Origin of the sequence: Nostoc sp. JL33 (genome assembly GCF_017114985.1) — a bacterium.
In the GTDB taxonomy this organism is placed as follows: Bacteria; Cyanobacteriota; Cyanobacteriia; order Cyanobacteriales; family Nostocaceae; genus Nostoc.
In genome coordinates, this window is record NZ_JABXKP010000052.1 from 1 (window position 1) to 57,671 (window position 57,671).

General features: G+C 42.1%; 47 protein-coding genes and 1 tRNA gene (1 of these 48 running past the window's edge). 28 read left to right on the forward strand and 20 right to left on the reverse strand.

Translation table 11 applies throughout. The features are described from left to right. Positions 1-419 precede the first annotated feature (419 nt). The 3 genes from HWQ23_RS13730 to HWQ23_RS13740 all read left to right on the forward strand — a co-directional run bounded on the left by HWQ23_RS13730 (position 420) and on the right by HWQ23_RS13740 (position 4,320). Positions 420-1,628: a hypothetical protein gene (locus tag HWQ23_RS13730; protein ID WP_292829109.1), complete on the forward strand. Its 1,209-nt coding sequence runs from the start codon at positions 420-422 to the stop codon at positions 1,626-1,628. 66 nt (positions 1,629-1,694) lie between these two features. After that, positions 1,695-2,885 (forward strand): hypothetical protein, encoded by a 1,191-nt coding sequence (locus tag HWQ23_RS13735; protein ID WP_292829110.1) that lies wholly within the window; start codon positions 1,695-1,697, stop codon positions 2,883-2,885. Between the two features lie 379 nt (positions 2,886-3,264). After that, complete coding sequence (locus HWQ23_RS13740; RefSeq protein WP_292829111.1) at positions 3,265-4,320, forward strand: M28 family peptidase; 1,056 nt, start codon at positions 3,265-3,267, stop codon at positions 4,318-4,320. A 66-nt stretch (positions 4,321-4,386) separates the two neighbouring features. On the opposite strand, the gene HWQ23_RS13745 is transcribed toward HWQ23_RS13740, so the two are convergent. After that, entirely contained in the window at positions 4,387-4,842 is a 456-nt protein-coding gene (locus HWQ23_RS13745) for a hypothetical protein (protein WP_292829113.1), read from the reverse strand. A 530-nt stretch (positions 4,843-5,372) separates the two neighbouring features. On the opposite strand from HWQ23_RS13745, the gene HWQ23_RS13750 reads away from it, so the two are divergent. Together HWQ23_RS13750 and HWQ23_RS13755 are read left to right on the forward strand one after the other, a co-directional pair. Further along, positions 5,373-7,043 (forward strand): alpha/beta hydrolase, encoded by a 1,671-nt coding sequence (locus HWQ23_RS13750; protein ID WP_292829115.1) that lies wholly within the window; start codon positions 5,373-5,375, stop codon positions 7,041-7,043. 689 nt (positions 7,044-7,732) lie between these two features. Then, a complete protein-coding gene (locus tag HWQ23_RS13755) occupies positions 7,733-8,404 on the forward strand; it encodes a DUF6875 domain-containing protein (RefSeq protein ID WP_292829117.1) in 672 nt (223 codons plus the stop codon). A gap of 604 nt (positions 8,405-9,008) precedes the next feature. Here the strand turns inward: HWQ23_RS13755 and HWQ23_RS33665 are convergent. Continuing rightward, entirely contained in the window at positions 9,009-9,158 is a 150-nt protein-coding gene (locus HWQ23_RS33665) for a hypothetical protein (protein ID WP_375466539.1), read from the reverse strand. A 536-nt stretch (positions 9,159-9,694) separates the two neighbouring features. Between HWQ23_RS33665 and HWQ23_RS13770 the strand changes: the two genes are divergently transcribed. From HWQ23_RS13770 to HWQ23_RS13835, 14 genes are all read left to right on the forward strand, one after another. Continuing rightward, on the forward strand, positions 9,695-10,258 hold the full coding sequence (locus tag HWQ23_RS13770) for a DUF2808 domain-containing protein (protein WP_292829119.1): 564 nt from the start codon (positions 9,695-9,697) through the stop codon (positions 10,256-10,258). A 410-nt stretch (positions 10,259-10,668) separates the two neighbouring features. Further along, on the forward strand, positions 10,669-10,836 hold the full coding sequence (locus HWQ23_RS13775) for a hypothetical protein (protein WP_292829121.1): 168 nt from the start codon (positions 10,669-10,671) through the stop codon (positions 10,834-10,836). A 43-nt stretch (positions 10,837-10,879) separates the two neighbouring features. Further along, complete coding sequence (locus HWQ23_RS13780) at positions 10,880-11,446, forward strand: MetQ/NlpA family ABC transporter substrate-binding protein (RefSeq protein WP_365741374.1); 567 nt, start codon at positions 10,880-10,882, stop codon at positions 11,444-11,446. A gap of 296 nt (positions 11,447-11,742) precedes the next feature. Further along, positions 11,743-11,934, forward strand: a complete 192-nt coding sequence (locus tag HWQ23_RS13785) for a hypothetical protein (RefSeq protein ID WP_292829123.1) — start codon at positions 11,743-11,745, stop codon at positions 11,932-11,934. A 504-nt stretch (positions 11,935-12,438) separates the two neighbouring features. After that, entirely contained in the window at positions 12,439-13,506 is a 1,068-nt protein-coding gene (namA, locus tag HWQ23_RS13790) for an NADPH dehydrogenase NamA (RefSeq protein WP_292829125.1), read from the forward strand. A 356-nt stretch (positions 13,507-13,862) separates the two neighbouring features. Further along, entirely contained in the window at positions 13,863-15,182 is a 1,320-nt protein-coding gene (locus HWQ23_RS13795) for an MFS transporter (protein ID WP_292829127.1), read from the forward strand. 826 nt (positions 15,183-16,008) lie between these two features. Further along, positions 16,009-17,856: a vanadium-dependent haloperoxidase gene (locus HWQ23_RS13800; RefSeq protein ID WP_292829129.1), complete on the forward strand. Its 1,848-nt coding sequence runs from the start codon at positions 16,009-16,011 to the stop codon at positions 17,854-17,856. A 12-nt stretch (positions 17,857-17,868) separates the two neighbouring features. Beyond that, positions 17,869-18,912 (forward strand): hypothetical protein, encoded by a 1,044-nt coding sequence (locus tag HWQ23_RS13805; RefSeq protein WP_292829131.1) that lies wholly within the window; start codon positions 17,869-17,871, stop codon positions 18,910-18,912. Between the two features lie 24 nt (positions 18,913-18,936). Then, the gene (locus HWQ23_RS13810; protein ID WP_292829133.1) at positions 18,937-19,071 is read left to right on the forward strand and encodes a hypothetical protein; all 135 of its coding nucleotides are present in this window, start codon (positions 18,937-18,939) and stop codon (positions 19,069-19,071) included. Positions 19,072-19,130: 59 nt separating this feature from the next. Continuing rightward, entirely contained in the window at positions 19,131-20,525 is a 1,395-nt protein-coding gene (locus HWQ23_RS13815; protein ID WP_292829135.1) for a tetratricopeptide repeat protein, read from the forward strand. Then, positions 20,522-21,532: an aldo/keto reductase gene (locus tag HWQ23_RS13820; protein ID WP_292829137.1), complete on the forward strand. Its 1,011-nt coding sequence runs from the start codon at positions 20,522-20,524 to the stop codon at positions 21,530-21,532. Before HWQ23_RS13815 ends, HWQ23_RS13820 begins: the two co-directional genes overlap by 4 nt. Before the next feature lie 100 nt (positions 21,533-21,632). Beyond that, positions 21,633-22,613 carry an aldo/keto reductase gene (locus HWQ23_RS13825; protein WP_292829139.1) on the forward strand — a complete coding sequence of 327 codons (981 nt, stop codon included), beginning with the start codon at positions 21,633-21,635 and terminating at the stop codon, positions 22,611-22,613. Between the two features lie 135 nt (positions 22,614-22,748). Next, positions 22,749-23,390 (forward strand): HAD family hydrolase, encoded by a 642-nt coding sequence (locus tag HWQ23_RS13830; protein WP_292829141.1) that lies wholly within the window; start codon positions 22,749-22,751, stop codon positions 23,388-23,390. Positions 23,391-23,498: 108 nt separating this feature from the next. Beyond that, positions 23,499-24,089, forward strand: coding sequence for an HD domain-containing protein (locus HWQ23_RS13835; RefSeq protein ID WP_292829143.1), 591 nt, complete (start codon positions 23,499-23,501; stop codon positions 24,087-24,089). Positions 24,090-24,307: 218 nt separating this feature from the next. Here the strand turns inward: HWQ23_RS13835 and HWQ23_RS13840 are convergent, their stop codons facing one another. The 5 genes from HWQ23_RS13840 to HWQ23_RS13860 all read right to left on the reverse strand — a co-directional run bounded on the left by HWQ23_RS13840 (position 24,308) and on the right by HWQ23_RS13860 (position 30,094). After that, positions 24,308-24,769, reverse strand: a complete 462-nt coding sequence (locus HWQ23_RS13840) for a GNAT family N-acetyltransferase (protein ID WP_292829145.1) — start codon at positions 24,767-24,769, stop codon at positions 24,308-24,310. Between the two features lie 48 nt (positions 24,770-24,817). Beyond that, positions 24,818-26,263, reverse strand: coding sequence for a PQQ-dependent sugar dehydrogenase (locus HWQ23_RS13845; RefSeq protein WP_292829147.1), 1,446 nt, complete (start codon positions 26,261-26,263; stop codon positions 24,818-24,820). Between the two features lie 218 nt (positions 26,264-26,481). Further along, the gene (locus HWQ23_RS13850) at positions 26,482-27,825 is read right to left on the reverse strand and encodes a DVUA0089 family protein (RefSeq protein ID WP_292829149.1); all 1,344 of its coding nucleotides are present in this window, start codon (positions 27,823-27,825) and stop codon (positions 26,482-26,484) included. 810 nt (positions 27,826-28,635) lie between these two features. Then, positions 28,636-29,442 (reverse strand): pentapeptide repeat-containing protein, encoded by an 807-nt coding sequence (locus HWQ23_RS13855; RefSeq protein WP_292829151.1) that lies wholly within the window; start codon positions 29,440-29,442, stop codon positions 28,636-28,638. Positions 29,443-29,452: 10 nt separating this feature from the next. Further along, positions 29,453-30,094 (reverse strand): hypothetical protein, encoded by a 642-nt coding sequence (locus tag HWQ23_RS13860; protein ID WP_292829153.1) that lies wholly within the window; start codon positions 30,092-30,094, stop codon positions 29,453-29,455. Positions 30,095-30,836: 742 nt separating this feature from the next. Here HWQ23_RS13860 and HWQ23_RS13865 point away from each other — a divergent pair. Continuing rightward, positions 30,837-32,636: a WD40 repeat domain-containing protein gene (locus HWQ23_RS13865; RefSeq protein WP_292829155.1), complete on the forward strand. Its 1,800-nt coding sequence runs from the start codon at positions 30,837-30,839 to the stop codon at positions 32,634-32,636. Positions 32,637-32,668: 32 nt separating this feature from the next. On the opposite strand, the gene HWQ23_RS13870 is transcribed toward HWQ23_RS13865, so the two are convergent. Together HWQ23_RS13870 and argC are read right to left on the reverse strand one after the other, a co-directional pair. Next, complete coding sequence (locus HWQ23_RS13870; protein ID WP_292829157.1) at positions 32,669-32,998, reverse strand: hypothetical protein; 330 nt, start codon at positions 32,996-32,998, stop codon at positions 32,669-32,671. A gap of 129 nt (positions 32,999-33,127) precedes the next feature. Next, positions 33,128-34,102 (reverse strand): N-acetyl-gamma-glutamyl-phosphate reductase, encoded by a 975-nt coding sequence (gene argC / locus HWQ23_RS13875; protein WP_292829159.1) that lies wholly within the window; start codon positions 34,100-34,102, stop codon positions 33,128-33,130. Between the two features lie 804 nt (positions 34,103-34,906). Between argC and HWQ23_RS13880 the strand changes: the two genes are divergently transcribed. Next, positions 34,907-36,031 carry a choice-of-anchor tandem repeat GloVer-containing protein gene (locus tag HWQ23_RS13880; RefSeq protein WP_292829161.1) on the forward strand — a complete coding sequence of 375 codons (1,125 nt, stop codon included), beginning with the start codon at positions 34,907-34,909 and terminating at the stop codon, positions 36,029-36,031. A 13-nt stretch (positions 36,032-36,044) separates the two neighbouring features. On the opposite strand, the gene HWQ23_RS13885 is transcribed toward HWQ23_RS13880, so the two are convergent. The 5 genes from HWQ23_RS13885 to HWQ23_RS13905 form a co-directional block, all read right to left on the reverse strand. Continuing rightward, a complete protein-coding gene (locus HWQ23_RS13885) occupies positions 36,045-36,560 on the reverse strand; it encodes a hypothetical protein (RefSeq protein WP_292829163.1) in 516 nt (171 codons plus the stop codon). 110 nt (positions 36,561-36,670) lie between these two features. After that, complete coding sequence (glpK, locus tag HWQ23_RS13890; protein WP_292829165.1) at positions 36,671-38,185, reverse strand: glycerol kinase GlpK; 1,515 nt, start codon at positions 38,183-38,185, stop codon at positions 36,671-36,673. Positions 38,186-38,621: 436 nt separating this feature from the next. Further along, positions 38,622-38,694, reverse strand: a tRNA-Arg gene (locus HWQ23_RS13895). 65 nt (positions 38,695-38,759) lie between these two features. Next, positions 38,760-39,965, reverse strand: a complete 1,206-nt coding sequence (locus tag HWQ23_RS13900) for a murein hydrolase activator EnvC family protein (protein ID WP_292829167.1) — start codon at positions 39,963-39,965, stop codon at positions 38,760-38,762. Positions 39,966-40,876: 911 nt separating this feature from the next. Further along, positions 40,877-41,263, reverse strand: coding sequence for a hypothetical protein (locus HWQ23_RS13905; RefSeq protein WP_292829169.1), 387 nt, complete (start codon positions 41,261-41,263; stop codon positions 40,877-40,879). Between the two features lie 473 nt (positions 41,264-41,736). On the opposite strand from HWQ23_RS13905, the gene HWQ23_RS13910 reads away from it, so the two are divergent. Beyond that, a complete protein-coding gene (locus tag HWQ23_RS13910) occupies positions 41,737-43,641 on the forward strand; it encodes a chloride channel protein (RefSeq protein WP_292829171.1) in 1,905 nt (634 codons plus the stop codon). Between the two features lie 491 nt (positions 43,642-44,132). Here HWQ23_RS13910 and HWQ23_RS13915 read toward each other — a convergent pair whose 3' ends face one another. After that, positions 44,133-44,546: an AbrB family transcriptional regulator gene (locus HWQ23_RS13915; protein ID WP_292829173.1), complete on the reverse strand. Its 414-nt coding sequence runs from the start codon at positions 44,544-44,546 to the stop codon at positions 44,133-44,135. Between the two features lie 396 nt (positions 44,547-44,942). Between HWQ23_RS13915 and HWQ23_RS13920 the strand changes: the two genes are divergently transcribed. From HWQ23_RS13920 to HWQ23_RS13935, 4 genes are all read left to right on the forward strand, one after another. Further along, complete coding sequence (locus HWQ23_RS13920) at positions 44,943-45,383, forward strand: Rrf2 family transcriptional regulator (protein WP_292829175.1); 441 nt, start codon at positions 44,943-44,945, stop codon at positions 45,381-45,383. A gap of 251 nt (positions 45,384-45,634) precedes the next feature. Continuing rightward, positions 45,635-46,609 carry an adenosylcobinamide-phosphate synthase CbiB gene (gene cbiB, locus HWQ23_RS13925; RefSeq protein ID WP_292829177.1) on the forward strand — a complete coding sequence of 325 codons (975 nt, stop codon included), beginning with the start codon at positions 45,635-45,637 and terminating at the stop codon, positions 46,607-46,609. Between the two features lie 118 nt (positions 46,610-46,727). Continuing rightward, positions 46,728-47,264, forward strand: a complete 537-nt coding sequence (pyrR, locus tag HWQ23_RS13930; RefSeq protein WP_229494559.1) for a bifunctional pyr operon transcriptional regulator/uracil phosphoribosyltransferase PyrR — start codon at positions 46,728-46,730, stop codon at positions 47,262-47,264. 276 nt (positions 47,265-47,540) lie between these two features. Continuing rightward, entirely contained in the window at positions 47,541-48,455 is a 915-nt protein-coding gene (locus HWQ23_RS13935; protein ID WP_292829180.1) for a tetratricopeptide repeat protein, read from the forward strand. A 128-nt stretch (positions 48,456-48,583) separates the two neighbouring features. Here the strand turns inward: HWQ23_RS13935 and HWQ23_RS13940 are convergent, their stop codons facing one another. Further along, entirely contained in the window at positions 48,584-48,967 is a 384-nt protein-coding gene (locus tag HWQ23_RS13940; RefSeq protein WP_292829182.1) for a nuclear transport factor 2 family protein, read from the reverse strand. Positions 48,968-49,524: 557 nt separating this feature from the next. On the opposite strand from HWQ23_RS13940, the gene HWQ23_RS13945 reads away from it, so the two are divergent. Continuing rightward, the gene (locus tag HWQ23_RS13945) at positions 49,525-50,778 is read left to right on the forward strand and encodes a DUF4912 domain-containing protein (RefSeq protein WP_292829184.1); all 1,254 of its coding nucleotides are present in this window, start codon (positions 49,525-49,527) and stop codon (positions 50,776-50,778) included. Between the two features lie 126 nt (positions 50,779-50,904). On the opposite strand, the gene HWQ23_RS13950 is transcribed toward HWQ23_RS13945, so the two are convergent. The 4 genes from HWQ23_RS13950 to HWQ23_RS13965 form a co-directional block, all read right to left on the reverse strand. Beyond that, entirely contained in the window at positions 50,905-51,240 is a 336-nt protein-coding gene (locus HWQ23_RS13950; protein ID WP_292829186.1) for a hypothetical protein, read from the reverse strand. A 617-nt stretch (positions 51,241-51,857) separates the two neighbouring features. Beyond that, complete coding sequence (sodB, locus tag HWQ23_RS13955; RefSeq protein WP_292829188.1) at positions 51,858-52,460, reverse strand: superoxide dismutase [Fe]; 603 nt, start codon at positions 52,458-52,460, stop codon at positions 51,858-51,860. A 481-nt stretch (positions 52,461-52,941) separates the two neighbouring features. After that, positions 52,942-54,555, reverse strand: a complete 1,614-nt coding sequence (locus HWQ23_RS13960) for a bifunctional pantoate--beta-alanine ligase/(d)CMP kinase (protein ID WP_292829190.1) — start codon at positions 54,553-54,555, stop codon at positions 52,942-52,944. 149 nt (positions 54,556-54,704) lie between these two features. Continuing rightward, positions 54,705-55,829, reverse strand: coding sequence for a septal ring lytic transglycosylase RlpA family protein (locus HWQ23_RS13965; RefSeq protein WP_292829192.1), 1,125 nt, complete (start codon positions 55,827-55,829; stop codon positions 54,705-54,707). An 897-nt stretch (positions 55,830-56,726) separates the two neighbouring features. Here HWQ23_RS13965 and glsA point away from each other — a divergent pair. Next, positions 56,727-57,671 carry the 5' portion of a glutaminase A gene (gene glsA / locus HWQ23_RS13970; RefSeq protein ID WP_292829194.1) on the forward strand. The gene runs 27 nt beyond the window's last position, so only the first 945 of its 972 coding nucleotides appear in the window; its start codon is at positions 56,727-56,729; its stop codon lies beyond the right edge, outside the window.

Genomic DNA, 57,671 nt, shown 5'->3' on the forward strand with positions numbered 1-57,671 from the left:
TTAGTTTATCGAGCTTGTTTTCTATATTATATGCAGCTTCATATCAAATTGGTATAAGAAGGTTATCAACAATTTATTAAATAAGTTTAATGTGTTCATAATGCTTGGGTATATATCTACTTTATATTATTTGAATAATTGACCTTTTTCGAAGTGCATTTACTTCATAAGCAGTTTATCAATTCTCAATCAAATATTATGTATTAATTCAGTAAATCATTGTTTAAACAATATAGTAAGTGTTCGATTGTAGCATAATAAAAAATAGAATATATTTATCTTAATACTTTCTGATTAGCTGTAGCAAAGTAGAAGTTGAGAGGGCAGCCTATATGTCATATTTTGAATTAAACAATGACAATACCGTTCAAGTAGATGGAATTCAATTTGAAACGGTGATAATTTAGAGGGTAAGCAACATGACATCTTTTGAATCAAATGAAAGCAATTTTTTTGAAAGAGATGGTATCCATTTAAGAATCTGGGAACCTAATATTATAGTGTTACCTATCCCGGAAAATCGCTCTGATTCCAGTATCTCTGTAGAAATTGTGGAAATTAAGGTTTACCTAATCAATAACACGCCAAATCCTTGTCATCTCAACCCCAATCAAACCTTAATTCCAGAGCTTTTGACATCAGATGGTCAAGTATTACAAGGGCAAATAATTTTAGATGAACCTGTTGACGAACTTCAAAAGAACATACCTCCCCAGTCAGGTTTTAGAATTTGGTTGAGACAGTTCATATCACACTTAGCCCAATTGCTAAAGCGAAGTGAGACTAGAGTATTTGATCCTCGTTTAATCGATTCGGGACTACACATACCCTTTACTCTGGCTCTAAGACTCATTTGGCAAAATAATCGGCTGCAATTTCAAGTTATTAACAGCCCTAGATATTCACCAATCATTTTTAGTCTTCTTGACAAATCCTGGTTTTTTGATGGTCTCCAACTAGGAAAGTATCAGCTTCGGTTTATATGGGGTAATGTCGGTAACAGTGAATCTAGCTCAGATCCACAAACGAGAGAAATAGTAAGTGCGGTACAATTAGCGACTCAATTCGTAAATCTCCGCCTTGTTGAACCCGTGGATCATAACAGTGCAATAGAAGTAGATGGTATCCGCTTTGAAACCTTGATGCCAGAACGAGTGTTGACACTGCCAGAAAAAAAGCACGGTATTAAGACTCGTATGGAGTTAGGGATTCGCATTACTAATAATACGCCCACGGCAGTCCGCTTTAGCTTTTTTGCTACTATAATTCCCCAACTTTTGGGAGCAGATGGTCAACTACATTTGCAAGGGTATTATCGACGTGGTACTAAAAGACCATTAGAATCAGATTTTCCATTAGTTATGCCAGGAGAAAATGTCAACTTCTTTCCATACTCCTTTTTATATTGGCGAAAGCGCGACCAATTTATTCTTAACATCGAAGCCGGAGATGGGGGTTATTGGAGTTTTGATGCTCTTAAAGCGGGTGTCTATCAAATTCGGCTTACCTATAATAACAAAGACAAAATAACAGAGATATATGACCGAGAAACTATGAATATGAACTTAATAGAAGGTATTTTTATGGGGATAGTCTCTACACCTAAAGTAGAGTTTCGTTTAGTCTAGCCTATAACTTCAACGACATCATAAGTGCTATTTGCAGAGATATAAAGACTAGAGAAGATAGCCAATATGATATCAAGTGAACCGAATAATATAAATACTTCTAAAACAGACGGCATACGCATAGAAATTACTCGTCCTCACCCATTACTCTTTCCTACAAGTGTCTATCCCATTCCACAAAAAGAAAGTGGAGTTAATGTTCCTATTCAATTATATGTAAGTGTGATTAACGATAGTTCAACACCTTTTTATATCAACTTATTCCAAAGCTTTGTTCCAGAGCTTGTGACATTAGATGAACGAATAATACAACAAAATCTAGTGACTGAAGAGATTATTACTAATACTCAACTAAATAAATCGCTTGAATATAGTCACAGGGAAGAAGTCGGATGGTGGCAAATCAAACCTGAATCTTCTTTTGGTTTTCGTCTGGCTGCAAAGCTTTTTTGGCAAAATAACTCCCTACAATTAAAAATTTCAAGTCCTGCTAACTACGTATTTGGTTCTACCGGCCTCAATTACTTCTGGTGTTTCGATGACCTTCAAGCAAACACTTATCAGCTTCGATTTATCTTGACTACTGAATTTCAAGCCAGATATGCCTCAAAATCAGACATCATAACCGAAAAAATTGCAAGAGAAACTAGTTCAAAAATATTGGCAACATCCTGGGTAAATCTACGTCTAGTTCATCCCTTATCTACTGATAATAACGCTATCGAAGTTGATGGCATTGTGTTTAAAGTAGAAATGCAAAAATCTGTCTTGAATATCCCTGCTAGACAAACTGGCACTAGAACAGATGTAAAGTTATGCATTCATATTATGAACAATCTATCAACTGCTCTTTGTTTTTATCAAGTAGGCTCTTTGAAATTAACCTTAATCGGTGAGGACGGTAAAGAAATTAGTTTTGGTAGCGACCCTATTAAGCAAGTACGTGATGTAGCGGAAAGACAAAATTATTATTTAGTTCAACCAAAAGAAAGTGAAGTTTTTGATTTAGATGGCATGCTTTTTTGGGAATATGATCAGCTGAAACTTGCAATTTCCAATAAATATCGTCACTACTTTACTGGAAAAAATACCTTTGATTATTTTATCGGTCTTAATGCAGGTGGATCATATCAACTCCAAGTTGTATATCACTTTATGGAACGGGGAGTAAGACAGTTAGAGGAACAGGTATTAGAAAAAGTTTGGACTGGTTGGGTAGCTATGCCTTTTGTAGAATTTCGTATTGTTGAACCATGAATTTAAATTGAAGGCGAATTATAGCCCAATACAGTTGAGTTAAGTATTTTTGGTATTGATTTTAGGTATGTAGAGACGTTGCAATTGCTAGTCTCTTGCATTGGATTTGGGGCTTAACCCAAGCGTATTGCTTTGACAAATAACAGTGAACCATCTCTACACCAGCCGTAAACTGATGCAGAGTAACATCCTGGCTAGTACTATTTTTCATGCATCGGCAACCAATCGGCTTGTATTCCCATCGCGGTCATGCGTCATTTGTCCTAGCAGCAGTAGCAGTTATGAGTATGATTTGAGTTGGTAATAGTTAGATGTCTATCTAATTCATCCTGACTGGGGATTCGCGCTACCCTAAATCAGGAAGCCAAGGATAAATTACATGATAAAATGGATTTGGCTGATGCTGTTGGCGCTGATGGCAGTTGCCGTGGTGGGTAGCAGAGGTAGCACGTTTTTTGAACAGCGTCCCTCACCAGCAATTGTTGAAAGCATTCCAGTGGAAACACCCCAACCACAGGCAAAGCTAAAAGAAGTTAACAGTGCGCCGCAAGTATCTACTGACAAGCTGTTAACCCATATCCAAAAGTTGAATTTTCAGCGTTACACAACAACAGAGCGATCGCTTACTCGCACTTATATCACAACTCAACTGAGAAAGTTAGGCTGGAAGCCCAAATTGGAAAAGTTCTCTGAGGGTGTGAATATTTTTGCCGAACGCCCAGGAACTAACAAAGCCGCTAAAGCAATTCTCCTAGCAGCGCATTACGATACTGTTGCCTTATCCCCTGGTGCTGATGATAACGCCAGTGGTGTAGCTGTGGTGCTGGAAGTTGCGCGGTTGCTTGGTTCCCGTCCCACACCACGGACGTTACAGCTAGCTTTTTTTGACAAAGAGGAAGCAGGACTTTTGGGTAGTCGGGCTTTCGTTAGCAAGACAGCACGCTTGCAAAACTTGGGCGGAGCGATCGTTATGGATATGGTAGCTTATGCATGTTACACTGCTGGGTGTCAAAAATACCCTGTCGGATTGCCTGTTACCCCACCTAGCGAGAAGGGCGACTTTTTGGCAGTAGTCGGTGATACAGAACATTTGCCTTTGCTGAATGCCTTTCAAAACTCACAGAACATCCCCTCAACCGCCCTGAATAAAAAAGAATCAAATCTGCCACCAGTCCTAACAGTACCAATTCCTTTTAAAGGTTTACTGACACCAGACACCCTACGCAGCGACCATTCACCATTTTGGTATCAGGGTGTGGGCGCTGTGCTGGTGACAGATACCGCAAATTTACGTACTCCGCACTATCATAAACCTAGCGATGTTCCAGCGACTATCGAGCGATCGTTTTTCACAGGAGCCGCACAGATTGTAGTCAATACTACTACTGCCTTGTTAGAGAAAAACGAGGTTTTGGAAACTCAACCACCAAGCTGACCGAATAGTTCGTAATGGGCTACGCCCCGCTACGAAGACAGTAATTCGTAATTAAAGAAGAAATGACTAATTTTGCGTAGCGGTACTAGTTTTTGATTCGGGGAAAGTCAACGTCCAATTGTTTTTATCATTGATTTGAAAGTACAAACCTTGGAGAATCAGCCGCAGAGTTGTTCGAGTTCTAATGGGCTTCCTTACCAGATAAGTTCCTGGTTCAGCAAAGATACCATTAAAGTTATTTTTATAACCAAATTGTTTTGAACAGTAACTGCCAGCACCTTGGACTGTTAACACAAAAAATGGAGCTTGTTTATATTCATCAGGAATCATAAAGATTCCATATACATGGTGACGACCACGCCACGGCTGAACAATAACCTTAGTAGCATGTACTTGAAATTTTGTAGTTTTTGATGCTAAAAAAGCCTCAGAATTGCAATCAGAATCATTCACAGGCCACCACAATGTAATAATACTCAGGGAGAGCAGCAAAATCAAAATATAGCGGAGTTTGCGATGCATAAAGCCAAGATAAATTGTTGATGCGGCTGGGAGAATTTGATGGGTAATGATAGTGCAGCTACAGTAAGGCTATCCACCGACAATACCTTTGCAAGACGTTCTAAAGGGCAAAGGCAAAATATTAAACGGTCGGTTAAACTTTGCTGCCAAAAAAAATTCCACTCAAGACATCAGCCCACAAAAAGTTCAGATTGTAGATGCGTAGTTTACCGCCGCAGGCATCGCTTACCCTTTTCTAGAGCTTCGTTACAGTATTAAACCTAGCTGAGAAACAATCGGGCTTTTGTGACTGTTAACACTGATTTCTGCTCAAATTTTTAGCTGTGATCAATTCTACAATTCGTTACTTTTGATGATCTTTGTTCGCATCAGTAGATGCTTTGAGGAGATCAGAGCGTCACAGCCCCTTAAAGTAGACATCGCCATTAAGTTCAGGAAAAAATCTGCTTTTATTTCTAGGCAATCAATGGGGTAGTCAAATACACAAATATTGGTTATATTCCCGTAAGTAACAATTGGTATAAAAGTTTATGCGAAGAAGTTGGAGAAGTCTTAAGACAGTTGCGGGTTTCTTTGGCGCGTTGGGCAAAGCCCTTGCCGTAGGCATTGCAGTTACACAGTTGGGAGCAAGTACTTCGGCGATCGCGGCTGACACGGTTGTTTTGCGCTTGGGTGTATTTACAGAATCCGTCACCCTTGCTGAGTTGCAAAAGGCTGCAAAAACAGGGGAATTACCTGAGAGTTTGCAGCCTTACACTAAAGGATTATCTGAACAACAACGCCGCTTCTTCTTGGGGGCGCTGGGCGTGAATTTACCGATGAATGTTGTCACCGTTAATAAGTTAGTTAATACTCAAATTGGTACCAGCATTCTCAATGACTTCGCTACGGCTTTAGCCCGAAAGGACAAAGCTGGAGTACAAGCGCTGAGAGCAGGATTGGTATTAGGCTCTACTGCACCGCAGGGTCTTTCTATACTAAGTTTTATCGCCGCTTATCCGAGCAAACGCTTAGAAATTGATTTGCCACAGGCTTTTATAGTTGCAGGGAGTTTGAATACAGCTTTTTGGCGTACCCAGCAATTTATGCTAGCCATCACTCCCCAACTCGACCCCAAAACACCGCAGATTACTTTCCCTTTTGATCCCAGCCAACCAGGAAGCGCTCAAGTAAAAATACTCAACTTAAGCCTGAATGACCAAAAGCGCGACCGTAAAATTCCAGTTGATATTTATTGGTCAACTGCTGCAACTCCCAACAAACCCGTAATTGTGCTTTCTCACGGCTTCTCGTCAGTCCGCACGGACTTGCATTACCTGGCAGAACATTTAGCATCCCACGGTTATGTAGTAGCAGCTTTAGAACATCCTGGTAGTAACCAGGCAAATACTAACTCAGCATTACAAGGCAAAACCAGTGTTATGAAGCCTCAGGAGTTTTTGGATCGCCCTCAAGATATTAGTTTTGTCCTCGACGAATTAGAAAAGCTCAACCAAACGGCTAATAATCCCCTGCAAGGGAAACTTGCAACGAATAACGCGATGGTGATTGGCCATTCTTTTGGTGGTGGTACAGCTTTAGAAGTTGCTGGAGCGGAGTTACAACTGGAAAGACTCAAACAACGCTGTAAAAAGAACTTGACTATCTTCAGTGAGGGAGAAGTTATGCAGTGCATCGCTCAAAAGCTACCAGAGAATACCTATCAACTACGGGATACTAGAATAAAACAGGCGATCGCTCTCAATCCTACAACTTCTCTGATGTTTGGCGAAACTGGGTTAACTAAGGTGCAAGTTCCTACTCTAGTGTTAGCAAGTTCCGCAGATAAAACCACCCCAGCTTTAACTGAACAGATTGTCGGATTTAACAAAATCCCATCCCCAAAATGGCTAGTTGGTATAGTTGGGGGTACTCATCTGAGTGTAAAAGACCCCAGTCAGACTTTGGATCAGATAGGACAACCGAATACACCGATTAGTGGCGGTGAAGTTGTGGGTGAACAAGCAGCTGATGTTCGCAAGTACGTTAAAGCTATAGCTTTGGCCTTTGCTGCACAGATGACTCCAGAAGCAAAAAACTACGCTATCTTTCTGACATCAGATTATGCCCAGTTTGCTTCGACTGCGGCATTTCCATTTCGCCTAATTACGCAGATTCCTCCTGATGCTATGGCAGTGGTGAAAGAATTTGTTGATAAATAAGGGACTGACAATTAAAAAAATATTTTTGTCAGGTAGCCAGTGCGTTGTCCAGAGTTGTCTGAGGGTCGGAAACCGACCCTCGATCATCTCATATCTGGATAATTAATTATGATTTTCACAGTCATTGCACCCCACACGCCAGATGCTTATCCTACCTACAAAAAATTATACTAGCTTGATACTAAACTCATATTTACTGTTAAAGCAATACTAAATTTTTACAGTAGAAAAAACTATTTATATATAAACTTTATTGAAAGAAATATACTAACTTGATATTTAACCCATATTTACTATTAAAGCAATACTAAATTTTTACACTAAACATAACTATCTAGACATAAACTTTATAATATTTTTGTTAAAAGTAATAGAAGCTTAAGAGTGTAGAAAAGTAGGAGCATTTGCTTGACAATACATACATACGTAAGTATTCTAGCTAAAATGCCAAAAATAAATCAACACAAGTCCCTTGGTGCGAAAATATGCTTGTGTATTTTTTAGTGTAAATTTATTTAAATTCACAAAAATGCTTTAGCATTTTTATCTGCTACAAGCCACAGATAAACCCAAAATAAAAAAATCAAGGCTTGTTTTGTTTACTTAAATAATAATTAGTTTCGGCAGATAATATTGTGAAACTAATTTGGGATTCCGAATTAAACAATTATTCCATTTCACTCAAGCTCATGCAACTATATACAACTATTGAAATCGAACAACTCCAGCAACACCAAGACCTTCCTTACTTAATTAAAGTTATGGAGTGGGTGAAATTTTTTTTAGGAAAGCCTCATCGTAACTTAGGAAGGCCCGGCGTAGTTTGCCCTTTTGTACCTCACTCTCTCAAGTCAAACAGTATTCGTCTGGCAGTTATTCGCGCAAAAGATTTGTATCCAGAAGATGTAGAAGAGATTGTTGGACGCTACCGAGATATCTTTCTGGGGATGGAAGTTAAAGAACCGGAATTAGCAATCAATAAAGCTTTTTTACTTATCTTTCCTGACATCCATATAGAAGAAGCTTCTAAATTAATAGATAGTGTCCAACAAAAACTTAAACCTTTGTTTGTTGAGTCAGGACTGATGTTAGGAGAATTTCATGAACGTAATGAAACTCCTGGTCTGCACAACCCAAACTTTCGTCCACTTCGTAGTCCTATCCCCTTGTTGGCTATCCGGTTTATGGTTGAAGCTGACCTCCCCTTTCTTGAGAATCCGGCTGATCCCCACTTACGTATTCGGTATCTGGAAGCTTATTTAAAGTGTTTTGGTGGTAACTTTACAGATGAAACAAGGTTTAAAAATGCTCATCAAGCATTGGCTTTAGCGAAAGAAGAACTTACAACTATTGTCAGGTAAATAGCCCTACGGGTACAACATTGCTGTGCCCCAACAACAAATGTAGCAGTTCAAATAAATGAAAACTGCTGTAAACAAAAAAAATTGCTGCATTAGGGAAGAGATTTGAGTAATGACATATCTTTTCTCGTGCTATGCATCAAGGGAAAGAATGTTTCTAACTTTTTGCCCACAATACGGCTTGGTTTGTACCTTTCTAGGACTTACGCATTGACAAGAAATACCAAATATGAATCAAGGTTAAAAACCATATCTTTCGTAAGGGCACAGCATTGCTGTGCCCTTACGATCTATTTACGTAGTTTACCGCCGTAGGCATCGCAGGATAATTAAGAAAAGCCTGAAAACTTCCTCAAGATCGTTAATTGGGATCGCGATGCATTTGTACAGTGCGTAAGTCCTACTTTGTTTCTTCCTCTTGCAACTGCCTTTCTTCTTATCAAAAAACTTAACTACCAACCTCGATTGGAGAAGAAGTTTCTGATGACTTCAGATATTTCTACAACAATTTAGTAAAACACCGTTTTTCACAATGGTAATTTCTCGAATATTGGTGAAAACCTAACTTTGTTTAGCAGCAATGTATATTTGCTGCTTCTTTTTATCAAAAGGGTATATTCCCAATTTTAAATAATTCGTAATTGAGAATGATGTGACTATGTTCTTGCGCTTTTTTTCCCTTTTCATCATTTAGCTTGGCGATTGCACCGTTAAAATATTGACGCACCATTTGAATCTGATCTAAAAAAGCCACTACTGTAATTCCGCTTTCCCGATTTAGCTAAATTAGCAACTCCATGACTTTACAAGCAGATCCTGGATCGAGGGAAGCGATGGCTTCACTAACATTATTGGCATATATAGCTGATAAATTTACTGCCGTCTAAAATTATCGATTTTTAAGATAATTTACTATTTAAACTACGGCAATTCTATCAAATTATAGATGTATGAAAACCTTTATACTACGGCAAATTTATCGATCTACAGGTATTTACATATAATCAAAGCCCAGTAAAATCATCGACTTTTGGGGAAAGTTACTAATAAAAAATCCGGCAAAATCACTAGTTAAATTTAAATTTAAATATCTGTTTTTTCTTCCTGTACAGCTTTAAATCGCGTGCTAGAATTACAGTAAAACTGCCTAATAAATAGGCGCTATTCACTACAGTTGCTAATTTGAGAGACTGTATTAATTCATTTGCTCAGACTTAATTAGGGGTATTTGAAGCAAGACTCAATAATTTGAGTCTTAGACAAAGCTCATTGAGGTAAAAATATAACATTATGAAGTACGTCACTAGTTTTTTTAGTACTCTATTTGTTGTTAGCACTGGACTATATTTACAACCTCATTCGGTAGCCAATGCAGTTACCTTAAGCAATGGCACGATCGCCTTTGTTCAACCACCGCGTTTAGTTAGTGCCAGCACTCCATACAGCAATACAAGTGTTCCCAATACCAAGTACTACTTCACTCTGGAAGTGCCAGCGACGGCTGGGGAACCATTGCAACAGGTTACCTTTACCCAGATTGAGGGGAGTGAAGATATTCAATTCAATCAGAAAGATACTTTTGCCTTTGAAGGCACACGCAATCACCAAGGTTCAAAGTTGGCACTCAAAGCTGTGAAAGGTAACGACAAACAGCAGACGATCACAGTAACCTTTGACACTCCCATACCACCAGGTAAGACGGTTACTATTGGTCTGCAAACTTACTACAATCCCTTTTATGATGGCGTCTATTTATTTGGCGTCAGGGCTTTTCCCTCTGGTGAGAAAACTACTGGCCAATTTCTCGGCATTGGACGCTTCCAATTTTACGGCCCCACGGCTACAGAGAATTAATTTTATTAGGAACTGGGGACTGGGGGCTGGGAAAAAGTTTTCCTAATACCCAATACCCAGTCCCTTCTATCTAACCTATTCGACGCAAATCTGTTATTTTAACCATTGAGGACAAGAGTTATACTTGTCCTTTCTTTTTTTGAGAAAGTTTTCGCCACAGGCTGCATTTTCTTAAGGAGTAATATCAACAAATTTTAATAGCCTCTTGTTTTTTAGCACGATCTATGTAAACCTCATAACTATATACTACGGTAAATTGCTCGGTTTGCCGTAGTATTGAGCAGCAAATTAGGTGGGTTAGGGACTGACAAATAAAAAAATACTCAATTACTTCTTGGGTGGGCGTTTTGCCTCAACCAGAAAGTACTGAGATGCTTGTTTCATTTAGAACTCACGCACAGGGAAAAACCATGACTGCAATTCTTACACGTCCGGCTTGGACAATTGAATTTAAAACTGAAACTATTGATAGACTAACTGTCTTCCATGCTTTGCATATTTCTAAAAAGCGGTTCATCGGATCGCGATCGCTAATTGGTGGTGCAAATAGATTAAACCCCTCTAGAAATTGTAATTAACTGCAAACATAAACGCTTCAAGCTAAAAATTAGGTGATACTCCTTGCTGGTCACTATATATACTCAAACAAAATATTTAATAGTTATTCAAGTCGGACTGACGGGAATCATATCTGAAGATATTTTGAAGTTTGTAAATACCAAGCTGGCACCCCAGGAAGGCTTAGAAGTAAAAGTTGTTACTTTTAATGACTGGATACAACGGAATACGGCTTTAACAGACAAAGTAATCGATGCCAATTTTTTTCAACATCGACCTTTCATGAATAATGCTCTCAAGGAACTCAAAATCAATTTAGTACGATTAAATTTAGTTTCCTTAAGCACACTCGGTCTTTTCTCAAAAAGCCTAAAATCTGTGAATGAGGTTTCCCATAATGCTGCTGTCACAATTACTAATGATGTGATTAATAATGACCGAAGACTCAGGGTACTGGCAAGCAATGGCTTAATCAAACTAAAGGAAAATACCAAGGAATTTCTAAATCAGACAGACATAACCGAGAATCCCAAAAACTTGCGAATCAAGGAAGTAGAAGGAGTCCAAGTAGTTCGAGATATTAATAATGTAGACTTTATTGTTTCCTCGGCTCAGATTGCTCTAGCATAAATAACACCGCAATCTATGGGACAGGAAACAGCTAAAGATAATAAGTATGCTTTGGGATTAGTCCCATTACAGGGTTGAGAAAATGAGCCGAAAATTCAGAAGCTGAACAAGCTGCTTAACGCTCCCCAAGTGAGAGATTTTATTAACAAGCAGTATCAGGGGCGAATAGTACCTGTATTTTAAAGACAGCGAAAGAATGAAGAATGAAAATTTTGCTACTTCATCCTTCATAAATTAGGAGTTACTAAACTTAAATTGTCACATTAGTCGAGAATAAAGCCATGTATTTCGGAAAAATGGAAAAAGAATTATTTTGCGGAGAAATTTGGTCAATTTGGCAAACAACTAAATTACCAGATCATCTAGAGTTATTAATGGATCAAGAACTAGGAAAACGCGATATCTGGGAATTACAGAGCCAAGAGCCTGATAATCAGCATATTCATCCAAATCTTGATCAAGACTCTAGTCATTCAACAAGTATTTAAGCTACTATTCCATTCAAACCAAATCCGCGTCTACAACTTATACCATTTCTTTGTAAAGCTGCGCCAAACCCTTTTAACTTCTTTCTTCCTTTCTTTCTTCTCTACGAGACGCTACGCGAACGCGTCCAACTCTTAGAGACGCTACGCGTAGCTTGTCCTCCGCAGGAGTACGCGGTTCGTTTTTCTTTCTTGTACTTAAATATGGTTTAGCGCATCTTCATACAGAATTGGTATTAGTTCCAAATGCTGAGAGCTATTTGAATACCGTGTATATAGTTACAAACTACACTGGCGGCGCACTCGGCTATTTTCTTAGTACTTATACCTGGGAATTGTGGCAGTGGAACGGCGTTTGTGCCTTGGGATTTTTTTGTTGGCTGTGGCGTTTATCGCTCATTTGAGTGTACGTAAGAGAAAATCTACAGCCGTTTAATGCAAATTTGAGTTCATTGTGCAAATCCGTCCCCAATTTCTTTTACCTAGCAAGAGAAGGAATCAATACTAATGGCACATCTGTTTGAACCATTCAAGATTCGTGAAGTTACCTTTCGCAACCGCATCGCCGTTTCACCGATGTGTCAATATTCCAGTACAAATGGATATGCTAATGATTGGCACGTTATTCATCTAGCTTCTCGCGCAGTTGGCGGTGCAGGTATAGTGCTAACAGAAGCAGCAGCTGTAGAACCTGGCGGACGCATTAGCCCGCAAGATTTAGGAATCTGGTCAGATGCACACATAGAAACTTTGGCCAAAACTGTGGCATTGATTCATAACTTTGGTGCTGTTGCAGGTATTCAACTTGCTCATGCAGGCAGAAAAGCCAGCACTGCCAAACCCAGCAAGGGAGGGAAAGTACTGGATGAATCTCAGGAAGGTTGGCGTCCTTTGGTTTCGAGTAGCGCGATCGCTTTTAGCAAAGATAGCCCAGTTCCTGAAGCTCTCAGTGTTGAGGGAATTCAACAAGTTATTAACGCCTTTGTCGAAGCTGCTAAACGCTCTCTGCAAGCTGGTTTCAACGTAGTGGAAATTCATGCTGCCCACGGTTATCTACTGCACCAATTTCTCTCACCCCTTTCTAACCAACGGCAAGATGATTATGGTGGCAGCTTTGAAAACCGGACTCGTTTGCTTAGAGAAGTTGTTCAAGCAGTCCGAGAGGTTTGGCCTCAGACACATCCACTCTGGGTACGCATCTCCGCCACCGATTGGGTAGATAAGGGTTGGGACATCGAGCAAAGTATCGCTTTAAGCGACAAACTTAAGTCTCTAGGAGTTGATCTCATCGACACTTCATCGGGGGGAATTATACCCGGCATTAATATACCAATTAAAACTGGTTATCAGACTGAGTTTGCCGAACGCATCCGCCGCGAAGCCAATATCCATACAGGAGCGGTAGGCTTAATTACATCCCCTGAACAAGCTGACGAGATTATTCGTACAGAAGTAGCTGATATAGTGCTGTTGGGACGTGAACTACTCCGCAATCCTTACTGGCCACATCTTGCAGCCAAACAGTTGGGACACGATAAACTCTGGCCTGTTCAATACGACCGAGCTTGGCTGTGATGTCACCTGTGTTTAATTGAGCATCAACCACCTCAAACCCTTGCTGCTTGGCGGTAAGGGTTGTGCTTGATTTGCAATAATTGTGGGTATTCCACCAAACATGGTATTATACCTACTCTAGTTATAGTAGGGCTATTTTTTTGTTTTAATAGTAAGCGCACAAACTTTCTGTATCGCTAACATTAAGCATTGCTAACACTCAGGAATGTTGAGAGGTTACAAAAGTTCGTAGTAAGCGGCTCTAGCCCTTGAAATTGAGCATTAAATCGCTCAGTACGAACCAGTAATTCATATTTTTAAATGAAGTCTATTTTGATAAGACAGGGCTGCAACAATTTTTAAATAGGGAAATGCTTATGCTACCAAGTAATAGAGAAAAGTTCCAAAAAGACAAAGTAAAATTTGTTGATTTTGAACTTCCATCTGCCCTTAAATCCGTGAATTTTTCTTGTTTCGTTATCGGAGAAAGCTTATCTTTTTTTGGGTCTTGGATGACTCAAATTGCTTTGGTATGGCTAGTTTATCAATTAACTAATTCGGCTGTATTAGTAGGTGTGGCTGGATTTACAAATCAAGCTATGGGCTTGATTATTACACCTTTGGTAGGGGTCTTGCTAGATCGCTGGAACTTACGATATGTCCTATTAACTACTCAGCTAGTATCTATTCTGCTATCTTCTACTTTAACTTTTCTAACTCTTAGTGGTAACATTAACGTTGCATGGATTATTATCATCGGTACGCTTCAGGGAACGGTAAAAGCTTTCGATCTGCCAGCACGTCAGGTAATTATTCCTAGACTTTTGGATAAGAAATCAGATACTTATAGCGCGATGGCTTCCCATTCCTTCTTGATTAATACAGCGAAGTTTGTTAGTCCGATGATTGGGGGTTTACTAATTGCTAGGTCTGGCACAGCTTCCTGTTTTTTAGTAGATAGTATTAGTTATCTACCTTTTGTATCTGCAATCTTAACTGTCAAAGTAAACCCACTTATAAATAATTCATCTACTCCAAAATCAGAAATTTGGCAAAACCTCAAAGAAGGGTTTGTTTACGCATACGAATTTTTGCCAATTAAATATTTATTAGTACTCCAAATCATTATCTGTTTTATGGGAATGACTCATGTGAATTTAGTGCCCATTTTTGCTCAAGAAATTTTGAAAGGTAACGCTGAAACTATGGGATTTTTAATGACAGCTTCGGCACTTGGTTCTATAGTTTCAGGTATTTATCTCATTTCCAGAAAAAATGTCATAGGATTGGGAAAAATTATAGCAAGTTCTGCCGCAATTCTAGGTTTAGGTTTAATAGTTTTTTCTCGCTCAACCAATTTAGAGATTTGTCTAGTATTCATGTTTATCATCGGCATGAATAATAGTCTAACTTTGGCTTCAATTAACAATTTTATGCAATCAATTCTTCTTGATGAAAATAAAAGAGGTAGAGTAACTAGTATATTTACAACTGGTTTTTTAGGAATACTACCTTTTGGTAATTTATTTTTCGGAGCATTAGCAGGCCATCTTGGTGTTACCAATGCTTTATTATTTGGCGGTATTTGTTGCATTTTAGGAGCATATTTTTTTAGTAGACAACTGCCCCAGATAAGAAAAATAGTGCATCCCATTTACGTAGAATTGGGCTTACTTCCCCAGTCAAATAAAGGCTAAATGATCAAGGTATCAACTGTAGTGTGTAGCTTCTATTTTATGTTAAGCTGTTCCACATTTAACTTGCTCCCATTAGGGCGGGCTTTTCGGCCCACCCCACAAGAGTTAGGTTTAATTAGGTTATGCAATTTAGATGTTTTTCAGCTTATCTGGAAGCGATGTCTACGAGACGCTGCGCGTAGCTTGTCCTCCGCAGGAGTACGCGGACTCGCTTTGCGTGACGCTATCGGCGTCGCCTAATTCTCTCAACTTCACTTTTCAATAAAAACCGCCTTTGATACTTGATCAAAATCCACCGCCTCGCGTTTCATCCCCATCTCAAGCAGGGAATACGACGGTGTGCGCCTTTTCCTTCAGGGCTTTCACCCTGTTGGTAAGTTTATTTTAAAAACCTCTTGATTTTCATCACAAGTTGTGAGACTCTGATTTAACATCTATAAAATACGGTAATTCGATAAACTTACCGTATTTTATAGCTTGAGTGAAAGTAAGCGGTGGTTTTAGCTGTGCTTTAACCGCAGCAAGATGCTATCAGCCTGATTACAACTACAGAAGCATAACAGCCATGTGAGCAAGGCATCATACCAGCACTAAATACTTACATGACTTTCAGGAGAATCACCTCCTGTGCAAGTTAGCTTCCAGTAGAGCGATGTCTCCGACGGGCTACGCCTACGCAAATTTCATCCTAAATCCGGTGAGATTACCCTGTTTCTCTGGAGGTGGGTGTCCCGTGTGTGGCGCAAAGTTGTTCTAGCTTTTAGCTGCTCATGTACTCACTCATGACTAGATTTTTAGATTATTTTTTGCCAGTGGAGAATATCTTATGCAAGCAGATCCTAATTCTGATCAAGGTTCCGAGCAAGATGCTCAGGCTAATAACGAAATAGATAAACTGAAACAACCCCGTGTAGCTAGCAAACGTTTTTTTGGTAGTCACGCCAGTAGACGCTCATTTCTCGGTCGCGCTGGTTTGTTTAGTGCCGCTAGCGTTGTTGCAGGCGTTTTAGGTTCACCTTTCTCCTCAAAAAAGGGAGGAGATGTTGTACAAGCCCAAGACATCAACAGGCGGTATAATCGAGGGTTCAACTACTACAGCTTTGTTAATAAAGCTTATCGAGTACGTGTTGAAGCAGCCAGACTTGAACAGAGTATTCCGATTCCGCCGCATCCGACCAACGGGGATGAGGCGAAGTATGCTAACAAAATTGCGACGGATACACGAGGATTACCCCATAACAAGCTGGGCGAAGTGGATCTGAAGGCTTATCAATCTTTTATTAATGCGTTGAACTCCGATGATCCTAATGAGTATGAAAAGATCATCCTGGGTGGCAAACGGAAGCTGGTACAACCGCTCGGTCCATTAGCGGTTAGCTTGAGTGGGCTGAATCCGAGCCAATTGACAATTCCAGTGCCACCTACCCTCGATAGTGCAGAGCAGGCGGCTGAATTCCTCGAAATTGCTTGGCAACAGCTGTTGCAGGATATACCCTTTAGCGAGTTCCGCAATAATACAACTAACCCGCTGATTGTGGCAGCAGTTCAGGATCTGAATCGGTTGTCAGCATTCAAAGGGCCTAAACAGAACGGACAGGTTACACCCGAACTCCTATTTCGAGGCACCGCGATTTACGTTAATGCCTCTGGTGCAACGAGTTACCACACGTTACCAGGGGTAGATGTGGGGCCATACGTCTCCCAGTTTTTACTGCGTCCTGTGCCCGCAGGAACACAAAGTTATCTTCAGCTTAACCGTGTTCCCTTAGCTATTCCCGAAAACAGTTTTCAAACCAACTATAACGAGTGGTTGCTGGTGCAAAATGGTGGCGATTCTGGTCGAACGATTAAGTTTGACTCAACCCCTCGCTACTTTATCAACGGGCGCGACCAGTCAGAGATTGCCCACACGCCACCACCCGTCTATACAAATGCTGCTCTAATTCTACTCGCCAAGCCAGCCCTTGATAACTTCCTAGCTGGTGGCGTTGGCTCACCTTACAATCCCGGTAATCCTTATAACAACTCGAAGACCCAAGCGAGTGGTTCTGCGACATTTGGTCCAGGGTATTCACAATCTATCATCGCTTGGGTTAGTCCACATGCAATCAGAGCCGCTTATTGGCAGAAGTACTATGTTCACCGTCGTCTGCGAGCAGAGGCTTATGGTGGGTTGGTTCACAACAACAAGGTGAATAAAACAAACTATCCGATTCACCCCGATGTTTTCCAGTCAGAAGCACTTGATCGCTTCTTCAGCAAAAACAAATCCTATCTGCTACCGCAAGCTTTTCCTGAAGGGGCACCATTCCACTCTTCTTATCCAGGGGGCGCTTCGGTGTCCGCAGGTGCCAGTGTCACGATTTTGAAAGCACTATTTGATGAGAATTATGTGATTCCGAATCCGGTGGTACCCAATCCCAAAGATCCCACCCAGTTGATTCCCTATCAAGGCCCACTGCTGACCGTGGGCGGCGAATTGAACAAACTGGCGGCAAATATTGGCTTGGGTCGTGATAGTGCTGGGATTCACTGGCGCACAGATGCAGCAGCGTCGTTGGCCCTTGGCGAAGCGATCGCCATCAGCATTCTTAAGGATGAAAAGCTAACGTTCCGCGAAAAATTTGAAGGTTTCACGTTCACAAAATTTAATGGTACAAGAATCACCATTTGAAGTGGTTATATCATGCCTAATCTTCGGAAATTTTACTTGCGATGCGTGCGGGGGGCTGCGCCTACGCACTTTCTACTCTTAGGCATAGTTTTAGCGATTGCGCTCTTCATCTACGCACCACAACCGCCTAACGCAAAAAGTACAGTATCAGCACTAGAAACATCACAGGAGATAGAACTAGCGAAAAAAGTAGGCAAAGAAATTATTGCTGCTTGTCCCATTGTCACAGATGTTAAAAATTTAGCTGCCTACGACTCATGCGCCCAAAAACTCTTTAAGCTAAAAACCCTCCGCGACACTATGAACGCACCATTTTTATGGGGCGCTCAAAGTAAAGTTGGCAACTATAATATCAAAGATAGTCAAACAACTGAATTTGACCCATTTGTTTGGCGTCGCATTTACCTGGCTACCTTTATGTTCAAAGGTGAACCCCAGATTGAACAGGTAAACAACTTAATTGTCATCCACCTTCCTATTCAGTTCCGCAACCAGTTTGATATTGGTGCTTATCCTTATCCGTTCTGGCACTCATCGAAAAAGTGGGATTCCTACCAGCAAAGTACTGAATTACTTGTGTTTCTGGAGCAAGGAAAGCTTAAAGGAGCGCTGCGTTCAGCTGTGGTTGATCGACAACGCCCGAAGGTAAACCATGCATGGGACGGTAAGTGGATTTGGACTGATGCTCATGGCAAGCAGCCCTATGTGACACTCTATACCCGTTTATTTTCTCCATCGAACCCACACGTCGCCAAAGTTGATGCTGCTTATCGTGCATTTGAGGCCAAGCTGCGGCAGAATGCTTGTGTTGTCTGCCACAGTCCTGACAACGCCAGCAAGCAGAATCCCCTATTAATCCTGAGTTATCCCAATCAGGCACTCTCTTTACGGCATGAAACTGTGCGCCAAATCAAAGAGAAACGGATGCCTCCTCCGGCTGGTATTGTTGATGATCAAGAGCGACAACAGCTGATTCAACTCGCCCAGGCTTTTGCCCAAGCAGGTGACAAGGCTCTGGCTTACGAAGGTGAAAAAATAACTTCTGGAAAAAACTAATACCAACAAAAGTAGTTGTGTCTCTTGGCGTTTTCAGAGGCGATCGCAGCTTTTAAACTGCTTAATTTTGAGAAAAGCGATCGCCATCACAGCATTCTTTATCCGACAGGACTTAATCTAATAATTATTATCTCCGGTTACACGATTAAGATACAGTAGTTTATAACTTAGCTTTTGCAAAGTAATCCTTGTAGCTGTGCAATGCTCTGGGAAAATCAATGGTAAAAGATTTATCTGGACTCGAAATTACTACCGATTCATCAGCAGTCGTAGATGCGATCAATAGCTTTGTCGATCAATTACTGTGCGTTGGTAACAATGCCCAAGTCATTCTCAAAGCAGTTGAAGCTGATCCGACTTGTGCGATCGCTAATGCTCAAGTTGCCGCCTTTTATTTGTTTGCTGGTGGTGTTGCCTTAACCCAGGCGACATCTTATCTGAATGCGGCGAAATCTTACCTGAAAAGAGCCAACGATCGCGAAAAACTTTATGTTGCCGCAATTGAAGCATGGGCAAACCGAGATATTGCTCAAGCGATCGCTCATCATGAAGCAATCGCCATTGCCTTTCCCCGCGATTTAGCCTCAGTGCATCTGGCCCAATACCACTATAGAAATTCCGGTAACAGTCAGGGAATGCTGCGGATTGCCGAAAAAGTTTTCGCCGCCAATCGTGACAACCCGTATATGTACGGGATGCTGGCCTTCGGGCTAGAAGAGTGTCATCGTTTAAAAGAAGCAGAAGACTATGGCCGAATTGCGATCGCCCTGAAACGAGATAACCGTTGGGCACACCACGCCGTTGCTCATGTATTAGAAACTCAAGGACGCTTAGAAGAGGGAATTACCTTAATGGAGAGCCTTAGCGATACTTGGGAATATGGTAGCTCGGTTTTTTATGGACACCTTTGGTGGCATACATCCCTTTACTACCTGGATATTGAAAATTTTGCCAAAGTACTAGAAATATATGACACCCGCATTTGGGGACGTGCCAAAAAAGACAATGGACGTGAGCAGATTAACGCGATCGCATTATTGCTACGACTGGAGTTACGCGGTGTAGATGTCGGTTCGCGCTGGCAGGAACTTGCTGCTTACCTGCAACCACGGCTACACGAACACGTCCTCGCCTTCCTGGATTTGCAATATATCTATGCACTCGCGCGGGGCGGTAAAGATGACTGGGCGGCACAGATGTTAGAGAGTATGCAAACTCATGCAGAGAAAGTTTTACCCTATGCGCGGCGTACTTGGGTAGAGGTAGGAGTACCAGCTGCTAGGGGGATGATTGCTTATGCTCGTGGGGATTGGAAGAGTGCGATCGCTCAACTAGAGCCAGTGTTACCCGATTTGTACTCCACAGGTGGATCTCATGCTCAACGAGATTTATTTGAGCAAATTTATCTTGATGCACTGATTCGCGATCGGCAGTATCACAAAGCCTTGAATGTCTTAGAAAAGCGCAATGCTGCCCGTGGCAATATTCCAGCGATACAAAGGGAATTAGCTAATACTTACAGCCAGCTAGGACACATCGATGAAGCACATCAAGCCTCTCAACTTGCTTTAGAACTTTCACAACGTTATCAAAAAGTGGAGCAAACAGTATGACGACATACGTAAATCTCGGAAAAAGTGGACTGAAAGTATCACGCCTAGCTCTGGGTACTATGACTTATGGTTCTCGTAAATTGCGAGAATGGGTGCTGGAAGAAGAAGAGAGTCGCCCGTTTATTAAACTAGCTTTGGAATTGGGGATAAACTTCTTTGACACCGCCGATGTTTACTCTTTAGGTGCCAGCGAAGAAATCCTGGGACGGGCACTGAAGGATTTTGCAAAAAGAGATCAAGTCGTCATTGCTACCAAAGTCTTTAGTAAAATCGGTGATGGCCCCAACGATCGCGGACTGTCTCGCAAACATATTTTTGACAGCATTGATGCCTCATTACGAAGGCTACAAACTGATTACGTCGATTTGTACCAAATTCACCGTTGGGACTACGAAACACCAATTGAGGAAACTCTAGAGGCGCTGCATGATGTAGTGAAATCAGGTAAAGTTCGTTACTTAGGAATCTCAAGTGTTTACGCATGGCAGTTCGCCAAAGCTCTTTACACGGCTGACAAACACGGCTGGACTCGCTTTATATCTATTCAAAACCATTACAACTTGGTTTATCGAGAAGAAGAGAGAGAGGTGATACCCTTATCTCTAGATCAAGGAATTGGGATTATTCCTTGGAGTCCTCTGGCGCGGGGTTTTCTGGCGGGGAATCGCAGCAAGGAAAGCTATGGCGAGACACTACGCGCTAAAACCGATGAATTTGCCCACAATCTCTACTATCAAGATTCGGATTTCCAAATAGTTGATCGCGTCGTAGAATTAGCCCAAAAACGCGGTGTTAAACCAACACAAATCGCCCTAGCTTGGTTGTTGCATCAACCGGGTGTGACGGCTCCAATTGTTGGTGCTAGTAAGATAGAGCATCTCAAAGAAGCAGTGGAAGCTGTGGATTTGCAGCTTTCCGATGAAGAACGCAAATTCCTTGAAGAACCTTACACACCTCATCCCATCTTAGGACATCAGTATCCAACCGCCTCCGCCAATCGTTCATAGCAATATCTCGTACTGGGGACTGGGGAAGAGGCAAGAGTTTTCCCCCTGCCTGTTTCCAATCCCTAATCCCCAATCACTAATTCCCAATTCCTAAAAACTTATGACATATGTAAATCTTGGTAAAAGTGGACTAAAAGTATCGCGCCTCGCTTTAGGCGCTATGACGTATGGCTCTCGCAAATGGCATGAATGGGTATTAGAAGAAGAAGAAAGTCGTCCATTCATTAAACTGGCTTTGGAGTTGGGAATTAATTTTTTTGACACAGCCGATGTATATTCTTTGGGTGTCAGTGAAGAAATCCTGGGACGGGCGCTTAAAGACTTTGCCAAAAGAGATCAAGTTGTCATTGCTACCAAAGTCTTCAATAAAGTCGGTGATGGGCCCAACGATCGCGGACTATCTCGCAAGCACATTTTTGATAGCATAGATGCTTCATTACGGCGGCTACAAACAGATTACGTCGATTTGTACCAAATTCATCGTTGGGACTACGAGACACCAATTGAGGAAACCCTAGAGGCACTGCATGATCTAGTGAAATCAGGTAAAGTTCGTTACCTGGGAATCTCAAGTGTTTACGCATGGCAGTTTGCTAAAGCCCTTTATCTAGCTGACAAACACGGTTGGACTCGCTTTGTATCTATCCAAAACCACTACAACTTGGTTTATCGGGAAGAAGAGCGAGAGATAATACCCCTATCTCTAGATCAAGGGATTGGGATTATTCCCTGGAGTCCTTTAGCACGAGGTTTTCTAGCGGGGAATCGTAAAAAAGAAGGCTTTGGGGAAACTGTACGGGCAAAAACTGACGAATTGGGTCATAGTCGCTACTATCAAGATTCGGATTTTCAAGTAGTCGATCGCGTCGTAGAATTAGCCCAAAAACGCGGTGTTAAACCAACGCAAATCGCCCTAGCTTGGCTATTGCATCAACCGGGTGTGACGGCTCCGATTGTTGGTGCTAGTAAAATAGAGCATCTCAAAGAAGCCGTGGAAGCTGTGGATTTGCAGCTTTCCGATGAAGAGCGCAAATTCTTAGAGGAACCCTACAAACCTCATTTCATCATAGGGCATCGCTAGCTTGAGATTTTAAACTGCCGATGTCCGCAGATAATTATCTAAAATCATCTGAGTTTATCGGCGGTTTAAATTTGGAATGGTATTAGTGGCAATGTTTGTGATAAATCCGTAGTTGACCAAGAATCAATAATACGAGTGCGAACAGAACTGGTTATTTTTGACTGTGACGGAGTGTTAGTAGACAGCGAGACATTAGGCAATCGCGTTCTTGTCCAATTTGTCGCAGAATTCGGACTCGCGTTGGAGCTTGAAGAAGCCATTTTATTATTCAAGGGTTGCAAAATGGCTGATTGTGTTGCTGTCATTGAGCAAAGGCTTGAGCAGAAATTGCCGCCAGATTTTGTGACTCAGCTTCGTGCCCGCACTGCCGAAGTATTTGAGCATGAACTGCTTCCTGTGGAAGGAATAGAGGCAGCTTTAGACAAAATTAATCTACCTATCTGCGTTGCTTCTAGTGGGCCACTGGAAAAAATTAAGTTAGCTCTACGTGTCACTAACTTACTACCTCGATTTGAAGGACGTATCTTTAGCTCCTATGAAATTGGAAGCTGGAAGCCAGCACCTGACTTATTCTTATATGCAGCTAAAAATATCGGAGTTCAACCTTCGTTTTGCACTGTTGTAGAAGATAGTGTTTTGGGAGTGCGTGCAGGTGTTGCCGCTAGTATGAGAGTTTTAGGGTACACCAATCAGAGTGAGGCTACTTTACTAGAGTCATTTGGAGTAACTGTCTTTGACTCTATGTGCCAACTGCCTTGTTTACTGTCATACCATTAGTTTATAGGTTGGGTAACGATCGCAAAATCTAACCCAGATAACTTAACTGAGTTGGAAAAAATAACTCACATTGAATAAACAGAGAATTTTGAGATCGGGAGTAATGTAATGTCATCATCTACAAAAAGGCATATTGCCACCTATACACGAATGGCAGATGGAACAAAAGAGGATTATCTGCTGTTAGAGGAACACTCTAAGCCTCGGTTGAATCAGGTTGCCGATCGCGCACTGACACTTTTAGTTGGCTTACAAGAGAATTATCCAGGAAATCTGATCGATCGCTATCAGCATTCGCTACAAACGGCAACACGGGCTTTTCGGGATGAGGCACAAGAAGATGTCGTGGTGGCTGCATTACTGCACGATATTGGAGATTTACTAGCACCCGTAAATCACGCAGAGCTAGCAGCAGCCATCCTCAAACCTTATGTGAGTCCAGCTACCCATTGGATAATTGAACATCATGGGATTTTTCAAGGCTATTATTTCTGGCATCATACAGGAGGCGATCGCCATGCTAGAGAAAAGTTTCGAGGTCATCCTTACTTTGAGCGCACTGCTGAGTTCTGCCATAAGTGGGATCAAGAATCATTTGATCCAAACTATGATACTTTGCCTCTGACTTTCTTTGAGCCAATGGTACGTCGAATCTTCGCTCGTGAACCTTGGGGCCAGCATACAAAACAGGAATCTTAATCAGGCAGGAGGGAAGAGGGTTTTAGCATCGTTCTTCTTTTCTTATATAGTTATGTCTATTTGTGCCTTTCTACTTATCTGGATGAAATGACACATTTACAGGACTTACGCAATCAAAACTTGAAACCTCGATCCCCCCTAACCCCCCTTAAAAAGGGGGGAACTTGAAAGCCCCCTTTTTAAGGGGGTTGGGGGATCTCTTCTGCGTAAGTCCTGATTTAGTCAAAGCGATCGCACTCAGGTATCCAGTAATATTCCACATTCGGTTGACCGTTGATTTTGTTTATTGACAGTTTGCCCACTTTGAAACCATGTCGTTCGTAAAAAGCACAGGCTCGGATATTCGCTTGTAATGTGTGAAGCTCTAAAGCTTGGGGACAAATTGCTTTAGCTTTATCAAGTAATGCTGAACCAATACCCTGATTTTGGTAAGTCGCATCTACAAACAGCTGGCTTAACCATTGTTCCTGTTTGATGACTACAACAAAACCGACAATCTGATTTTCAACTTCAGCCAGCCAAACATCCCCGCGTGCAGCGAGATCATCACGAAATCGAGCTTTCCATAAGGAATATGGCTGTGGATGTTTAATATGAGAAAATGTTTCATGCCAAGTTCGATACCACAGCTGAACGGTATCTTCTAAATCATCTAATTGATAGAGACGAATCGTCACCACGATATGGCAAGTTAGTTTTAAAGTACTAATTTCAAGTTTGTAGATCGTTTACTTAGTGGGCATAGAGATTTCCCAAATTCCTTGATTTCCACCATATTCCAAAACATAAATCTTATTGCCGATAATCTCATCATCAATGGGATTACTAAAACCTTGGACAATGCGCGTGGCGTTAAGTTTATAGTTGGTAGTTCCTACTTTAGTTAACTTTAAATGCAGTAAGTCTTGACCGGCATCTTTAAAAGGGCCTGGTATTTTATCGCCAGTAGGGTCGCCTATCGTCCAACTCAACATGAATCCATCTCTCTTGAATTCTGGACTCATTACTCCTTGTGTATCAAAAACTAAGCCCAAAGGAGAACGGTGTGATGTAAAACTGCTCACACTTTGCCCAAGAACACTGGCGTCTTTGATTTTGCCATCTAGAGGATCGCGGTAATTGTCTGCATCCGGCCCAAAATTAGGAATTGGTTCAATTAAGTTAGTAGGCCGAATCGGAAAGGTTGGATCGTTACGAAAGTAGCCTTTTGTGACTGCGCCAAATAAGGGGTTTAATAAACGGTCATTTGCAGGATTATAATTGGGGAATTGTTGGGGATTGTCTGTCCCACCAATACGCCAGGGAAAGCCGTAATTACCACCTAGACGTAGCCAATTTAATTCTTCTGACATGTCGCGATCGGGGCCATTTTCTGTACCAAATAAATCCCCATTGGGTGCAAAAGCCATATCGAAAGTATTACGTGTTCCTTCTGCAAAAATATAGCCAGCTGTCTTTAAGGTGGCTCGATTGTTTGCCAGAAAGAGATTTTTGCCATTAGTAGGAAGGCGGATTATACAGGCGGTTAATCCTACTTCGCGAGTATTGGGATATAGACCATTAGCAGACTGAACCTCACCATGATCAGTACGAGAACCGCTATTCACATAAATAAAGTTACCATCCGGGCTAACAACCACGCCGTTGAAGCGATGGTCATAGGCTGTTTTGCTTTTGGGATAGGCTGCGCTCTTAGCTAAGATAGACCAGATACGTTGTCCTGTACTCGAATTAATTACGCCTTTAACAATAATAGCTTTCGTCTGGCTATTCCCAACGTCTGCATTGCCAACCAAATAAATTGTACCGTTAGGACCAATGGCCATACCTTCAGTCTCAGCTAGACTATGATTACTAGAGTTGTAGACACGCGTACTAGTAGAAGCGGCTAAATTGACTTGATAAATCTCACCATTTTGTTTGAGGTAATAGAGGGTATTGTTTCGTGGATCTTTTGCAATCCGAACAGAAGGAGAAACCGATAACGTATTGATAATGTTGCGAATCTTAATATCAGGACGCAGGGCTTGAGGTGCAGCATTTACTTCAGTAATGCCATGATTTAATATAACTATTGCAAATAGCAGCGTTTTGGCAGCTAAAAAGCACCTTTTAAGAGCTAATTTCGCGATAAATCTGCGTTGAACTTGGTTGGATGATTTAGTGTTCTTCATTATTTCCTTGATAAAATAGTCAGATGATTTTGTTGTTAAATCTTCTTGATTAGGGGAAAATTTTAGAGATTAGAAGGTGAAATGAGCAATCGATACTAGCTTATAAATAGTCTCTTGTTGGGTAAGGGGGAACACGTCGTTATCTCCCTTTAGCCAGCAGTAAAAGTATCCTTCAATCAGCCTTCTAATGTCACTACTCCCTAAAGTTGATAACGTTCTTATGCCAAACTAACTTTTAGCGTATAAGGAACAGAGTTACTGTCACTAGAGCCAGAGAATGTTCCGCCATTTTGAGGGAAGAAAGCATATTTGCTGACTGAAATTGAGTACGTTCCAGCACCTAGTGAAGCGGTGATTAATGACCCAAAATCCGGGCCACTATCGTCGTCACTTTGCAGTAAAGTCCCAGCATTGTTAAACAGGCCAATAACTGTATCATCGGTTGTCACCGTACTGATGGTGACAACTTTTGGATTTGCTAGAGAAAATGTAAAAAAGTCGAAATCGGGATTGTCCCCCGGTTGAACTGTTACTAACTCACCTGAGAGATTAACGTCTGAGCCTGATGATAAAGAACCCAACCCTTCAGCGCTAGTTAGTGTATTGTTTGTAGCTTGTCCAGCATTTTCCCGCTCATAGAAAAGGAAGTCGTTACTATCAAGTCTAAGGTTCACTCTCCCTTGGACAATGCCTATAATCTCATCTGGCTCTGTTCCAGGTTTGTCTAAGAATATTTGTGTGTTGGCTCCAACAGATTGCAGGCGGTAGTCTTTTGGAGAGCCTTTGAGTTCTATTTGATCTTCATTAGGGTTGAAGTCAGTAATAGTAGCCAAGTCCCCAAAACCCGCATTCGTAGTGTTTTTATCGTCGTAGTAGACATTTCTAGCGTCCCCAAGGACAAATCTATCTAGCCCAACCCCCCCAGTTAAGATATCAGTCTCCCCTAATCCAGGTGGGAGTGGACTACCAGGATAAACACCGATAAGGATATCGTCTCCAGACCCCCCATTCAGTATGTCATTGCCAGGCCCACCCTGTAAACTATCATTGCCGTCACCACCATTGAGGGTATCATTGCCGAAATTACCATCTAAGGTGTCATTGCCTCCGCCGCTATTCAGAGTGTTGTTAGCCCTATTACCAAAGACGAAGTTATTAAGACTGTTACCTGTGCCGTTGATGCCGCTAGTTCCGGTCAACGTCAGGTTCTCTAGATTGACACCCAGTGTGTAGGTGACAGAAGACCGGATGGTATCTGTACCGGAATTAGCAGCCTCTGTAATGGTATCAGCAGCACTGTCAATGATGTAAGTGTCATCGCCCACTCCCCCATTTAAGCTGTCAGTACCCAAGCCGCCATCAAGTGTGTCATTGCCAAGACCACCGATTAAACTGTCGTTTCCCGTCCCGCCAAATAGATTATCATTACCAGCCGCACCATTCAGTGTGTCGTTACCAGACAAACTATTAGCATTACCACCATTAGCCCAACCATATATCGTGTCATCTCCCGAAGTCCCATTTCTGGTATCAGGAGCTGTACTGCCGTAAATAACTGCCATATTATCTTTCCTGAATTTCTAGCTAGTGCCTAAGTTCGGACTCAGTCAAACAACTGCTAGATAAGTTCAATTTGGATTACTTAAAACTGTAAGTTTAAATACAGATGCTTTTCTTAACCTTATTAATATTAATACTACTTAGACAATATTAATTATTGATTTGGTTAGTTGATTATACAAATGGTAAGTAATTGGGTCAAAATTCATTTATTTTAATTATTTTCCCGATGTTTTTTGATTTTCAACTCACCTGTAATTATTTAATTATCATGAAGTACAAGGTTACATCAACTTCTTTACCAAATCTTAAAAATCTAAAATTTGTGATTTTTAATACTGTTAGAAAGGTTTATAAACTTTAATTAAGTCTTTTTTCAAACATACTGTTTTCTTTAGTAGATTTTTCAACTTCATACCGGATTTTCATTAAGTTAAGTTTCAATATCATTTTTTGTTTGTAAAAAAAATACATTTCTATTATAGAAAGACATTTTAAAACACATAAGTTAAATTAATGGATTATCCAGAGCGTTTTTGAGCTTAATCACACTTAAGCTTTACATAAATTTTATATAGCTAGGACTTACGCATTGACAAAAAAACGAAAATATGTATAGTCGAAAAACCCATATCTTTCATAGGGGCAATTCATGAATTGCCCCTACGCACGGGTATATTTAGCATCAAATAATGATTAATAAAAGCCTAAAACGACCTATTTTGGTAAATTCAGACCATGATTAGTTTGTACAGTGCGTAACAGCTTAATAGCTTATTCTGCCAAGACATGCCCCAAAGCATGGTGGTAAACTAATTGTGCCTTGAAGCGTCAGGCATAATTGCCTCCTGAAGATTTGCGCCGTTGAGGTGAGCTAACCTAAGGTCTGCTCCTCTAAGGTTAGCTCCTCTGAGATTCGCCCCTGCCAAATTCGCGCCTCTAAGGTTAGTCCAACTCAAATCAGCTTGACTCAAATTAGCTTCACTTAGGTTAGCCCGCAGCAGATAAGCACCAGTGAGGTGAGCTTTGTTCAGATTAGCTTTGTAAAGGTCAGTTTCATAAAGATAAGCCCCTAACATTTCCGCCTCGTATAAAGTTGCTTCGCTGAGGTCAGCCGCAATCAAGTTAGCTTCGGTGAGGTTGGCAAAAGAGAGATTAGTCCGTATTAGCTTCGCTGCACCTAAATCGGCATCTCTCAAGTTGGCACCTCTTAGGTCTGTTCCAATTAGATTAGCATGAGCGATCGCAGCGCCTCTAAGATTCGCCTCACTCAAGTCAGCTCCAATCAAATTGGCATGACTCAAATCTGCCTGCGTAAGTATAGCACCACTCAAGTTAGCAACACTCAAGTTAGTATCACTCAGGTTAGCTTCAACGAGGAAGGCTTTGTGGAGGTTGGCACTACTGAGGTCAGCACCACTGAGGTTTGCTCGCACGAGTAAAGCATTACCCAAATCCACCTTGCTCAAGTTTACCCCCTGGAGGTTTGCGCCTCTGAGGTTATCGCTTTGCAGATTTGCGGCACTGAGGTCTGGTTCAATCTGAGGATTTTTCTTTCTCCACTCAATCCATGTAACTGCACCTGCTTTGAGTAAAGCTAGATGCTCTCGATTTGCCATTTTCTCTCCTTTACTCCTGACGCCCACCCAGAGGATTTACCCGACCAGCTACACTTTCAATCGCCGTTAACGCTCCCTGAGCGCCTGCTAGAATATCTTGTTCTTTTCCACCTAAGTAAAGCCGTCCAAAGCTACCTACAGCTTGAACTTCAAGAATGTTAATCGCCGCCGCTTTCTCAGCTTCATTCGCCGCGAGTGCGGCGTAAGCAGCAGGCTCGACTTCTAATACATACAAAGTTTGTCCTGCTAGTAGTAGCTGTCCTCGGCGGGTGCGATTAATAAGTTGTGTTTGGTAAGCATCGATGTTGCGGATAATCTGGCTAGAAATAACACGCGGTTTCAGACATTCCTCTCTTCGGACTCCCAGTAACCCCAAAATAGCTTGACCAGCAGCTCGCGTTTCGCCTTGGGAGCTAGAATGAACTTCCAATAGTCCGTACAGTCGTTCAACTACCTGTACTCCCGGACGGACAGAGGCAGCTTTCAGGGCTACATCCGTAATCTTATTAATTTCGATACCAGGAGAGATTTCAATCCACAGTGATGTATCCCCTGGTAATGGTAAGAAGCCTTGAGCTACTGTTCCCATATATGCTGCATGTTGAGGTTGCAGGCTGTCGAGAAATACGAAACTGCGTAGCTCTATTCCCAAGATTTTGCTCTCCAGTCATAAGGGTAAAAGTTATCTATTGCAAGATATGAGCGCCTAACTTGGGGTATTTTAGCCACAAGTGAAGGATGGAAAAACACAAACTAGAAAAATTTTGCTGTCGATAAATTTTACACCTGAGAAGTACTTTGGCAGTAAAAACCGCCTTGACAATTGTACAGGTTTTATTAGGCACAAATCGAGCAGTGCTTGGGTCGATTTACTGTTAAAGTTGATGTTATACTCAGTACCTTGGCGTCAGGTTGAGTTAAGAGGTTGTTTGAAAAGTCTAATTTGTTACTAGCCCTGGCGACTAGAAGTCGCGGCTACACAGACAAAACCCACCTCCGTGGGTTAAAACCTTGATGAGTGTATTAGTCCACGGAGGTGGACTTTGCTTTGTGTAGTAGCGTTCGCGTCAGCGTGCCGGAGGCTCTATTCTATTCGCCCAATACTAGAAGTCGCGGCTACACGAGACAAAACCCACCTCCGTGGGTTAAAACCTTGATGAGTGTATTAGTCCACGGAGGTGGACTTTGCTTTGTGTAGTAGTGAATTCTATTCGCCCAATACTTTTTAAACATCCTCTAAGTGCGATCGCTCCACCATATTTTTCTACCACAATTTGACGAGCAATGTCTGACAACAAGCGGCTTTGCGTCTCAATCCGGTAAAGATATCAGTTAGCTAGCTAAAGTGTAAATGATGGGTACACTCAAATAGTCACATATCTTTGAAGATTTCTATGGGCGCTTCTTACGGTTCTATTCACATTCGCTCAACCGACACTGAAGAAATTGTAGAGATTGTAAAAAGGCTTGTTGCACAAGGAAAACAAAAGGTTTTAATTTCTCCATGTATTAACGGTTGGATTAGTGTCTATCCTTCACAAGATTCTACAATTACTGCTGCGATCGCCCAGCAATTTCCTGGACATTTGCTCTATCTCATTCTTCATCATGATGATTTTTTCTATTACGCCTATTACAGAGGACATCAATTGGTTGATGAATATAGTTCCGAGCCAGACTATTTTGGGACTATATCCAGAGAACATAAAGCACAATTGCGTGGAAAGCCGGAAGTATTTGCAGATTTACTAGCTGAACTACCAAACAATCAAACAACCATTGAAGAGATTGCTGAAGTGTTGACAGTTCCCTCTGAAGAAGAACGTGAGGAACTCTATCAAAGAAGCCTAGAAATATTGGAAAGTTTACAGTCAGATGCAAACAGTTCTGACATGAGCGAGATGCCTCATGATGAAGTTTTTCAAGCAGCAAAACAATTTTCTGATTTTGCTCAACTTTTCAACATCAGTAATGCTTCAACTCGCTATGAATATCTTCAGAATGATGAGGATGAAGATATTGAACGATGGGAAGAATTTGTTCACATTCCAGATCCCTCAATTGAATTAGCACAGAAGCAGAGAGAAAAAGCCAGGATAGATCAAGCTCTAACTGAATTAAATATAGCAGGGATCTTATTAGTTACAGTGTCCAGTCCTACTGCTAATAGGCATTTTCCGCACGTACCAATTTCTGTCCCTGACCAGACAAGTGGGTTTTTTATAGGTTGGCGTGGACATGACAATCAACCTCTTGAAATAAAACACTACATTGCACCTTGGAATGATGAACCAGCAAATCTTGATCTACCGCTAGAAGAAAATGCTTATGTGATGCAAGTTAGCCCATCTGGAAAATTTTTGGCAGTAGGTCATGCTAGCGGATCTTGGCAAGCAACTTTATATGACTTGGAGCAAAAACAATTGCTGAAAACAATTCCTCATGTTCGAGCTACTAGCAGTGTTCAATTCACTCGAAACGAGGAAATTCTAGTCAGCCGATCAGAGAACGAAATTATCCTCACTTCTATTAAAAATTCACAGCAGATTGCAGTAATTAAAGTTGGGCATGGGTCTAAAATTGCAATTCATCCAGATGGTCGTTACTTACTGGCTGATGATCAGGGTAAATCAAAATTAGCTATTATCGATTTGAACACTCAAAAAGTAGTCAAAATCTTATCAACCGCAGCATTAGACAGGACAGCATGGATGGCTAGTGTCCAACGAGGTGAAGGAGTAAATGCCTTTTCCTCTAACGAAATGATTGTCAAAATGGACTTTAGCCCAGATGGACGGTGGTTACTCTGTGCAATGGATAAAGGAGTGCGAGTGTTTAAGTGGAATGAGGTTTTCTTGTCAGAGAGCAAATTACCACTCCCCATCGTGGCTTCTTCTAGTGAGGTTATCACTGTTGGCGATCGCGGTAGTCGAATGGCAACAACTTATGATATTGCTTTTGACTGGCAGCGCAATATCATACTTTCTTGTGGACTAGAGGGCAAGGTCAAGTCTCTTGACTTAGCGACTGGAGAATGTAAAGTTTTATTGGAGTTACCTGGAAGACCAGCCATTATCCAATTAGACCTATCTCGTGATTTGGCTACCTTGTGTACACATTCAATACGGGATATGTTTGAGCGTAAACAAGAGCCGTTTATCGTCCAAATATGGAATTATTTAGGACTTGCCTAAAGCTTTGCGAGTTGCCGCGATCGCACTTTCAATTAAAGTTTTGTAGGGTGGGCATATTGCTTTCTCATTTCAGTAGATTTAGCAAGCAAAAAGGCATATTGCTTTCTCAAAATGCTTAAATGCTTTCTCATTTCGGTAGATTTAGCAAGCAAAAAGGCATATTGCTTTCTCAAAATGCTTAAATGCTTTCTCATTTCGGTAGATTTAGCAAGCAAAAAGGCATATTGCTTTCTCAAAATGCTTAAATGCTTTCTCCTTTCGGTATATTCAGCAAGCAAAAAGGCATATTGCTTTCTCATTTCGGTATATCGCGCATTCATTTCCGTAGATTCAGCAAGCAAAAAGGCAGATTGCTTTCTCAATTTGCCTTTTTGCTTTTTAAAATGAGCAATTTACGCACTCATAATAGTTATTGCTGTCTTGCACAAGCCATTAGTCATTGTGCATGGAGTAAAAGTCTTACTGCTTTTTCCCTATTGCTTAACGCTCTTTCATAACAATCCCAACTCTTCTGGAAAGCCTAGCATGATGTTTAGGTTTTGGATTGCGGCTCCCGATGCGCCTTTGCCTAAGTTGTCGAGACGAGCAACTAGCAACGCTTCTTTGGTGGTGTCATTGGCGAATACAAAAACTTGAACAATATTAGTGCCGTTGATTGCGATCGCATCCAGAAACGTTCCGTCTCTCAGCAGAGTAGAATCTTGGAATGGAGCAACCTGGACAAATTTTTCACTTTGGTAGTAGTTAAGAATTACTTGATGAATAACCTCACCTGATGGTGGATTATCCAAAGTCCCCAACGGCAAAGGAACTTGAACCAGCATCCCTTGCTCAAAATCTCCCACTGCCGGTACGAATAGCGGCGGCAATGCTAACTCTGAGTAATGATGCATTTCCTTGACGTGCTTATGTCCAAACTGCAAACCGTAGATGCCATAAGGATACAGCGACTCTGCTCCAGCTTCCTGTTCGTGGAAGGTATGGTATTGTTTGATCAGATTCTTTCCGCCACCAGAGTAACCTGACACTGCATTAACGGTGATGGGAAAATTACTCTTTAAAATTCCCTTGGCAATCAACGGACGGATACAGGCTAAAAATCCTGTGGGATAACAGCCTGGATTGCTGACATACTGGGCGCTGGCGATTTTCTCTCGCTGTCCTGGATTTAGTTCAGGGAAGCCATATACCCAGTCTTTAGCTGTGCGGTGGGCACTACTAGCATCCAGGATCTTAACCGTATTACTACTGACTAAATTCACAGCTTCGCGGGCTGCGTCATCAGGCAGGCAGAGAATGATCACATCGACGGCATTGATTAGTTTGGCTCGCTCAGTTGCATCCTTACGTAAGGATGGATCAATGCTAACTAACTCGATGTCATCACGTTGGCTGAGGCGTGAGTAAATCTGTAAGCCTGTGGTTCCCGATTCACCATCAATGAAAATCTTCGGTTTAGTAGTCATGCGTTTCTTATATATGAGTAATATTTGGGCTGATTAATACTTACTTGATCTCTGATAAGGGACTGACAAAAAAAATACTCAACTACTTATTTATTGTGGGGTGGGCCGGAAAGCCCGCCTTTGGCTAAGGGCGGGCTTTCCGGCCCACCCCACAAGAGTTTTTTTCAAAAATCAAATCGGATTTCCATCGCAGAGGTAAAAATTTAATTAAATTTTTTTTGTGTTGCTCACGACATCTAAAAAATAATGAGTATGTTATTCTACTTACCGAGATCATAAATGATCAAATTTCAGCAATTAACCTAAGTGTGAATACAGGCATTGCGGTGTAGGCAGCCAGAAGATTTCTGAATTCTTCCTGAGCAAGACTATACCAAAATTCCTGGTGAGTTCTCACTAAAAGCTAGTTTAAATAATGAATCTATAGTACCTGATATCACAAATTAGTTGTGAAAAGCAGCTACTACAAAATCCGTTATGTCAAGCTATTATAGCTGTTTTCAATTGTATGGAATACATATATGTTGAGGAGTGCAAACTCTTGCGCTCCATAGCGTATTGCATCCATAGGAAAATCGCTATATCCAGCCTGACGGGAGATTCATAAAAATAAATCGAAGAGCCATTATTAACGCTCACAGTGAAACGACCTTCTGCGGAGCAGTTTCCGAACGCGAGTGCGTCTTTTTCAGAAAAAGGGTAGGCTCTTCGACTTATCTACTGCTAAGTGGCCGAGCAAATTTTTGTAGGAGTTAAGTGAACAAGATGAATCTGTGCAAACAACGTCAAAGCAAGAATAGGGTATTGATTTTAACTTCCCTGGCTGTGTTAGCGTCTCCATTAGTATTGCCCTTGCAACAAGCCTTTGCAGGAACATTAACGACCGTTGTAAATTTCAACGGTACTAATGGAGCGGCCCCAAGTGCAGGCGTGTTTGCAGGCAGCGATGGCAATCTTTATGGAACTACTTCCGCAGGTGGTTCGCAAAGTAAAGGAACAGCATTCAAATTAAGTAGTCCTACTTTTAGTACTCTGACTACACTAGTTAACTTCACTGGAGCCAATGGAACTAACCCAGTTGCAAGATTATTCCAAGCAAGTGATGGCAATCTATATGGTGCGACCTTTACAGGCGGTACAAATAACCTCGGTACGTTGTTTCAGTTGAAAAAAACAACTTTTACAAACTTGACAACTCTTTGGAATTTCAATGGCACTAATGGAGCCAAACCAGCAGGTCGATTGATTTCAGGTAGCGATCGCAACTTGTGGGGGATAACTTCTGCCGGTGGGGTCAACAATAAAGGAACTGTATTCAAGATTCCGCTAACTGGTGGTGTCCCCACTGTCCTAGTTAACTTCAATGGTACTAATGGAGCAACTCCATTAGCAAGGTTGCAATTAGGTAGTGACGGAAACTACTATGGCACCGCCTCAGCAGGTGGAGCAACTAATAAAGGTGTGGCATTCAAGTTAACTCCCGCAGGAGCAATAACTTCATATAGCTTTAGTGGTGCTAATGGGCAAAGTCCCCAGGCTGGATTAATTGAATCTGATAAATTTATCTATGGCACGACTTCGCTGGGTGGAGCCAGTAATAAAGGAGCTATATTCAAGGTTCCGCTCGGTGGCGGTACACCGGTTTTAGTTGCCAGCTTTAATGGCACCAATGGGGCTAACCCCACAGCTGCACTCACAAAAGGAAGCGACGGTAACTTCTATGGCACAACTTCTACAGGTGGTGCAAATAATAAAGGAGCCATCTATCGGTTGACTGGAGGAACCATCACTTTGTTATTTAGTTTTAATGGCACAAATGGGGCAACTCCGCAGTCCACGCTAATTCAACTTGCTAATGGTGCATTTTACGGTACCGCCTCTACTGGTGGCGCTTCTGGACAAGGAACCGTGTTTAAATTTACACCATAATCTCAAAGACGACCTACGTGCAAAATAAATAGTAGAACGTAGATTTTTCCACTTTCAGATAGTCACGCTTACTGACTATTTGAAAGTGGAAAAAGTAGGAGTTATTTTGTGCAGCTACCATTTCTGCAATGCATTGTCCCAATAGAGATTTTAAATCTGATTTTTTCGCTTCAACTATGACAATTGCAGGTGCTTCTACCGTTAATTGTTCAGGTGAACGGCAAAGCAAGAAGCCACATACACCGTTGAGTCCAATACTCGCATCAACGTTAAACTCTTCCCCGGAAAACACGCTAATTGATGAATTGAAGATGCGCCGCACTTCCAGCAATACAGGATTAATTATCACCTCTGAACGAGCTTTTTCTGTATCTACTGCGTTCGCCCACGGTAAATCGTCTAAAATACCTTGCAGTCTGAAACTTGGAGTAATTCGTTCAATTGAGTCTGGGAAAAAGCGGACTCCTTCCACAGTACTCAGGTGAAAATCTTGTTTGACTTTGTTAATGGTGAATTGACTGTAGGGCATGAGAAATAATTCTCCATCAATTTGCTTGATTGTAATAGATTGTTATTTTTTCCTTCGCCCTCCCCCTTTCATGCTAAGAATTTTCGCTTCAACTCGTTTTTGATGAAGGGCTAGTCCTCCCAAGCGAGAGTGCGTTTGACTGCCTTTTGCCAAGTCGCAAAGTTGGACAAGGGGAAATTGTGCGCCGGCTCAAACACACGCTCAATCTGCCGTTGCTGCACCAATGCTTCATGGCTCTGCCAAAATCCTACAGCTAAACCTGCTGCAAATGCTGCGCCCAGAACGGTCGTATCACGCATTATCGGACGTTCAACTGGAATACCCAACACATCAGCCTGAAACTGCATCAGGAAATTATTCTCGCAAGCACCACCATCTACGGTTAATCGCCCAACTGGAGTACTGCTAGATGCATTTATCGCCTGCACCACCTCCAGAACTTGATAAGCGATCGCTTCCAACACGGCGCGAACTAGATGCTCTGGTTCTACACTGGCGGTAATGCCGAAAAAGGCTCCCCTGGCGCTCATATCCCAGTAAGGTGCGCCCAATCCACTAAATGCAGGCACAAAGTAGACTCCGCCATTATCTTTTACCTGATTTGCCATCGCTTCAGTTTCAGCAGCAGTTTTAATCAGCTTCAGGCGATCGCGCAACCATTGGATACAAGCCCCACTAGTAAACATACTGCCTTCAAGAGCATAGCCTACATCTAAATTATCCCTTGACTTCCTTTGCGTCCATGCCACCGTGGAAATTAGTTGATGCGGCGACCGCACAATTTGATTACCTGTATGAGCTACCAAAAAGCTACCAGTACCATAAGTACATTTGATCATACCGGGGCGATCGCAGCCATGACCAAATAGAGCCGCTTGTTGATCTCCCAAGATGGCAGTGATCGGAATTTCAGCGCCCAACAAAGTCGCATCAGTAACTCCAAATAGTCCTAAACTCGGCTGAATCTGGGGCAAAATATCAGCCGGAATTTGAAACAGATCCAATAAAATCTCATCCCATTCACAGGTTTTGAGATTCATCAACATTGTCCGGCTGGCGTTGCTGTGGTCAGTAGCATGGACTTTCCCACCTGTGAGGTTCCACAACACCCAGGTATCAATAGTTCCGGCTAAGACATTGTTCAGGTCAATATCGGTAAAATTGTCTAATAGCCACCTAAGCTTGGTAGCAGAAAAGTAGGCATCGATAATTAAGCCGGTGCGATCGTAAATTTCTTGAGCGTAGCCTTGCTGTTGTAACTGATGGCAAAGGGGAGCAGTGCGGCGATCTTGCCAGACGATCGCTCTTTGGAGTGGTTTACCAGTAGTTTTGTCCCAAATCAAACAGGTTTCGCGCTGCACAGTTAGTCCCAAGGCTGCGATCGCGGATGGAGGAATCTGGGCATTCCCAATGGCAGTTTGCATCACCCAACAGGTATCCTGCCAGATTTGTTGAGGGTCATGCTCTAACCATCCAGGCTGAAGATAATACTGAGTTAGTTCTTTGTATGCCTGTCCAACAATCTGGCCGTCTGCGTTAAACACAAAGGCGCGGTTGCCTGTTGTACCTAAGTCCAGTGCTAAGATGTAACCCGATGATGGAGTTGTGTTGCCAAGTGTGTGCATAGGCGCTTTGACATGCCGCGATCGCGATTTTAGCAATACACGTCAAATCAGATATACATTATTTTGGGTACATTTTGAAGATAAATAATCAAATATAAAATATTTTTCTTATAAGACAGTTTATCTAAGCAATAAAAATTAGAGGGGCGATTATTTTCCCCTTCAGATATTATTATTTTTGAATTTTGAATGCGTGAATTTTGAATTGTTATGAGCTGTAAGCAAAAATAGCTCAAATCCCTTGTTTAGTAGGTTCTTAGGAATTATCAGACAGAGCTTTTATAGAGAACCTATAACCCAAAGTATATTAATAAGTATTAGTTATAATTTTTTTATATTCTAGCTATGCATCGTCATCTCCTTTCATGGGGTAAATTGGGTTTATCCCTTGAGAGAAAAGAACCTTTCGATTTTGTCGTTAGTCTTGTAAAGGTAACGAGCGCGGAGGGATTTGAACCCCCGACCCACAGAACCGGAATCTGTTGCTCTATCCACTGAGCTACGCGCCCTTAGTCTCCCAGATTATAGCACATCTGTGATCAAATTTGCAGCCGAGAAAAACTTGCTTTCTGCGTTAAAGATAATTAGCTGGGTCTACGGGTGTGCCATCTCGACGGACTTCAAAGTGCAGGTGGGGGCCAGTTGAGAAACCTGTGGAACCGACAGCAGCGATCGCTTGTCCGCGTTCAACTGCTTGTCCTTCGGTAACATACAACTCGCTGGTATGCCCGTACAATGTAGTCATGCCATTACCGTGATCGATAATTACCGCTCTGCCATAACCACCATACCACCCAGCAAAAATTACTGTTCCCGAATCGGCTGCCCGAATTGTGCTACCATAGCTAGCGGCAAAATCCAACCCGGCATGAAAGCGACGATAGCCGAGGATTGGGTGCATCCGCCAGCCAAAGGGACTGCTAGTAGGAGCATCGCTAGGATATGTCATTACACCAGTTCCCCGAATGATCACACTTGTACGGCTGTTGGTTTTTGCTTGCGCTTCTTCTGCTGCTCTGGCTTCTTCTACCTTTTGTTGAATCAAGACTTCCAGATTTTTGGATTCCCTCTCTAGCTGATTTTGGGCTGCTTCCAAGGCGAGGCGATCGCTATTGAGGCGTTGAATCAATTCTGATTGCGATTGCGCCTGAGCTTGATAATCGGCTTTTTGTGCCAGCAGTTGCTCACGAATTAAGGCAATTTCGTTTTTTTGCTGTTCTACTTCCGTTTTTTGTTTATTGATCTGCTTTGCTTGGGCGTTGAGTTTTACCAAAATTTGCTGGTCTGCCTGATACACTAACTTCAACTGATAACGGCGGCTGATAAAGTCGCTGATATTTTGACTTTCGAGCAAAACTGCCCATCCAACAGATGCAGGCGATCGCTGGAGATAACGCAATCGTGCTACTGTTGCTATTTGCCGCTTTTCATAGTCACGTTCTGCTACTGCTAAATCAGCTTCTAACTGCTTCTGGCGTTGGGTGGCGAGTTGTAATCGTAATTCGCTCTCTTGAAGATAGTGATCTGTGGTTTGCAAATTTTGCTTTAAACCAGTGAGGTGTTTTTCGGCTCCTTGTTGGAGATTTGTTAAGCGATCGCGATCGTTAACCACACCCTGCTGCTGCTGGTTCATTTGTTGCTGCTGTTGTCGCAGAGTATCAATAGACCCTGTGGGCGTTGCGTAGGCTGGAATTAATGCTAAACCAATCCACAAAATGCAGCAAAATGCAATAGATAAACAGCAATAAATCTGCTGTTTTCTGAGAAATCGCGCTCTCATAGTGCGAACCTAACCAAAACAATGTTTTCAAACACTATGAGGATTATTCCCAAAATCTGATTCACCCACTCCAACACCATGTCTCAAATTGGTCTGCCAAGTTGTAACACAAAGATTCCATTTGTGTCAGCATTGGGCAGATATATCACAATACGGTGGCTTAAGGCTAAAAAATAAAACTGGTGTAGGGAACCCAACATTATCAAGGATTTGTTGGGTAACGCTTAAGCTCAATCCAACCGACTATTCTAGGACTTACGCACTGTACAAATGCATCGTGATCTGCAATAAATTCTATTGAGGAAGTTTTCAGGCTTTTGTTAATTATCCTGCGATGCCTACGGCGGTAAACTACGTAAATTGACGATACTGTAGGGGTAAAGCGCATTGCTAAACCCCTACGAAAGATATGGTTTTTAACCTTGATTCATATTTGGTATTTCTTGTCAATGTCTAAGTCCTATATTCTTCTTAACCCAAGCGTATTAAGGTATATCAGCCGATGAGATGTATGAACGCACGTATAGCAATTCTCTTAATTACCTTAGTTTTTCCAGGTTTGGTGGTGGTGGGAGTATAGTGAATACGGTTCGGATAAGGTTTTTTGATGATACGCCGCTAATCGCAAAGACGCGATAAATCGCCGTCTTTACAATAATCAGTCCTTTGTAGAGACGGCGATTTATCGCGTCTCTTGCCTTAACCGAACCGTATTGGGAGTATAGTTATATTGGTTGGCTCTCGATTATGATCCAGCGAATAAGTTGAGTGTTCCACTAGGACGGGTCTTTAAGCGGACATAATCTAAAACCGTGTCCTATTTGGGGCAATAAGACACGGTTTCACAGCAGTATTTACTTATAAAATTACAAAAATCAAAGTAGAATTTGATTTATACCAAAGTAATCCATTTACTCAAGTTTGTTTCCTGGTTCATTAACTTTCTCTGTTGTGGGAAAGATTTGGCGATCATAGTTTGTCCTTTCCTGAGTCAGGGCGATCGCACTAAAGAAAATAGCACTTCCTACAGCCAGAGCGATCATCGGACGCTTAAGCAGGACAAAATCTCTGATAATCCTAGCTAAAGGGTGGCTTTGACGACGTAGCGACGAAGACAACATCAATTGTCTCCAAGTAAATGGATCGCGCACATAATGACCGCTTTGGCAAACTACTAGCCGTTCCTGACAATAGGGACAGCAAAATAAGCCCATCCGCGTTTTAATTGGTTTGGGCGTAGCATTTCTTTGGCAAATTGGGCAAGTAACATAATGATTATCAAAGGTGTGTATATTCATTTACCTCATCCGCCTAGTCCATTTACTCGCTCTATAACAATAGCTATATTGAATTGGGATCAATACTTAGCAGACTTCCAAGTATGGTCTGACATCAGCCATAAATCATACATATATTGTATTACTATCAAGGGTGGCTGAATGGTCGCAACACGAGTATAGCTAGATTTAGGCAAGCATGACTCCTAGTTAATGTTTGCAGGTGCGTCCACCCAGCGCCCAAAAACTCTGTTGTCTCTAGAAAGAATCGCGTTGGTGCTGACTCCCACCCCACTAACCATCGTTAACCCTTAAATAATAATTGTCTCCCATTTAACCATTGTTCCCACAAAAATTTTGCACAATCACATTTTTTACTAAAGCTTTATAAATCAAGCAAATAAAGTCTACTTGTCTGGTTGCTAAATAATGGCTCACAATGAGAAGTAACAGATAAAAATTTAAATTTTTTCTTACATTTACCCCGCCTCTGAATGACTCTCTTGCCTCCCACTCAACTGAGGAAGGTAACGGAACAACCTGCCTTTCCTACACCTTCCGCTCGTTTAGCTCACCTAATTAATCGTTTTCAACCATCCCCAGAAACAGTTGTGCTGTTTTTAGCCATGCTTATTGGCGGTGGTACGGGTATGGGTATAGTCACCTTTCACTATTTAATCCAGCTAATTCACCAGCTGATGCTGGAAAATTTAATGGGTCAAATCGGCGTCTGGGGTGCTTGGACTTTAGCCTGCGTTCCCACCCTTGGCGGATTAATCGTTGGCTTGATGCGCTGGCGCACTCAAGACTTTGGCCCCGGACTTTCATCTTTGATCGCCGCTTCCCAAGGAACAGAGATTAGGCGACCACTACGACCAGTTACGAAGATGCTGGCTGCATCTGTTTCTTTGGGGAGTGGTGCTTCTTTGGGGCCAGAGGGGCCGAGTGTAGAAATTGGTGCAAATTTTGGGATGTTGTTGTCTGTGATCTTAAATGTATCTCAAGAACGACAACGTTTGCTGTTGGGTGCTGGTGCGGCGGCTGGACTTGCGGCTGGATTTAATGCTCCCATCGCTGGAGTATTTTTTGCCCTAGAGGTGGTGATGGGAGCTACATCTTTCGCTACTTCTGCTGTGAGTGTGGTGCTGCTAGCGGCGGTGGTAGCAGCATTAATTGCCCAAATTGGTTTGGGGACACAACCTGCTTTTGATTTACCTGTTTACCAAGTCCGCAGTCCTTTGGAATTACCCCTTTATCTTGGCTTGGGTTTAGGGGCCAGCCTAGTTTCTCTGGCTTATACAGAATCAATTCGTTTAGCAAAAGCCTGCTTTGCTGGGAAGGTTCCCGGTTTTGCTTTTTTGGGACGAATTCCTAAGCCGATTCATCCGATTATTGGCGGTGTAATCATTGGCGCAGTTGCTTTGCAATTCCCGCAAATTCTCGGTGTCGGTTATGAAACTGTAGAAGCAATGCTTCAGGATGTGGAGTTTCCACTCTACCTGTTGGTGGTGCTGTTGGTGGTGAAGTTATTGATGACTGCAATTAGTACAGGTAGTGGTTTCATTGGCGGTTTGTTTGCACCAGCAATGTTTTTAGGTGCTTCTTTTGGATCAGCTTACGCGAAAATTTTGGCTGTGGTATTCCCGGCAATTTGCGATCAGATGGCGGCTCCCCCGGCTTACGCAATGGTAGGAATGGCAGCAGTGCTGGCTGCTAGTGTCAGAGCGCCGTTAACCGCTATTTTAATGCTGTTTGAATTAACCCGCGACTATCGGATTGTTTTACCGTTGATGGCAGCTGTGGGTTTGAGTGTTTGGCTAGTGGAAATGATTAAACCAACTTTTAACTCTAACTCTAATCTACAACAAATTGGTCTTTCGGAATTGAAAGATGAAAAAGCGGAAATGTTGCAGCAAATTTTGGTAGAAGATGCCATGTACCCCTGTCCAAAAAAGCTACCTGCAACCCTTGGGGTGTTAGATGCAGCTGTGGAAATGACACGCGATCGCGTCCGCAGTGCTTTAGTAATTGATCAAGCAGAGCAATTAGTTGGTATACTTTCTCTGGAAGATATTAACCGTGCCCTTGCTATTGGGCAAACTTACCCAAATTCCCTAACTGAAATTCCAGATAATTTATCCAGTCAAACCCTGATAGATATTTGTACTACTGAAATCCTCTACGCATGGCAGGATGAACTATTATCTGAGGCTTTAGACCGGATGAGTCTGAGAGGTTTGCATCAATTACCAGTGGTTGCACGAGACAAACCCGATCGCATTTTGGGTTTACTAGAAAGAGAGCAAATTGCACTCACCTGCAATTTAGCAGTTACGCGCAAGGCACTTCGCCACTATTTACCAGTCTTACCCACCACAGATATAGTTATTAATAATTAGTCAAGGGTGAATCAATTTAGGATTTTAGATTTGCGATCGCATAGCGTTAGCGAGATCCGAGCGTCTTTTAGATTGACTGCACCCACAAGGGAGAGCGACTGCGGTGGACGGCTTCCTCAGTATAAAGCAAGTGCGTTGGGGCATAAACCAAAAAACAATCTAAAATCCAAATTTGGCATCCTCAAGGGTCAAAAATCTTGGGCTTTTGATTAATGACTCTTGAGTGCCAATTTAGATTGAAGAAAAGGCGGTTTTCGCTTCATGCTGGATTAACGTGCCACTATGCGCTTTTACCCTTTGTGGGTGACACAAATCCCAAATCTTCAACCCCATCCGTTTATTGGTGGGGTCAATCCAAAATCCCAAATTGTTCGACTGAGCATCTTTCTTTGCCCGTAGCTCTGTCGTTCGCCTCCAGTTCCGTAGGGAAGCGTCACACCGTGAAAGTCTAAAGTCTAAAATCTGTTGACTTTGGACTCTTGACTATATTATTAAGCCGTGGCTTCTATGGCTTCACCATCTTCTTGATCTTCTGGATCTACCTGTCTCAGACGAATGTGCTTTTTGCCTAAAGTGATCAGAAACTCATCTCCTGGTTTAAGATTCATCTGTTTTGTGTAAGCTGAACCTATAAGTAAGTTACCATTCGATTGCACACTAATTCTATAGCTAGCACTACGTCCACCACGCCCATTAGCGCTGGGTGTACTGTCCAACTGAATGCCTTCAGCATCAATTAGGGCATTTAAGAACTTCATCATATTGACGCGCTCTATACCGTTTTTGGTAATGGTATAGTAGCCGCACTTTTTGGCTTTGTCTTCTTTGCTCTCACTCTCTAGCTCTTTGACTTTTTTGAGCAGTTCTTCCCCAAGTAGGGGTTCAATTTTTTTCAGTTTAGGCATCAACTTAGGTCGAAAAGGAATGTTTGAAGTGTTTGAATCGATTTTATTTTAGCTGAGGTTGAGCTAATAGGAACATAATCCTTTAGTTTTTATCTCAACATAGCCAAGTATATTACACTGTTCGGCACAATTGTTATGTGATTAACAATATTCCCAAGACAATCTATTTTAGAGAATGCTGGCAATGCTGATAACTATATATATAGTTTGTGAATCACTGCTAGACTATACAAGTTTTAAGTTTTCTAAACTAACGCTCAAAAGGTTGTCCAGTTGCTGAGGATGATAACTGAGTCAGAGAATGATAAGCAAAACTGAATCCTTAGTCATTGGTCATTAGTCATTGGTTATTTACAAAGGAAAAAGGACAAAGGACAAACAACAAAGCTGGCCAAAATGAAACTAACGACCAGAGGACACTATAGTGTGAAGGCATTGCTAGATTTGAGTTTACAGCCAAAATATGGCCCTGTATCTGCCAGAGCGATCGCCAAACGCCAAGATATCCCAGCTCCTTACCTGGAAAAATTACTAATAGAAATGCGTCGTGCTGGGTTAGTGAAATCAATTCGTGGTAGCATCGGCGGATACCAATTGGCAAGAGAGCCTGTAGAAATATCTATAGGACAAATTTTAGAAGCAGTTGGCGAGACTAGCCATTTACCCCATCACACCCCAGCACCGGCACAAGCTGAAGATTGGGTAACATTTAGCCTCTGGCAGAGACTCAACCAAAAGCTCAAAGAAGCTTTGTACAGTATTACTCTGGCAGACCTTTATTATGATGCTCGTAGCCGCCAAGCTTCCCTTGGGGAAGAGGCTAGTTTTGTGGTTTAGTCAATAGTCAATCGATTTTGGATTTTGGATTTTGGATTTTGGATTGAAACAGACCACCTTTGTTACGGGGCTTGGGAATTTTGGATTTTGGATTTTGGATTTGTTTCACCCACAAGGGGTAAAAGCGCGTAGCAGAACGTTAGTCCGGCATGAACCAAAAAAATCTAAAATCGGCTTTTCTTGAATCTAAAATTGGCACGGTCAATATTTGGACTATTGACCATTGACTCTTGACCGTTGACTGGTGACTTATGACTAATAGCATCTATATCTTAATAATTGCTGCACTTTTAGATTACTTAATTGGCGATCCTTGGGATTGGCCTCATCCAGTGCAAGTTATGGGGTGGGTAATTTCTCACCTGAGCAAATTTTCTCTCCAATTGTGTCAAAATTCTCTAACACAACGCCTAGCTGGAATTGTACTAGGGATTATTCTAATAATTGGTAGCGGTGTTGTTGGCTTTTTGATTATTCAAATTGCCAGATCGGTTCATCCGTTGTTGGGAATTGCAATAGATAGCATTCTTTTGGCTAGTTGTTTTGCTGGTAGAAGTTTGCGAACAGCTGCGGTAGCTGTTTTACAACCTTTAACAGCAGGTGATTTGGAGAAGGCTCGTAAGATTTTAAGTAATTACGTTGGTCGAGATACACAAAACCTCTCACAAGCAGAAATTTCACGAGCCGTTTTAGAAACGGTTGCAGAAAATGCCACCGATGGGGTAATGGCTCCGCTTTTTTATGCAATTGTTGGTGTCTTTGTGCCAGTTGTGGGGCCAACTCCTTTGGCTTTAGCATACAAAGCCAGCAGTACCCTTGATTCAATGGTGGGCTACCGAGAAGCACCCTATACTTATTTGGGATGGTTTTGTGCGCGGTTGGAAGATTGTTTGACTTGGCTACCTTGTCGGTTAACAGTCGTGACTCTGGCGCTGTTATCGGGTAAACCGATGCACCTTTGGCGAATTTGTCGTCGGGATGCAGTTAACGATCCTAGTCCCAATTCTGGCTGGAGTGAGTGCGCCTATGCTGCTTTTTTGGGTGTGCAGATGGGGGGTACAAATTGGTATCGCGGGGTAGCTAAGTACAAACCACTGCTAGGAGATGCTATTTATCCGATTACTGCAACTTCTATTCAGAATGCTTTGCAGCTGACTCGATATTGTTTTTTGCTATGGTTAGGGATAGCGATCGCAATCTTCTTAATACTTCTAAACAGGGAGTAGGGAGTAGGGAGTAGGGAGTAGGTGATTAAAATTTTCATATTCCCCACTGTCCACTCCCCACTCCCGACTCCCCAAATCTCTAATATGATTCATCACTCAGGGGTATGATTCTATAGCTATGTCTGCCAAAGTAGTTGAAATTCTCTCATCAGAAGAAATCCGTCGTACCTTGACTCGTCTTGCCTCTCAAATTGTGGAAAGGACGCGTGATTTGTCTCAACTGGTGCTTCTTGGTATTTATACCAGAGGTGCATTATTAGCCGAATTGTTGGCGCGTCAAATTGAGACGCTGGAAGGTGTAGCTGTGTCAGTCGGCGCTTTGGATATTACATTTTATCGAGATGACCTCGACAAAATTGGATTGCGGACTCCAGCGAAAAGCGAAATTCCTTTTGACCTTACGGGGAAAACGGTTGTACTGGTGGATGATGTAATTTTCAAAGGACGGACGATTCGCGCTGCTTTGAACGCAGTCAACGATTACGGTAGACCAGAGGTGATTCGTTTAGCTGTGTTGGTAGATAGGGGTCATCGAGAATTACCAATTCACCCAGATTTTATTGGCAAGAAGTTGCCTACTGCTAAAGAAGAAATTGTCAAAGTTTACTTACAAAATTGTGATGGGAGAGATGCAGTGGAGTTGATTAGTCATTAGTCATTAGTCATTAGTCATTTGGAGGCAGAACTATAGCGCTTCTGGTTTGGGTTTCGAGTTCTGAACACGAAGTTTCCAGTTCAAAGGTCGAACTTCCGAGTTCAGAGGTCGGAGTTTCGAGTTCAGAGGTCGGAGTTTCGAGTTCTCTGCTCAAAAACTTAACTGCGATCGCTACACCAATACTAAAACATGGCTGAATCAGCAGTTATTTTTATAAGCTAAGGGCTTAATACCAAATGCTAAGAAGAACTACACTGCGATTAAGGAGCAATAATCATGCCAATCAAACCCGACGACCACGAAGTTTGGAACAACCGGGGCATTGCACTATATGATTTGGGAAGATTTGAAGAAGCAATCGCCTCTTATGACCAAGCCCTCAAAATCAAGCCCGACGACCACGATGCTTTGTACAACCGGGGCAATGCGCTAGATGATTTGGGAAAATTAGAAGAAGCGATCGCCTCTTTTGACCAAGCCCTCAAAATCAAACCCGACTTGCACGATGCTTGGTACAACCGGGGTACTGCGCTAGGAAAATTCGGAAGATCAGAAGAAGCGATCGCCTCTTATGACCAAGCCATCAAAATCAAACCCGACGACCACCAAGCTTGGAACAACCGGGGCACTGCGCTAGGAAAATTCGGAAGATCAGAAGAAGCGATCGCCTCTTATGACCAAGCCATCAAAATCAAACTCGACGACCACCAAGCTTGGAACAACCGGGGTACTGCGCTAGGAAAATTGGGAAGATTAGAAGAAGAGATCGCCTCTTATGACCAAGCCATCAAAATCAAACCCGACTACCACCAAGCTTGGTGCAATCGAGGCATTGCACTAGATGATTTGGGAAGATTAGAAGAAGCGATCGCCTCTTATGACCAAGCCATCAAAATTAAACCCGACGACCACGAAGCTTGGTACAACCGGGGTATTGCGCTATTTAATTTGGGAAGATTTGAAGAAGCGATCGCCTCTTATGACCAAGCTCTCAAAACTAAACCTGACAAAGACAATGCTTGGTACAACAAAGCTTGCTGTTATGGTTTGCTAGGGAATATTGATTTGGCAATAGAGAATTTGCAACAAGCTATCAATCTAAATCCTGAATGGCGAGAGATGGCAAAAACTGATACTGATTTTGACAATATTCGAGAAGATCAGCGGTTTCAAGATTTGATTAGTCGTTAGTCATTGGGCATTGGTTAGTAGTTATAGCCTTTCCTAATCACATGAGGTATATCTTAGCCCCCTCCTCGCTTGCGGGGAGGGGGTTGGGGGTGGGGTTCAGTAACTACTCAACCGAGAACCGCTATAATCTACCGCAAAATTGGGCTACCGTGATGATGAACTAAGTACCACTTCCCACCAAGAAAGTGAAATACATTTGTAGCTGTTGATTGTGCTTCAAGTCTTCTCCCGCCTACCACTTGAAACACATTTTCTCTCAACACAACGTAGGCGATATTATCAGTTATTTCTGTAGCAATTATATCTGTGTTAATTTCGATATAAGCGGTATTTGTAAATATCTGTTCCCAAGAAGTGCGAATCTCTTTCCAACCTCGCAGTATATTACTCCCAGGATGAATACAAAAACTACCAGTTCCTTGTGACCATACTGCACTCATTGTCTCAATATCTTTTCTTTCAAAAGCTCGATAAAAAGCTGCATTAGCCGCTAAGACTTCATCTTTCGTCATGGGGAATCAAATATTTAAAAGTTATCAGTTAAAAGTTAAAAGTTAAAAGTTAGGAGTTAGGAGTTAGGAGCCACTAAATTATAACTCTCAAATTTGACAAATTAGTAATTACCAATACCCAATGCCCAATTCCTTTGAGTGGATTGCGGTTTTTGGCTAACCCACAGCTTAATGTGATGAAAAATTGACATTAGGGCGATCGCTGGCATTGAAATAGCGAAAAATGTTATGAAAGCATGACATAGTGATCCCAGAAAGGCTGATAAATTCGTGAAACAGGCAAAAAACCACTTGTTACCCCTTGATCCCTACATATGCTTAGTGGTTAATATTGACTTAACAAATAGAACTCCTTCGATCCCAAAGAAATGCTGATTTTGGCATAACCAGGAATTGCAAGGAAGTGACCTGAATTTAAAAACAGACTAAAAAACTTAAAAACTGGGCAAAACCAGGAGTCAGGAATAAGAAATTCATCTGGAGCGGATGACATTTTATATAGCATTCTTTAACCAGGGGAAATCATTTACCACTTAAACTACTGGAGGCCGAAATTAATGGCAAAAGAACGCCCGCCACTAGAGGAGATGACCTTACGCCAACTACGCAAAGTTGCTAGCGAATACAGCATCTCTCGCTATAGCCGAATGCGTAAATCACAACTGCTGGCATCAATACAAGAAGTCCATCGCACCAAAACTTTACTCAGTCCATCTCGTTCATTGGAGGCACAGGAAACCGTGGAAGCTGCAAAGTTTGAATTAGGTCAGGAAGATCGTACTGGTGGATCTTTGGCTGATGTTGATGAAGGACTCGCAGATTTGCCCTCTGGCTATGGTGACAGCCGGATTGTACTCTTACCGCGCGATCCTCAGTGGGCTTACACTTACTGGGATATTCCCAATGAACATAAACAAGAACTGCGCCGACAAGGGGGACAACAACTCGCGTTACGGATTTATGATGTCAGCGAGATCAATATCGAATACCAAAGCCCCCACAGCATTCAAGAATATCCTGCTGATGAATTAGCCAGAGAATGGTATCTACCAGTTCCAGTTAGCGATCGCGATTATGTGATCGATATCGGCTATCGTGCTGCTGATGGTCGCTGGTTGGTACTAGCTCGTTCTACTAGAGTACACATTCCTCCCGTCTATCCTTCTGACTGGATTGAGGATGTCTTCATCAGTGTCAACTTTGAAGAAGATTTGCGTGGCAAGACTCAGTACGAACTGGTTCCCCCTGCCAAGAAGATTGCAGTTACCGCCAATGGTAATGCTGTTGTCAATGGCAACGGCAACCCCATCTACGACCAAATATTTGGTTTAGCGGAATCTGCCGAATCACAACGGGTTGCTGGTTCTATCTTCGGTTCCCAGCAAGGTTCGGCGCGTCCTGAAGAAGCTATTAGCTCTTACATTTTCCCATCTGGTGTGGGTCTGTGGGCAGCTCCTACCGTGTCTGGTTTAACCGCTTCCGGTGCAGGAATGTCAGGTGTTGGCTTCTCAGCTTCCGCCGTACCAGCGCGTCCGCGCCAATTCTGGTTAATTGCCGATGCTGAGTTGATAGTCTACGGTGCAACCGAACCCGATGCTACCGTAAGCATTGGCGGTCGTCCAATCAAGCTAAATCCAGATGGGACATTCCGCTTCCAGATGTCTTTCCAGGATGGTTTAATTGACTATCCGATTTTGGCTGTAGCTGCTGATGGTGAGCAAACCCGGTCAATTCAGATGAAATTCAATCGTGAGACACCATCCCGAAATACTAACACCAAAGAAGAAGCTGTTTTAGAATGGTTCCCTTAAGTTTTGGCTCTGAGATTAACCTCAGACTGAAATTTTAAATTATTTCCCGCTATAGTAATTCTGTAGCGGTTTTTTTTGCATTAATATGTATACAAAAAAATTATTCGTTGAGTGCAGATGCGATGTCTATGACAAGGCTTTCGCCAACGCATCCCCAAGTTTACGTAATGTTCTCTCTCGTGCAAAGTCAGCAGCTGCCCGTGCCGACTCTGCCAGAATTGTGTCAGTGTTTGGCGTTAGCTTCAAAGCCCCACCTAAATAACCCAGTGCCTTAAGATAACAATCAGATAAATTGGTCGAGGCTAACCGCTTTACAGTTTGGTAATCGCCATTTGTAAAGGCAGATAAAGCCAAGGCGTGTAAATCATTTCCGGGTTCGGGAACATCCAAAACATTGAGGATTGCCTCAATAGCTTTATTTACCTGTTCTAGTGTCAGTTCTTGTTGTACAGCTTGCACCATTGTTTTTACTCCTAAGTCGAGTTTTGAAAATTTTAAGATATAACTTGGGGCTATTTCGTTCTAGACAGAAACCGCCCAGAACTGAAGTTCAAGGCTAATAGTCAAAGTCCGTTAAAACGGACTATAACCCAATACAGTTCAGTTAAGGATAAGACTCTTTATCAAAGTTAATTTTTTTAACGAACCGCAGAGGCGCAGAGCAAACAGAGAGAAAAAAAATGCTTAACTGAACTGTATTGGACTATAACCTTTTCTTAAGTCGTCTTTAGACGAATGAGTGCTATTAGACTCAGAATTCATTCTGAGGTGGACTAGATGAGAATGAAATAGCCTGGGGCAAATAGAGTATGTGCCAGTTACGATCGCAATGCTCTTTTACGATTTGTGACACAAAACCAACAGCATTATCCCCATTATCCCCTGAAGGGTCAACCAAAAACAGTCACGATAGTCGTGACTGCTGATAAGATTGGTCAATTAACTGATTGTTTCTACTTTACATATCTGGCAGGAGCCACACAGACGCATACTCCTACAAAGAAGCAAGCTACGCGGAGCGTCTCGTAGAGAAGCAGCTTGCCAAAAGGCATCGCAGCCACTTCAAAACTGGTAATTGATTAAGCTTTAGCCAAGTTTTCAGCAACAAAGTCCCAGTTTACCAACTGTTCTAGGAAATTCTTGATGAACGCTGGACGGGCATTTCTGTAGTCAATGTAGTAGGCGTGTTCCCAAACATCCAAAGTTAAAAGTGCCTTCTGGCCATGAGCTAGAGGGTTCTCTGCATTTGGTGTCTTAATCACCTTCAGCGTACCACCATCATCAATCAGCCAAGACCAGCCGCTACCGAATTGAGTTGTGGCGGCGTTAGTGAACTCTTCGGTGAATTTGTCAAAGCTACCGAAGTCTTTATCAATCTTGGCTGCGAGATCACCAGTGGGTGCGCCGCCACCTGCGGGTTTCAAGGAATTCCAAAAGAAGGTGTGGTTCCAAACTTGAGCAGCGTTGTTAAAGATTCCCGCCTTAGAGGAGTCTTTGAAGGAAATTTTGATCACCTCTTCCAGAGGTTTATCGGCAAGTTCAGTACCTTCAGTGAGCTTGTTCAGGTTGTCTACATAAGCTTTGTGATGCTTGCCATAGTGATACTCGAAAGTCTCAGCTTTCATGCCATATGGCTCTAGAGCATTAATGTCAAAGGGTAGTGGTTCTTGTACAAATACCATTGTGTGAAATCCTCTCTTTATCGGTTTCCAGTCTTAAACTATTGCAGAAGCTTAGGAAATTAGCAGCTTTTGTTTTTGACAGTTTTATGTCTTTGATCATGAAACATAAAACTTAGCATCGTCATTCTACTACCAAAGTGAAGATAAAGTGAAGATGAAAACAAAGTACTTTTGTGATAAGTCAAACCACGATGAATTCATGGCTATAAATAAAAATGGCTAATATTCCATAGCCAGAAACCGATAATTAATTAGCATTTAGCAATTAAAGCTTTCATACTTCTATCTTTAGTAGGATTAATTCCGATGTGAAAAATCAGTCGAAAGCGAGATGATTTAATACTTAAATAATAATCTAATCTTTATACTACATGAGTAAAATTATCTATTTTATTTTTAAATGCAGTTTTGAGGATGGTAAGTGAATAATCACTCACCCACCACCCTTTGAAACTAAAAAACTAACAGCAAATAGTGGTGATTACCACTGAGATAAACGCTGCTGGTAATAGTTAACGATTTGTGCCGTGATTTCAGACACGTCTAAACCATCGGTTTGAACTTCGATCGCATCTGCTGCTTTTCGCAAAGGGGAAACTTTGCGTGTACTATCTTTCCAGTCACGTTCGGCAATATCGTGTTCCAGTTGCTCTAAACTCACTTCGGGTTGACCTTGTTTGTTAAAGTCTTGCTGGCGACGACGGGCGCGTTCACTTACAGAAGCGGTTAAGAAGATTTTAACTTCGGCATCGGGGAATACATGAGTACCGATATCCCGTCCTTCAGCGACTAAACCACCTTTTTTACCCCAGTTTTGCTGTAGTTTAACCAGAGCTTGACGTACAGCGCTCTGTGCAGCGATCGCAGATACAATAGAAGTTACCTCAATCGTGCGAATTGCCTGGGTAACATCGGTATCGTCAATCCAAACTCGCACGCTCGATTGTAAATCCTGGGTAGGAGTAAGTTTAATTTTACACTGGTTAGTTAATTCGGCGATCGCACACTCATCATCAATCGCAATACCGTTTTGCAGTACTAACCAAGTTACAGCACGGTACATCGCTCCTGTATCTAAATACACTAAATTTAGATTTGCTGCCACTTGACGCGCCACTGTGGATTTTCCAGCCCCGGCTGGGCCATCAATGGCGATGATGGGTTGACGATCGCGCAAGATGATATTGTCAATCAAACGTGTAGACCCAAGACGAGCTGCGATCGCCAACATTCCTTCCTCCTCAACTTTTTCTAAAGACATTAACGTAGTCGGTTCAACCAATTCAATATATTCCACTAAAATCGTGCTGACTATAGCCACTTCTTGCTGTACTAGTGCTATCAACTTGTTGCTATTGCGATCGCCTGCAATGAATGCAGCTTCAGCTCGTCGCAAGCCGCGATATAACACCGCTGCTTGCTCTTTTGCCGTTGCAGTCAAATATTGATTACGAGAACTGAAGGCAAGACCCGAAGCTTCCCGCACTGTTGGACAACCAACAATTTCTACTGGCAAATTTAAGTCAGCTACTAAGCGTTTAATAATTGCCAGTTGCTGACCATCTTTTTGACCAAAGTAGGCACGGTCAGGCTGTACCAAGTTAAAAAGTTTGGTCACAATCGTAGCGACACCCTGAAAGTGACCTTGCCGAGAACGAGCACACAAGCCTGTGATCATAGCAGATGGGGGGATAACTTGTGTAACCTTTGATTCTTCTATACTTTTCTGGGGAACTGCCATTTCTTCCGGAGTGGGTGCAAAAATCGCATCTACCCCAGCTTTAGAGCAAAATTGTTGATCTTGCTCTAAAGTGCGGGGGTAGCGTTGATAATCCTCGTTGGGAGCAAATTGCAGGGGATTGACGAAAATACTCACAATCACCGTAGAATTTTCTTGCCGCGCCCGTTGAATCAAGCTTAAATGACCTTGATGTAAATTTCCCATCGTTGGCACCAGACCGACTGCCGTCTGATACCAGCCAGTCATCTCATCTAGTTTCAGATGGTCATGGTCAGTAACTGCAATCAGGTTGTTTTCTGAGCAGCGTTTAGTTAAATAGCAGCGTAAAGCTGCGACTGTTGTCAGCAGGCGCACAAAAATACCCCTAGTTCTTATCGATCCCTCCCCCGTTAGTTTATATCTGAAATAGAGGGAACAGATGATTGAACTAGGGGAATTGTTATCGGGAGTGGGGAGTCGGGAGTGGTGATTAACTTTTTTCCCTATTCCCTATTCCCTATTCCCTACTCCCTACTCCCTACTCGATTATTTTCCAAGACTTCAATATGCACTGGTGCCACGCCACTGCCCATCATGCCCAAAATCCGAGCCGCGCCAGCAGACAGATCAAGGATTCGACCCCGAATGAATGGGCCTCGGTCATTAATCAGCACCACTACAGAACGACCATTGCGGGTGTTGGTTACACGAACTTTTGTACCAAAGGGTAAGCTACGATGGGCGGCAGTCATGCCTTCTGGATTGAATCTCTGACCGCTAGCAGTACGATTACCAGAACCGTCATAGCCGTAAAAAGATGCCATGCCTCTGAAACTGATTCGTACTACTCCGACGGCAATCTGTTGAGGCAGCTTTGGTATTGATATTGGCAGACGCACTGGTAAATTCGCAATTTCTTTTAAGGGAGATGCATTGCCTAGTAGCCTCCGCAGGCGATTGGTTGCTTGCAATGCATCTTGCGCCAGATTGTTGGTAGTACCTGCTAATCGCGTAGCTTCGTTGATTTCGACCAATTCTTCGTCATTAATTTTGATTATATAGCGATCGCCATTTTGCTGGAGGGGGGCGCTTTTGCTTTGCGTTTGATTATCAGTAGATTTTTCCCCTGCTTTCCAACTTACGGTAATCTTACTCCCGTCCACATTTTCCCGATTCAACTGGTTGATCTTAGCTGCTATTACACCAGCTATCTGAACCGGGTCATTGTCAACAGAGCTAATCTGGTTACTCACAAGAGTTACGTTACCAGTACTCGTTCCCTTTGGTGAATTGCTAGCAATAAGGGCGTACCCTTGTACGCCCCCAGTATTTCCAATTGCACCAACTTTTTTAGTTTCAGGATTCGTATTTGATACAGAACTCAAAAAGGTTAGAACAGGTATATTTCGGATAAAAAGGGTTGCCGCCTTACGTCCTCCAATGTTGTGAGTATGAATTTCTGTAATCACAGCATCCAAGGTTTGTTTCCCTGCTGTTGATTGGTACTCTCCCACCTTCACCACATCAGGGCCAGGTGATTTTTGGGAAGCTAGCGCATTTCCCTTGGTGGTTTGAGTGCAACCGACTGACGGTATGCCCAAAACAGCCATAGACAGGGCAACAATAATCCACAAATGTCTTTGATTCATGCGTCCGTTTTTAAAGCGACTGTAGAACTGAAGTTTTATAACCTGCGAAATTTTTCACTTGTGAAAGTGACTTCTCTCTTGAAAAACTCGAACTCGTTCCGTTTTCACTTTGTTATTTATAACTGCAACAGATTAACACGAACCTTTTGGCTTGGGGATCAGGGTTTTAGCGTAATTTTAAGCTCCTTTCTCAAATTTTAATGCCAATTTCAAGGGCGAAACCTTTCTCAAATGGGGGCTTTGGCTATGTAACGCTTTTTAATGCAAGTCAAAAATTTCTTAAAAAAACTTTATGCTTATTGCACGCCAAAGTGACGATACCTTATTCATATTGGTTGTCAAGGCTCGCAACTACCCGTGTATTATAGATTACATCGGTTTGGGCTATTTCCTATAAGAAGATAATATAACTTTTATTAAATAGCAAGGGCATTAATACTTAAAACTACTTATTTAATGGAATATTCAGATTTACCTATGAATAAGTGGTCATAGGAGTTACATCTGAAATAATTATGCAGATTAGTTTGAGTTTAATATCTTTTTTCAAAGTTTTTTCTACTTAGATTAATCATGACTTTTATTCTCCATAACTAGACGAAATATAGTGATATATGTAACTGGCTGTAACAGTAATACTGAGTATTAAAAAAAGGACAATACTCAACTGAATTTTTTTCAGGATTAATCATGAAAAAATTAACAAATATTCGCGATCGCTTGGAGAAAAATTTTTAGTCGTATTAAAAAATACAATAGCTATGGTTTGCCCTAAGTAGTTGCTCAAGTATGATTTTTGAGATGAAGCCGTCTTTTGAAAAATCTTTGCGCCTCTAGGGATGTACAGCTGCACCTCTACTATATATAGTAGGTATTTTGGGAAATGCTATCAGCCTGATGACAGACCAAGCAAATCAAGGAGATTTAGAAATAAATCCATCGCCATTAAAAGCTTTTCTCAAGGAGTTGCATTCGCAGTACAAGTCAGTGCGGGAGGGTGTAGTAGCGAAATATATTCCCGAACTGGCAAAGGTAAACCCGGACTTGTTCAGCATTTGCATTGTGACAGTAGATGGTCAGGTTTACAAAGTTGGGGACTGGGAGCAACTCTTTACCATTCAGTCAATTTCCAAGGTGTTTGCTTATGGACTTGCCTTAGAAGATCATGGGCTGGATTATGTTTTGACTAGAGTTGGTGTGGAACCGACGGGGGATGCATTCAACGCGATTGTTTTGGATGAGCAATCGAAGCGACCTTATAATCCAATGGTAAATGCCGGAGCGATCGCCACCACCAGCTTAATTAAAGGTTCCGGCCCCACCGAACGCCTGAACCGAATGCTGGATATGTTCCGGCGATATATTGGCCGCGACGTGTTCGTTGACATTTCAGTTTTTACCTCAGAACGCAGTACAGGGCATCGCAACCGCGCAATGGCGCATTTGATGCTCAACTTTGGCATGATTGACCGGAATATTGAAGAGTCGCTGGATCTTTATTTTCAACAGTGTGCTGTGATGGTGAATTGCCAAGACTTAGCAGTGATGGCGGCTACCCTTGCGAACAAAGGTATTAACCCGATCAGCAAAGAACGGGCGGTAGATAAGCGTTATATCAAAGATATTTTGAGTGTGATGTATACCTGCGGCATGTACAACTTTGCAGGTGAGTGGGCTTATAAAATTGGGATTCCGGCGAAAAGCGGTATTTGTGGTGGGATTATCGCCGTTGTACCGAATAAGATGGGGATTGGAGTTTTTTCGCCCCTGCTGGATGTACGTGGTAACAGTGTGCGCGGGGTAAAGGTGTGTGAAGAACTGTCCCAACGGTTAGGTTTACAT

What these genes read in the sequence shown, in the direction of transcription:
- HWQ23_RS13730 (WP_292829109.1), top strand. Translation starts at nt 420, where the DNA reads ATGACATCTTTTGAATCAAATGAAAGCAATTTTTTTGAAAGAGATGGT.
- HWQ23_RS13735 (WP_292829110.1), top strand. Translation starts at nt 1,695, where the DNA reads ATGATATCAAGTGAACCGAATAATATAAATACTTCTAAAACAGACGGC.
- HWQ23_RS13740 (WP_292829111.1), top strand. Translation starts at nt 3,265, where the DNA reads ATGATAAAATGGATTTGGCTGATGCTGTTGGCGCTGATGGCAGTTGCC.
- HWQ23_RS13745 (WP_292829113.1), bottom strand. Translation starts at nt 4,842, where the DNA reads ATGCATCGCAAACTCCGCTATATTTTGATTTTGCTGCTCTCCCTGAGT.
- HWQ23_RS13750 (WP_292829115.1), top strand. Translation starts at nt 5,373, where the DNA reads ATGCGAAGAAGTTGGAGAAGTCTTAAGACAGTTGCGGGTTTCTTTGGC.
- HWQ23_RS13755 (WP_292829117.1), top strand. Translation starts at nt 7,733, where the DNA reads ATGCAACTATATACAACTATTGAAATCGAACAACTCCAGCAACACCAA.
- HWQ23_RS13770 (WP_292829119.1), top strand. Translation starts at nt 9,695, where the DNA reads ATGAAGTACGTCACTAGTTTTTTTAGTACTCTATTTGTTGTTAGCACT.
- HWQ23_RS13775 (WP_292829121.1), top strand. Translation starts at nt 10,669, where the DNA reads ATGACTGCAATTCTTACACGTCCGGCTTGGACAATTGAATTTAAAACT.
- HWQ23_RS13785 (WP_292829123.1), top strand. Translation starts at nt 11,743, where the DNA reads ATGGAAAAAGAATTATTTTGCGGAGAAATTTGGTCAATTTGGCAAACA.
- namA (WP_292829125.1), top strand. Translation starts at nt 12,439, where the DNA reads ATGGCACATCTGTTTGAACCATTCAAGATTCGTGAAGTTACCTTTCGC.
- HWQ23_RS13795 (WP_292829127.1), top strand. Translation starts at nt 13,863, where the DNA reads ATGCTACCAAGTAATAGAGAAAAGTTCCAAAAAGACAAAGTAAAATTT.
- HWQ23_RS13800 (WP_292829129.1), top strand. Translation starts at nt 16,009, where the DNA reads ATGCAAGCAGATCCTAATTCTGATCAAGGTTCCGAGCAAGATGCTCAG.
- HWQ23_RS13805 (WP_292829131.1), top strand. Translation starts at nt 17,869, where the DNA reads ATGCCTAATCTTCGGAAATTTTACTTGCGATGCGTGCGGGGGGCTGCG.
- HWQ23_RS13815 (WP_292829135.1), top strand. Translation starts at nt 19,131, where the DNA reads ATGGTAAAAGATTTATCTGGACTCGAAATTACTACCGATTCATCAGCA.
- HWQ23_RS13820 (WP_292829137.1), top strand. Translation starts at nt 20,522, where the DNA reads ATGACGACATACGTAAATCTCGGAAAAAGTGGACTGAAAGTATCACGC.
- HWQ23_RS13825 (WP_292829139.1), top strand. Translation starts at nt 21,633, where the DNA reads ATGACATATGTAAATCTTGGTAAAAGTGGACTAAAAGTATCGCGCCTC.
- HWQ23_RS13835 (WP_292829143.1), top strand. Translation starts at nt 23,499, where the DNA reads ATGTCATCATCTACAAAAAGGCATATTGCCACCTATACACGAATGGCA.
- HWQ23_RS13845 (WP_292829147.1), bottom strand. Translation starts at nt 26,263, where the DNA reads ATGAAGAACACTAAATCATCCAACCAAGTTCAACGCAGATTTATCGCG.
- HWQ23_RS13850 (WP_292829149.1), bottom strand. Translation starts at nt 27,825, where the DNA reads ATGGCAGTTATTTACGGCAGTACAGCTCCTGATACCAGAAATGGGACT.
- HWQ23_RS13855 (WP_292829151.1), bottom strand. Translation starts at nt 29,442, where the DNA reads ATGGCAAATCGAGAGCATCTAGCTTTACTCAAAGCAGGTGCAGTTACA.
- HWQ23_RS13865 (WP_292829155.1), top strand. Translation starts at nt 30,837, where the DNA reads ATGGGCGCTTCTTACGGTTCTATTCACATTCGCTCAACCGACACTGAA.
- argC (WP_292829159.1), bottom strand. Translation starts at nt 34,102, where the DNA reads ATGACTACTAAACCGAAGATTTTCATTGATGGTGAATCGGGAACCACA.
- HWQ23_RS13885 (WP_292829163.1), bottom strand. Translation starts at nt 36,560, where the DNA reads ATGCCCTACAGTCAATTCACCATTAACAAAGTCAAACAAGATTTTCAC.
- glpK (WP_292829165.1), bottom strand. Translation starts at nt 38,185, where the DNA reads ATGCACACACTTGGCAACACAACTCCATCATCGGGTTACATCTTAGCA.
- HWQ23_RS13900 (WP_292829167.1), bottom strand. Translation starts at nt 39,965, where the DNA reads ATGAGAGCGCGATTTCTCAGAAAACAGCAGATTTATTGCTGTTTATCT.
- HWQ23_RS13905 (WP_292829169.1), bottom strand. Translation starts at nt 41,263, where the DNA reads ATGAATATACACACCTTTGATAATCATTATGTTACTTGCCCAATTTGC.
- HWQ23_RS13910 (WP_292829171.1), top strand. Translation starts at nt 41,737, where the DNA reads ATGACTCTCTTGCCTCCCACTCAACTGAGGAAGGTAACGGAACAACCT.
- HWQ23_RS13915 (WP_292829173.1), bottom strand. Translation starts at nt 44,546, where the DNA reads ATGCCTAAACTGAAAAAAATTGAACCCCTACTTGGGGAAGAACTGCTC.
- HWQ23_RS13920 (WP_292829175.1), top strand. Translation starts at nt 44,943, where the DNA reads ATGAAACTAACGACCAGAGGACACTATAGTGTGAAGGCATTGCTAGAT.
- cbiB (WP_292829177.1), top strand. Translation starts at nt 45,635, where the DNA reads ATGACTAATAGCATCTATATCTTAATAATTGCTGCACTTTTAGATTAC.
- pyrR (WP_229494559.1), top strand. Translation starts at nt 46,728, where the DNA reads ATGTCTGCCAAAGTAGTTGAAATTCTCTCATCAGAAGAAATCCGTCGT.
- HWQ23_RS13935 (WP_292829180.1), top strand. Translation starts at nt 47,541, where the DNA reads ATGCCAATCAAACCCGACGACCACGAAGTTTGGAACAACCGGGGCATT.
- HWQ23_RS13940 (WP_292829182.1), bottom strand. Translation starts at nt 48,967, where the DNA reads ATGACGAAAGATGAAGTCTTAGCGGCTAATGCAGCTTTTTATCGAGCT.
- HWQ23_RS13945 (WP_292829184.1), top strand. Translation starts at nt 49,525, where the DNA reads ATGGCAAAAGAACGCCCGCCACTAGAGGAGATGACCTTACGCCAACTA.
- HWQ23_RS13950 (WP_292829186.1), bottom strand. Translation starts at nt 51,240, where the DNA reads ATGGTGCAAGCTGTACAACAAGAACTGACACTAGAACAGGTAAATAAA.
- sodB (WP_292829188.1), bottom strand. Translation starts at nt 52,460, where the DNA reads ATGGTATTTGTACAAGAACCACTACCCTTTGACATTAATGCTCTAGAG.
- HWQ23_RS13965 (WP_292829192.1), bottom strand. Translation starts at nt 55,829, where the DNA reads ATGAATCAAAGACATTTGTGGATTATTGTTGCCCTGTCTATGGCTGTT.